Origin of the sequence: Streptomyces sediminimaris, assembly GCF_047049295.1 — a bacterium.
Lineage (GTDB): Bacteria > Actinomycetota > Actinomycetes > Streptomycetales > Streptomycetaceae > Streptomyces > Streptomyces sediminimaris.
This window is the reverse complement of sequence record NZ_JBJWOT010000001.1, coordinates 4489792-4545377: the sequence shown is the minus strand read 5'-3', so window position 1 is coordinate 4545377 and position 55586 is coordinate 4489792. Positions and strand designations below refer to the sequence as shown.

Below are 55586 nucleotides of genomic sequence, written 5' to 3'. Positions count from 1 at the left end.
GGCGGCGGCGGCCGGATCACGTCCGGGCGGGGGCGCGCTCAAGGGCTGCCGTGGGCCGTCAGGAACGGCCCGGCAACGGTCGCGTCCGCAAAGGGGGAACGCCCTACTTCTTCAGTCCGATGGCCGAGCATTCCGAGGCGTACTTGGAGGTGCAGATCTCCGAGACCTTGTAGATGCCGTCGGCGACGACCGTCGACTTGATGTTCTTGCGCGTCAGCGCGGTGACGGTGACGAGCTGCGCCGGGATGTCCTTGTTCGTCGGACTGTCGACGGTGTCCTGGGTCAGCGCGTCGAACTCGATGTCCTTGCCCTGCACCTTGTCGACGGCCATCTGCGCGGCAGCCTGGGCCTCCTCCGGGTAGGACTTGTAGACGCTCATGTACTGCTCGCCCGAGACGATCCGCTGCACGGCGCTGAGTTCCGCGTCCTGCCCGGTCAGCGGCGGCAGGTGGGTGACACCTGCGTCCTCCAGGGCCTTGACGATGCCGCCCGCCATGCCGTCGTTGGCGGAGTAGACGCCGTCGATGTTGTTCTTGCCGACCGCCTTGATCGCTTCGGTCATGTTGGCCTCGGCGTTCTTCGGGTCCCAGTCCTTGGTGTCGAAGGACCGGGCGATCGTCACCTTGCCCTTGAGCTCGGCCAGGGCGCCCGCCTTGAACTGCTTGGCGTTCGGGTCGGTGGGCGAGCCGTTCATCATCACGATCTTGTCGGCGGTGCTGACGTCGCTGCCCAGCGCGTCCAGCAGCGAGCGGCCCTGCACCTCGCCGACGAGCTCGTTGTCGAAGGAGATGTACGCGTCGATCGGGCCCTCGGCCAGCCGGTCGTAGGCGATGACCGGGATACCGGCGTCCTTCGCCTTCTGCACCTCGCCGGCGATGGCGTGCGAGTCCACGGCGTCCAGCAGGATGATGTCGACCTTGTCGTCGATCATCTTCTGCATCTGGTCCGCCTGCTTGTCCGCCTTCTGGTCCGCGTTGGCGTAGGCGACCCGGCCCCGGTGATTGGTCAGCGAGGCGACCTGCTTCTTGATGATGGGGTAGTCGAAGTTCTCGTACCGGGTGTTGGCCGTCTCCGGCAGCAGCAGACCGATCGTGACGTCGTCGCCCTTGGTGGGACTCGCCGAGCTGCTGTCGCCCGAGACGTTCAGCACGCCGCAGGAGGAGAGTGACAGGCTGGTGGCGGCTATTGCTGCGCACACGGCGGTACGACGGATACGGCTGTTCACTGCGGTGACCTTCCGGACAAGGGTGCTACTGGCGGCCCAGGTGAAGGAAGCCAACGCTTTCTTCACACGATCGTCAAGGAATAACCGGGTAATGAGACGTCAACGTTAGAGTCCGCCCGCCCTTCTGACGGAGGGCGGCCGGCCGGCGCGCGGACGCGGCAGGGGCCCGGAATGTCTCCGGGCCCCTGCCGCGACGTGACGCGGTACGTCAGTCGGACTGCTGCCGCTTCGGCCGCCACACCACCAGTGCGCTGGTGCGCTGCGCCTCCTGGTACGGCACCAGGTCGCGGCGGTACGACGCGTGCACCGCCGCCTCGCGCTGCTGCATGGCCGCCGCCGCGCCCTCGATCGCCGTCTGGAGTTCGGCGACGCGCTGCTGGAGCGCGGCGACCTGGTTCTCCAGCTCGATGATCCGCTTGATGCCGGCCAGGTTGATGCCCTCGTCCTGTGACAACTGCTGCACGGTGCGCAGCAGTTCGATGTCACGGGCCGAGTAACGCCGGCCGCGGCCGGGAGTGCGGTCGGGCGAGACCAGGCCGAGGCGGTCGTACTGGCGCAGGGTCTGCGGGTGCAGGCCGGAGAGCTGGGCCGCCACCGAGATGACGTAGACCGGGGTCTCCTCGGTCAGTTCGTACGGGTTGCGTCGACGGCCGTCCATCTCTCTCAAGCTCCCTTCGCGGCCTGGAACAGCTCCGCCCGCGGGTCCTCGCCCGCGGTCGCCTCGCGATACGCCTCGAGCGCGTCACGAGCCTTCCCCGTCACGTCCCTGGGAACACTCACCTCGACGGTGACCAGGAGGTCGCCGCGGGTGCCGTCCTTGCGGACCGCGCCCTTGCCCCGGGCGCGCATGGTGCGGCCGTTGGGCGTACCCGGCGGCAGCTTCAGGGTGACGGGAGGGCCGCCCAGGGTGGGCACTCTGACCTCACCGCCGAGGGCCGCCTCCGCGAACGTCACCGGGACGGTGACCAACAGGTTGTCGCCCTTGCGGCCGAAGACCGGGTGCGCGGAGACGTGGACCGTGACGTACAGGTCGCCCGCCGGACCGCCCCGTTCACCCGGCGCGCCCTTGCCGCGCAGCCGGATGCGCTGGCCGTCCTGCACCCCGGCCGGTATGCGGACCTGCATGGTCCGGGAGGACTTGGCGCGGCCGGAGCCCTTGCAGACCTCGCAGGGGTTCTCCGCGATCAGGCCCCGGCCCTTGCAGTCCGGGCAGGGGTCGGTGAGGGAGAAGCCCCCGCCGGAGCCGCGCGCCACCTGTCCGGTGCCGACGCACGTCGGGCAGACCCGCGGGTTGCCGTTGGCGTCGCCGGTGCCGGAGCAGGCCTTGCAGGGCGCCTGCGAGGACATCCGCAGCGGGACCGTCGCCCCCTCGATCGCCTCGGTGAAGCTGAGGCTGACCTCGGTGTCGATGTCCTGGCCGCGCCTGGGCTGCACCCGGGTGGTGCCGGAGCCGCCCCGGTTGAACAGGCCCCCGAAGACGTCACCGATCCCACCGCCGAAGCCGCCGGAGCCCCCTCCGGCCTGGCCACCGCCGAAGAGGTCGCCCAGGTCGAAGTTGAACGATCCGCCGCCCGTGCCCGGCCCCGGGCGGAACCCGCCGTTGCCGAACAGGGCGCGCGCCTCGTCGTACTCCTTGCGCTTCTTGGGATCGCCGAGAACGTCGTTCGCCTCGGAGATCTCCTTGAAGCGCTCCTCGGCCCTGGTGTTTCCCTTGTTGGCGTCCGGGTGGAACTCGCGGGCGAGCTTCCGGTACGCCTTCTTGATCTCGGCCTCGGTGGCGTCCTTGGGGACGCCGAGGACCTTGTAGTAGTCCTTCTCGATGAAGTCCTTGGTGCTCATCCTCGACGCCCCTCCTTTCTCATCGGTTCAAGCTCAGCCCTCGTCCGGGCCACCGCTCTCCTTGTCGTCGGCCGCCTCGGCGGAGTCCTGGGACTCCGGCTTGACGGTCTGCGCCCCCGGCTGGGGCTCGGCCACGGCCACCCGCGCGGGGCGGATGGTGCGCTCGCCGATGCGGTACCCGGGCTGCAGAATCGCCACGCACGTCGTCTCGGTGACATCGGGCGCGTAGCTGTGCATCAGGGCCTCGTGGATGGTCGGGTCGAAGGGCTCGCCCTCCTTGCCGAACTGCTGCAGACCCATCTTCGCCGCCACGGTCTCCAGCGACTCCGCCACGGACTTGAATCCGCCGACGAGTTCGCCGTGTTCCCGTGCGCGGCCGATGTCGTCGAGCACGGGCAGGAGCTCGGTCAGAAGGTTCGCGATGGCGATCTCCTTGACCGTGATCCGGTCCCGCTCGACCCGGCGGCGGTAGTTCTGGTACTCGGCCTGGAGCCGCTGGAGGTCCGTCGTGCGCTCTCCGAGCGCCGTGCGTACCTGGTCCAGCTGGGCCGTCAGACCGGCGATCTGCGCTGATGCGTCCCCGGCCGGGGCCGCCCCCTCCCCGGTGGAGGGGGAGGCGGCCTTGGGCTCGGCGTCGTCAGGGGTGGCGCCGGAGGGGACGTCGGGCTTCTCGTCGAAGCCCGGGGTCTCCTCCGTCACGCGGCACCGTCCTTGCGCTCGTCGTCCACGATCTCGGCGTCCACGACGTCGTCGTCGGCCTTCGGGGCCTCGCCCTCGGCGGACGCGCCGCCCGCGGCCTGTGCGGCCTGGGCGTCGGCGTACATGGCCTGGCCGAGCTTCTGCGAGACGGCCGCGACCTTCTCGGTGGCGGTGCGGATCTCGGCGGTGTCCTCGCCCTTGAGCGCGGTCTTCAGCTCCTCGACGGACGCCTCGACCTCGGTCTTGATCTCGCCCGGGACCTTGTCCTCGTTGTCCTTGAGGAACTTCTCCGTCTGGTAGACGAGCTGCTCGCCCTGGTTGCGGCTCTCGGCGGCCTCGCGGCGGGCGTGGTCCTCCTCCGCGTACTTCTCGGCCTCCTGGCGCATCCGGTCGACCTCGTCCTTCGGCAGCGAGGAGCCGCCGGTGACGGTCATCTTCTGCTCCTTGCCGGTGCCGAGGTCCTTGGCCGTGACGTGCATGATGCCGTTGGCGTCGATGTCGAAGGCGACCTCGATCTGCGGGACACCGCGCGGGGCCGGCGGCAGACCGGTCAGCTCGAACATCCCGAGCTTCTTGTTGTACGCCGCGATCTCGCGCTCGCCCTGGTAGACCTGGATCTGCACGGAGGGCTGGTTGTCCTCGGCGGTGGTGAAGATCTCGGAGCGCTTGGTCGGGATCGTCGTGTTCCGCTCGATGAGCTTGGTCATGATGCCGCCCTTGGTCTCGATGCCGAGGGACAGCGGGGTCACGTCGAGGAGCAGGACGTCCTTGACCTCACCCTTGAGGACACCGGCCTGCAGGGCGGCGCCGATGGCGACGACCTCGTCCGGGTTGACGCCCTTGTTGGCGTCCTTGCCGCCGGTCAGCTCGCGGACGAGCTCGGCGACGGCGGGCATACGGGTGGAACCGCCGACGAGGACGACGTGGTCGATCTCGCCGAGCTGGATGCCGGCGTCCTTGATGACGTTGTGGAACGGCGTCTTGCAGCGCTCCAGCAGGTCCGCGGTCAGCTGCTGGAACTGGGCCCGGGTGAGCTTCTCGTCCAGGTGCAGCGGGCCCTCGGCGGACGCGGTGATGTAGGGCAGGTTGATCGAGGTCTCGGTGGACGAGGACAGCTCGATCTTGGCCTTCTCGGCGGCCTCGCGCAGCCGCTGCAGGGCCATCTTGTCCTTGCTGAGGTCCACGCCGTGACCGGACTGGAACTGCTTGACCAGGTAGTCGACGATGCGCTGGTCCCAGTCGTCACCGCCGAGGTGGTTGTCACCGTTGGTGGCCTTCACCTCGACGACGCCGTCGCCGATCTCCAGCAGGGACACGTCGAAGGTGCCGCCACCGAGGTCGAAGACGAGGATCGTCTGGTCGTCCTTGTCGAGGCCGTAGGCGAGCGCGGCGGCGGTGGGCTCGTTGACGATGCGCAGGACGTTCAGACCGGCGATCTCACCGGCCTCCTTCGTCGCCTGGCGCTCGGAGTCGTTGAAGTAGGCCGGGACGGTGATGACCGCGTCCGTGACCTTCTCGCCCAGGTAGGACTCGGCGTCGCGCTTCAGCTTCTGCAGGATGAAGGCGGAGATCTGCTGGGGGTTGAAGTCCTTGCCGTCCAGCTGGATCTTCCAGTCGGTGCCCATGTGGCGCTTCACGGACCGGATGGTCCGGTCCACGTTGGTGACCGCCTGGCGCTTGGCGACCTCGCCGACGAGCACCTCGCCGTTCTTGGCGAAGGCGACGACGGACGGCGTGGTCCTGGCACCCTCGGCGTTGGTGATGACGGTGGGCTCGCCGCCCTCCAGAACGCTGACGACGGAGTTAGTCGTGCCCAGGTCGATGCCGACCGCACGTGCCATGGTGATCTTCCTCCAGCTGACTTGAGTGGAACGGACTCAAGTGTGCACGACGCCCGGCGATGGGTCAACAGACCTGAGTCGGGCGGGCTCAACTCTTATCCGTTCCTTACACGCAAGCGCCCGCTGACCTCGGAGGACACGGCTCTGCCCGCTTGCGTGGACACCGACCGGACCTGCGTGGAGACCGGTCTTCCCGCCTGCGTGGACACCGGTCGGCCCGCCGGCGGGGACGGGGGCCGGCCCGCCCGCGTGGTCAACGGTCCGCCCGCCTGTGTGGGCACGGCCCGGCGCACGTACACCGGCACGCGGAGCAGCAGCAGTACGACGACGAGTGCCCCGGCCCCCACCCAGAACACCCCGGACCGCGCGGTCCAGCCGATGTGCGTGAGCACCCCGACGAGCACCCCGGCGAACGCCCCGATGCCGGGCAGGACGATCGCGCCCTGCGGAGTGAGCCCCAGCCGCCGCAGCCGGTGGGCGATGTGGTCGGGGCCGCCGCGCGTCACCGGCCGCCCGGCCAGGCGCCGGGACAGGACCACCAGCAGCACGTCGGCGGTCGCCACCGCGGTGATCGGGAACAGCACGCCCGCGCTGTCCGCCAGCCCGTAGCCGGCCCTGGTGCACACGGCCGCCGCGGCCAGCACGAACCCGGTGAACAGCGAACCGCACGCGCCGAGGCCCACGCGCGCGGGCGGCCAGTTGTGCATGAGGAACCCGGTCAGCGCGGCGGCCAGCACGCTCAGCAGCACCGCGAGCCCGTCCATCACCTCGGCCGCCGCGCAGGCACCCACCCCGAAGGCGGTGATGACCCCGACGGTCCCGGCGAGCGCGTCGGCGTGGTCGAGCGCCTTGAAGGCGACGGAGACGAAGACGATCCAGCCCACGGCCAGCAGACCCGCGGGCACCCCGGTCTCCTGGTACGGCACCACGCAGGCCGCCGCCGCGGCCGTACCGGCGACGACGACCCGGGGCTTGACCCGCCTCAGGTCCGCGACGAGCCCGAGCAGGGCGACGGCGACCGCGGCGAGCAGCAGCCGCCCCACGCCTTCCCCGAGCGGCGCCACGCCCGTCCGCTCCCCGGCCACCGCCACCGCGCCGGTGGCGAGCACCACGGCGATGCCCCCGGCCTGCGGCACGGGCCGCTGGCGCCGTCTGCGGTCGACGATTCCCAGGCGCAGCGCGGGCACCCGGAGCAGCGCGGTGAGCACGGCTGCGAGCAGCAGGGCGGTGGTGGCGGCGACGATCCCGTAGAGCACGGATCTAAGTTAGGCGCGAATGTACCAATTTGGCATGAATAACACGATCGCATCGTCACAGACCTTCAGGCCGACCCCCGACGGCCCGTCGGGAAGAAGACCCCCGCCGGCCCCCCGCCGGACCCCGACGTCCCTTTAAGGCGACCCTCAGCGACGCAGATCACCGAGTCGCTGGCTACAGTGCGACGGAAGATGGGGGTAGTCTCGGACGGACTGATTAAGTTACCGCTTAGTAATGTCGAGGCTGTCCCTCGAACGAAACCTCGCAGGCCCGAGGAGCCCCCAAATGCAACTCGCCGCGATCATCGTGTCGCTGGTCCTGACCGTGGTCGGTGTTGCGCTGCTCGCACGCGCCATCGGCCATTTCGTCCGGTACTTCACACTGGGCCAGCCCGTACCCGCGGGCAGCAGGACCGACAACCCCTATGCCCGCAGCGTGACGCTGGTGCGTGAGTTCCTCGGCCACACGCGGATGAACCGCTGGGGCATCGTGGGCTTCGCCCACTGGTTCGTGGCGATCGGCTTCCTGACGCTGCCGCCGACCCTGGCACAGGCCTTCGGCCAGCTATTCCAGGCCGACTGGACGCTGCCGGTGATCGGCGACTGGCTGCCGTTCGAGATGTACACCGAGTTCATCGGTGTGATGACCACGATCGGCATCGTCGTACTGATCACGATCCGGCTGCTCAGCCTGCCCTCGCGCCCCGGCCGCAAGTCGCGCTTCGCGGGCTCCAAGGCGGGTCAGGCGTACTTCGTCGAGTACGTCATCCTCATCATCGGTCTGGCGATCTACCTGCTGCGCGGCCTGGAGGGCGCACTGCACCACGTGGCGAGCTACGAGGCCGGGTACTTCGCCTCGTACCCGCTGGTGGTGGCGTTCAAGGGACTGAGCGTGACGGCGCTGCAGAACCTGGTCTACCTGGTCGCGATGGTCAAGATCGGGACGTCGTTCATCTGGATGATCGTGGTGTCGCTGAACACCAACATGGGCGTGGCCTGGCACCGCTTCCTGGCCTTCCCCAACATCTGGTTCAAGCGCAACGCCGAAGGCGCCACGGCGCTCGGCGCCCTGCAGCCGATGACCTCCGGCGGGCAGCCGATCGACTTCACCGACCCGGGCGAGGACGACGTCTTCGGCGTCTCCCAGGTCGAGCAGTTCTCCTGGAAGGGCCTGCTGGACTTCTCCACCTGCACCGAGTGCGGCCGCTGCCAGTCGCAGTGCCCCGCGTGGAACACCGGCAAGCCGCTCTCCCCGAAGCTGCTGATCATGTCGCTGCGCGACCACGCGCACGCCAAGGCCCCCTACCTGCTCGCGGGCGGCGGCAAGACCATGGAGGGCGAGGAGAAGGGCTCCGAGGAGCAGCTGGCCGGTGTCCCCGCCGCCGCGCTCGCGGAGGCCGAGCGGCCGCTGATCGGCACCGCCGAGGACAACGGCGTCATCGACCCCGACGTCCTGTGGTCCTGCACCACCTGCGGCGCCTGCGTCGAGCAGTGCCCGGTCGACATCGAGCACGTCGACCACATCGTCGACATGCGCCGCTACCAGGTGATGATCGAGTCCGCGTTCCCGTCGGAGGCGGGCACGATGCTCAAGAACCTGGAGAAGAAGGGCAACCCCTGGGGCCTGGCCAAGAAGCAGCGCCTGGAGTGGCTCAAGGAGGTCGACTTCGAGGTCCCGGTCGTGGGCCGGGACCTCGAGGACCTCACCGAGGTCGAGTACCTGTACTGGGTCGGCTGCGCCGGCTCCCTGGAGGACCGCGCCAAGAAGACCACCAAGGCCTTCGCGGAGCTGCTGCACATCGCGGGCGTCAAGTTCGCGATCATGGGCGGCGACGAGAAGTGCACCGGTGACTCCGCCCGCCGCCTGGGCAACGAGCCCCTCTTCCAGGAGCTCGGCATGGAGAACGTCATGGCCCTGAACACGGCCTTCGGCGAGGAACTCGACGACGACGGCAAGGTGACCGACGAGTCCCGCAAGCCGAAGTCCGCCAAGAAGATCGTCGCCACCTGCCCGCACTGCCTCAACACCATCGGCAACGAGTACCCGCAGCTCGGCGGCGACTACGAGGTCATCCACCACACCCAGCTGCTGCAGCACCTGGTCGACGAGGGCAAGCTGGTCCCGGTCACCCCGGTCGAGGGCATCATCACCTACCACGACCCGTGCTACCTGGGCCGCCACAACAAGATCTACACCCCGCCGCGCGAGATCATCGCAGGCGTCCCCGGCCTCAGGAACGAGGAGATGCACCGCCACAAGGAGCGCGGCTTCTGCTGCGGCGCCGGCGGCGCGCGGATGTGGATGGAGGAGCGCATCGGCAAGCGCATCAACAACGAGCGCGTCGACGAGGCCCTCTCGCTCAACCCCGACATCGTCTCCACGGCCTGCCCGTTCTGCCTGGTCATGCTCACCGACTCGGTGAACGGCAAGAAGAACGACGGCCAGGCCAAGGAGTCCGTCCAGGTCGTCGACGTCGCCCAGCTCCTGCTGGAGTCGGTGAAGACGCCGGTGGACCCGGCTGGCGAGCCGGAGTCGGAGAACGCGCCGGAGCCGGAGCCGGTGAAGTAGTCCACCGTCCTGCGGCCCCACGGCCCCACGGCGCCCCCATGTCCCGACGTGGACGTGGGGGCGCCGGCGTTTCGTCCCAGCGGCCGTCGAATCCGCCGGCCGAGGGCGTCGGTGATCGGGTGGCACGGCTTGCCCGCGGGCCGGTCAGGTCAGCGGCACGGCGCTCCCGGCGGCGAGGAACGGGCGAGGAACGGACCGGGCGAGGAACGGACCGGGCGAGGAACGGACCGGGCGAGGAACGGACCGGGCGAGGAACGGACCGGGCGAGGAGCGGCCGAGGAACGGCCGAGTGCTACGCCTCCTTCGGGCCCACGTGCTGGACCACCTCGAAGGACCACAGGGTCGAACCGGTGGCCGCGGGCTTCGGCCGCTCGCCGCCCTCGCCACCGCCCTGGTGCGCCGCCCGCATCGGCCCCTCCAGCCATGCCTGGAAGGCCTGCTCGTCACGCCAGCGCGTGTACACCAGGTACTGGTCGGTCCCCTCGACCGGGCGGAGAAGTTCGAACCACTCGAACCCGTCGGAGCCCTCCACGGCGGAGGCCCGCGAGGCGAACCGCTTCTCCAGGACCTCGCGCTGCTCGGCCGGCACGGTCAGTACGTTGATCTTCACGACGCTCATGTCCCCATCCTGCCGCAATGGCCATCAGAAGAACGTGAGCAGCGGAGGTGACGCCCGGCATGGGCGCGGGCACGTCGCGGCTGCAGGTCACTCACGCGTGGAGGGGCGGTACTCCCCGGCGGTTCCGTCCCGGACTCAACCGGACGGCGTGCCCGGGGACCGGATGCCGAGCCACTGCTCGGCACCCCAGGCCTCGTACCGCTCTGCCTCGGTGAACCCCAGCTTCGCCGCCAGACGCATCGAGCGGGCGTTGGCGGTCTGGGTGGTGAGCATCACCGGCTCACCGGGAAACGCACGGGCGAGCCAGCCGAGCGCCGCCGCGCACGCCTCCGCGGCGTACCCGAATCCCCACGACCGCGGCAGGAACAGGTAGCCGAGATCGAGCTTGCCCGCGGCAGCCGGACGACCGTCCCCCGGTGTTCTCCTGAGCAGAATCTGGCCGATCATCGACCCGTCGAGATCAACGACGAAACTCCCGGGCCACCGCGCGGGCGTCCCGGGCATCTCCCGCTCAAGCTCCTCGCGCCGCCGGGGACCACCGAGGTAGGTGTGCACCTCCGGCGAGGCGTGCAGCTCGATGAACGCCGCACGGTCCCGCGTCTCGGACTCACGCAGCACGAGCCTCTCGGTCCTGATCGGCTCAGGCGGCCAGGTCACGGGTCCCAGATCGTCCATCCGCGCACGCTAACAGCCGGTCAGACCGACCCGACGGGAATCACCCGACTCCGCCCGGGTCCAAGCCCTCAGCCGCGTGCGCAACGACGTCCGCGGACCCGCCCGGCGCCGGGCCGCCGGCTGGTCTGCTGGCCGGCTGGGGTCTGCGGCCGGCTGGGGCCGACTGGGGTCTGCCGGGCTCTGCCTGGCTCTGCCGGGGTCTGCGGCCGGCTGGGGTCTGCCGGGGTCTGCGGCCGCCTGGGGTCTGCCGGGCTCTGCGGCCGCCTGGGGTCTGCCGGGCTCTGCCGGGCTCTGCGGCCGGCTGAGGCCGGCTGAGGCCGGCCGGGGCCTGCCGGCCGGCCGAGGTCTGCTGCGGTCTGCTGGCCGGCCGAGGTCTGCTGCGGTCTGCTGGCCGGCCGGCCGAACCCGGGCTGTCGCCCCGTCTCGAACACGTGCATCATTGCCCAGGGTTGTCTACGGGGCCGACGAGGAGAACGGTGCGCGGGCGAAGAGGCGGGACGTGTACGGCGGTTCTCTGCGCCGCACTGCTGCTCGCCGCCTGCGGACCCGGCGCGGAATCCGGCGCCGCCCGTCCCACCCCCGCACGCGTCGCGGACGCCCCGGCACGGCTGCCCGTCCCGCACGGCAAGGGCAGCAAGACCCCCGACGACTTCAACGGCGACGGGCACCGCGACCTCGTACTCGACGCCCTCGTGAAGGCCCAGAGCCACGCCGACGACCCGGGCATCGGCATCGTCTACGGCAGCGCGCACGGACTCGTCCCGGGCGCGCGGCAGTTGCTCAGCCCCGCGAAGTACGCCGCCCGCACCAAGGGCCGGCTCCCCGCCGTCTTCGACACGGAGGCGAGCTGCGACCTGGACAAGGACGGCTTCACGGACCTGGTCGTCTCGACCGACCCGCCCTACGACGGCCGGGGCATGCCCCCGGTCCCGCTCCAGGTCCTCTTCGGCTCCCCCGGCGGCCTGACCCGCGCGGTCGCCCTCGCCGTCCCGGCCGCCGCCCGCCTCGGCGACGACTGGCCCGACCAGCCGGTGTGCGGCGACTTCGACGGCGACGGCGCCGAGGACCTCGTCCTGCACGCCTCCGGACAGCGACTCAGCTTTCTGCGCGGCCCGTTCCACCTCTCTCCCGCGCGAACCCGCTCGGGCGGGAGCACCCGCGTGGCCGCTCCCCGCTCGGCCGGCGCCCCCGTCCCCTCCCCGGGAGAGGTCCCCACGGGCCCGGCGGCCGACGTCAACCGCGACGGCTACGACGACCTGGTGGTCCGTGCGGCGGACGGCAGGAGCAAGGCGTCCGTCGTGCTCGGCGGACCCGCAGGCCCGACCCGTACCGCGACCGCGCTGCCCGAGGGCAACGACATCGCCCTCGGCCGCTTCGGCAGGGGAGCGGCCCTGGACGCCGCGGTCGGCGGCATGGCCCGGACATCCCTGCGCTACGACCTCCCGGCCCCGACGAGCGCCACCCTCCCCTCGCCCGGCTCCATGCTGGACGCCGCCGACTTCGACGGCGACGGCCTCACCGACCTGGTCTCCAGCGGCTCACGGCTGCGCGTCTTCCGCGGCCGTGCCTCGGGCCTGTCCACGGCCGACGTGGTCACCGTCGAGCCGCCGGCCCGGGGCACGACCCGGGTGCTGTCGGTGGGCGACTTCGACGGCGACGGCAGGGCGGACCTGGTGGTACGCACGTACCGGGGCGAGACGCAGGACACCGTCGCGGTCCACCCGGGGGCGAGGAAGGGGCTGGTGGCGGCCGAGCCCTCGGTCACCTTCTCCAGTTCGGAGTTCCTGGCGGACTGACGGGCGCCGCGGGAGCAGTGTGCACAGAACCCAGGAGAGGCCTCGTGGACGCTTTAAGAGGACTCCTCGTAGACGCCTGGGAGGACGCCTCGTGGACGCCGGGGAGACGCCGGGGAGACGCCCGGGAGTCCCTAGGGGCCGGTCTGACGTCCCCTTAGGGGATGTCACAGCTCGGCAGCAAACCCCGGCCCGAACCGCCGGGCCCGCCACGCCACTCGGCGGGATCAGTTACGTTCGAAGGCGTGGCTGGATTCAGGATCGGACGCGGAGCCCGCGACAACGGAGCTCCGCCGAGGCGACCCCAACAACCCCCGTACGGACAGCAGGCTCCGCAGGGCCCGTCGTACGGCTATCCGTCTGCTCAGCAGCCGTACCGCAACGGCGGCGGCCAGTGGCAGCAGGGCGGCAGCAGCGGGTACGACGAGCCGGAGTACCTCGGCGGTCCTGGTGGCGGGTACGCACCGCAGGGCGGTCCCGACCCGTACGCGGCCGACAACCCGGGCCACACCCAGGCCTTCGCGGTCGGCGAGGACCCCTACAACCAGGGCGGCACCTACCGCGCGGGCTCGGCCCCGGCCGGCCCCGTGGGTCCCCGCCTGCACTGGAAGGACCTGCTCAGGGGCATCGTCCTGACCCCTTCGCAGACCTTCCTGCAGATGCGCGACTACACGATGTGGGGTCCGGCCCTCGTCGTGACCTTCCTCTACGGCCTGCTCGCGGTCTTCGGCTTCGACGGCGCCCGTAAGGAGGCGATCGACGCCACCCTCTCGAACGCGGTCCCGATCGTCCTGACGACGGCCGTGGCGATGGTGCTGTCGGCCTTCGTCCTGGGCGTGGTCACCCACACGCTGGCGCGCCAGCTCGGCGGCGACGGCGCCTGGCAGCCCACGGTCGGCCTCTCCATGCTGATCATGTCCCTCACGGACGCCCCGCGCCTGGTCTTCGCCATGTTCTTCGGCGGTGACGCCACCTTCGTTCAGGGTCTGGGCTGGGCGACCTGGGTCGCCGCCGGCGCCCTGCTGACCCTGATGGTCGGCCGCTCCCACGACCTTCCCTGGCCGAAGGCCCTGGGCGCCTCGGCGATCCAGCTGGTCGCCCTGCTGTCGATCGTGAAGCTGGGCACCTTCTAGCCGCGCACGTCCCGAGGCTCCCGGCGGTGCGCCGGGAGCCTCTCGTGTGTGCTTTCGTAAGTGGCGGGAGCCTTCGCGTGGGTCGGGTGCCGTTACGGCAGCGGTGTCCCCCCGGTCGCGTTGAGGATCTCCGCCGTGATGAAGCTCGCCCGGGGCGAGGCGAGGAAGACGTAGGCGGGCGCCATCTCGGCCGGCTGGGCGGGGCGTCCCAGCGGGGCCTGCTTGCCGAACTCGACCGTGTCCGGCAGCGTCGCCGGGATCAGCGGCGTCCACACCGGCCCCGGCGCCACGGCGTTCACCCGGATCCCGTCCTCCGCGACCATCTGCGCGAGCCCCTGCGTGAACGTCACGATGGCCCCCTTGGTCATCGCGTAGTCCAGCAGGTGCGGGCTGGGCTTGTAGGCCTGCACGGACGTCGAGTTGATGACGGAACCGCCCGCCGGGATGTGCGGCAGCGCCATCTTGCAGAGCCAGAACATGCCGTACAGGTTCGTCCGTACGACCCGGTCGAACTGCTCGGTGGAAATGGCCTGGATGCCGTCCGGCTGCGACATCTGGTAACCGGCGTTGTTGACCAGGACGTCGATACGGCCGAACTCGCCGACGGCCCGCTCCACCAGCGACCGGCACTCGTCCTCCAGACGGATGTCACAGGCCACGGCGACGGCCTTGCGCCCGGTGTCCTCGACGAGACGGGTGGTCTCGGCGGCGTCCTTCTCCTCCTCGGGCAGGTACGTGAACATCACGTCGGCGCCCTCGCGGGCGTACGCCAGCGCCACGGCCCGCCCGATGCCGGAGTCGCCGCCGGTCACCAGCGCCTTCTTGTCGCGCAGCAGCCCGCTGCCCTCGTAGGAGTCCTCACCGTGGTCGGGCGGCGGGTCCATCGGCCCGGTCCAGCCCGGATGCGCCTGGTCCTGGTCCGGGAACTCGGGGCGGGGGTGCTTCCGGGTGGGGTCGTCGCTCACGTCTGCCTCCTGCTGCTCTTCGCTCCTGTCGCTCTTCGACGGGACCGCTCGCTCTTCGACGGGACCGCCGAGTACCCAGAAGCACGGGGACGAACGTGAACGAAGAGGACGGTGACGACCATGGACCGAAATGGATGAACGACCCATGAGCGGAAGCCTGGCCCCCAACCGTCGGCACCGGGCGCGTCGGGCATGGCCGCCTTCACCACCCCCGGCGAGCCGACCGCGCTGGCCACCACCGCCCGCCGCGGCCTGTACGTGCGCTGGTCACTCGGGCCGGCACGGGATGTGTCCGGCATGTCCAGTACGGGCGACCTCACCGGCGTACCGATGCCCGGCCTCTCCTCGAGCCCGCTCGACGTCGAGGCATGGCGGGGCAACAGGCCCACCGCAACAGGCCCACCCGCGGCCCGATGAACCGGAACGGCACGACCGGCGGCTGACGGCAGGACCGGCGGCTGACGAGGTCAGACGGCTTCCCGGTTCACCTTGGGCGCCTCACCGGTCCGGTGGACGGGAGGCAAGACAGACCACGGAAAGTTGATCCACTCATCGGTCCGCTTCCACACGTACTCGCACTTCACCAGCGACTGCGACTTCTCGTAGATGACGGCGGAGCGCACCTCGGCGACGGTGTCGAGGCAGAAGTCGCGCACGAGCTTCAGCGTCTTGCCCGTGTCGGCGACGTCGTCGGTGATGAGCACCTTCTTGTCGGAGAAGTCGATGACGTTGGGGACGGGGGCGAGCATGACCGGCATCTCGAGGGTGGTGCCCACGCCGGTGTAGAACTCGACGTTCACCAGGTGGATGTTCTTGCAGTCGAGGGCGTAGGCGAGCCCGCCCGCGACGAAGACGCCGCCGCGGGCGATGCTGAGCACGATGTCCGGCTCGTACCCGTCGTCGGCGATGGTCTGCGCGAGCTGGCGCACGGCGGTCCCGAACGCCTCGTAGGTCAGGTTCTCCCGTACGTCGCTCATGCCGCCGCGCCCTCAGACCTGGGTCCGGTGGAAGTTGAGGTAGGAGCGGGAGGCGGTGGGCCCGCGCTGTCCCTGGTAGCGGGAGCCGTACCGCTCGCTGCCGTAGGGGAACTCGGCCGGCGAGGTGAGCCGGAACATGCACAGCTGCCCGATCTTCATGCCGGGCCAGAGCTTGATGGGCAGGGTGGCGAGGTTGGAGAGCTCCAGCGTGACGTGTCCGGAGAAACCGGGGTCGATGAACCCGGCGGTGGAGTGGGTGACGAGTCCGAGCCGGCCGAGGGAGCTCTTGCCCTCGAGGCGGGAGGCGAGGTCGTCGGGAAGCGTGATGACCTCGTACGTGCTGGCGAGGACGAACTCCCCGGGATGCAGGATGAAGGGCTCGTCGCCCTCGGGCTCCACGCACCGCGTGAGATCGACCTGCTCGACGGACGGATCGATGTGCGGGTACTTGTGGTTCTCGAAGACCCGGAAGTACCGGTCCAGGCGCACGTCGACACTCGACGGCTGCACCATGGATGCGTCGTAGGGATCGATCACCACTCGCCCGGCGTCGATCTCGGCCCGGATGTCCTTGTCTGAGAGAAGCACGCCCCGAGGATACGCAAGGCGCGCGGACCGGCCACAACCGCGCCGCCCGCGCGCCCGCTCATGCTGTGTTCGCGATGCCTCTAATGCTTCTCGAGACCGACCGGCACCACACTGCGGAGCCGGGCGCAGCGTGGACACCGGACGAGCCGGTGGGGGCCGAGCCGCTCGGCCTGCTGCATCGGGAACGAAGCGGTGCTGAACACGTGCCCATCGGCACAGCGGACGACGGTGCGCTCCATCAAGTCCAAGAGTCCCTTCCCCAAGAGCCGCGTCTGGCTACTGCTCACCTGACGACAAATGCCACATTACGGGATTAAAGGAACGGCCCTCCAGGCGGCACTCCGGCCTCGCCCGGGCCCTCTCCCACTCCTCCACCGTACGCCCCAACTCCCGCCCGTCGCAGCAGCATCGCCGCCCGCAACGCACCTCGGCCCCACGGCTTCAGCGCCGGGGGCCGAGTATGAGGTAAAGTGAGGTTGCATTCGGGCACCGGCTCCGACCGGCGTCCTGCGCGGGTGTAGTTTAATGGTAGAACATCAGCTTCCCAAGCTGAGAGCGCGAGTTCGATTCTCGTCACCCGCTCCAGAATGAAACCCCAGGTCATTAGCCTGGGGTTTATTTGTTGTCTAGACCAATTCGAGGGTCGCGTGCCCTCCGTGTGCCCTAAGTCGAGGCAATGCGGCACACAAGAGGGCCTCAAGAGGCAGAGGCGGCAGACGTGACGCACAGTCGTCCCGAATGGCGAGACGCATTTCTGTGACCTGCGCCACTCACTGCTGCCAACTGCTTGAAGTCGCTTACGCAAAGCGATGATTGACCTAGCTACTGACTGCGTCGGTGTTCTTCGGAGAGGGCTGCGCGGATCTGCTGCAACGTCGGTGGGGCGCTGACGCGGCAGGAGAGGCTCGGTGGCTGCCCTGGAGGGGAGAAGGGGTCTCTGCCGTCCACGAGGAGCGTGGGCGAGCCGTGCATTCCGGCGCGCTCGGCCTGCTGGGGTTCGGTGATCTCGCGCCAGGTGAGAGTGACGTCGGGGCGGACTTCGAGGGCTTCGTCCAGGCGTGCGCGCAGAAGGGACGTGTGCGGGCAGTCCGGGACGGCCAGCACGGTCAATTCCATGGTGTGCCTCCACTGGTGTACCGGCGTCAGCCAGCCGCGTCAGTCAGGCGGGGCAGGTCCAGGACCGTGATGCGGCCGCGGGAGAGACGGAGCAGGCCGCGGTCGGCGAAGTCGTGCAGCACTTTGGTGCAGGTTTCGCGGGAGGTGCCGGCGAGGGCGGCGAGCTGCTCGTGGGTGAGGCTGATCTGGGGGTGGCGGACGCCGGGGCGGAGGCGGACCGTCGTGGTGCCGTCACGGGCGGCGAGCGTGGCCAGGGTGGTGGCGAGGCGCTGGGGTACGGACTTGAAGACGCTGTCGGACAGGCGCTGTTCGAGATCGGCCAGACGACGGCCCAGGATCTCCGTGATCCTGGCGGCGATCCGGGCGTCGGAGAGCAGGAACTTGTGTACGTCGGCACGGCTCATCACACAGACGGTGACATCGTCGAGGGCCTCGGCGAAGTTGTCGTACATGCGCTGACCGAGCAGGGCCATCTCACCGAAGATGGTGCCGGGGCTGATGATCGCGCAGGTCAGGGCCCGGCCGTCGGCGGAGACCCGGAAAATGCGGACCCGGCCCCGCTTGAGGATGAACAGCACCTCGGACGGCTGCTGCGGGCTATGCAGGATCTCTCCGGCCGAGTACGTCTTCATCGGGGCCGCCGTGGCGATGGCGTCCATCTCCGCGTCGCTGAGGTCGCGGAAGATGTCCACCTCGGAGATGCACCAGGTGCGCTCCGGGGCTTCGGTGTCGTCGTCGCGGTCGATCATGTGGTGGGGCTCCTCGCGTCGCCCCGGCGCCCAGGGCGGGGGCGCGGCGCCCCAGACAGGGGCGGCCAGGGCGTCGGTGTCCTCGGTCAGACAGTACGACAATGGGCCGTCGCCGGCGACGCCGCCGCGCTGGGCGGCGGCCCGCGACGAGGGCGGGGTCGGTGTCATCGGGCGGTCGAGCGGGTGCGCCCGCCCGTCGCCCGCGCGATGGCGGCGTAGGTCAGGCCCGCGAGCAGTCCGAACACGAGGTGGCCGCCGAGGCTGGAGCTGGTCACGTCGTTCCAGTCGAAGACCGGCATGCCCATGTTCGCGGGCATGATCCACAGGGCGCCGAGCACCCACCACACCGCACCGTAGGCCAGTCCGAGGACTGCGGCGGGCACGAGTTTCCAGGCGAACTCGCCCAGCAGAACACCGAAGCCGACGCCCGCGAAGAGCGCGATACCCAGGTGGATCAGCCAGCCGACGACGGCGTTGGTGGAGCCGAGCAGCCCGGCCACCATGGTGATCATCGCGGTGTCCGCCATGGGCCGCGACACCGACATCCAGATGCCGAACCCGATGCCTCCGACCAGTCCGGCCGCCACACCGTAGAGCGCGTGGACCGGGATGAGGGCGGTGATGGGGGAAACACGCAAGGTGGTGGTCATCGTGAGGTCATCTCCTGCTGTCGAAGGTCGTCTCACGCTCGACGCTAGAAGGGGTGCGGGGTGCGGGGTGCGGGTACGTAAGCGTGCTTACCTACCGGCCGGTAGGCCGTGACAGCCCCTACTTGTCGCGCGCCTTCTCCGCGAGGAGGAGGCCGTAGCCGAGCACCCCCTCGGCGACAGCTGCGCGTGCTGCGGCCAGCACGGCCGGGGCAGCCTCCCAGTCGACGCCGGTGTCGGCGAGCCTGGTCGCGGCCGTCAGGCGCAGCAGGTTCAGGCGTGCCTCGACCTGGTCGATCATGCGGGTCATGGCCTCGTCGTGGCGCTCGGTGCGGACGGTACGCAGTCCGACGACGGACAGGAGGGCGGCGTACTCGTCGAGGGGGCGAGCATCGGCGATGCAGGCGATACGAGCCGCCACGCCGGTCAGCTCGGGTGGGAGCCGGTCGGGGGCGGCGGTGACATCCGTGATGCCGACCTGCCCGCCCGGCCGCAGGACACGCGCGAACTCGGCGGCGGCCTTCGCCTTGTCGGGGAAGGTGCACAGTGCGCACTCGCACACCACAACGTCGAACACGGCGTCCGGGAAAGGCAGTTGCTCGGCGTCACCGGTGGTGAAGGAGACCCGCTCGGCGAGGCCGGCCGCTGCTGCGGCGCCCTGGGCGAGGGCGGTGTTGGCCGGGGCGTAGTCCACGCCGTCCACGCGGCAGCCGTAGCCGTCGGCGAGGAGCAGGGCGGTGGTGCCGCGCCCGGAGGCGATGTCCAGGACCCGGTGGTCCTGTGCGAGCCCCAGACCGTCGGCGAGGCGCCGGGTGAGGGCGGTGCCGCCAGGATGGTAGGAGTCGCCGAGGAGCAGGGCGACGGCGTCCGAGGAGTACGCGGCGGCGCAGCACGCCTTGAGGTCGTCATCGGTGGTCATCGTCGTCCGTCGCCTTCCGTGTGGCGGTCTTCGAGCCGTAAGGGGTGTCGGTGAGGTCGTCGGCGAGCGGCAGGGCGTTCGGCACGACCTGCGCGACGGGGACGCCGGAAAGAGCCGCACGGACCTGTTCGCGGTAGCCGACGGAGTTGTACGCGCAGAACGGGATCAGTCGGCCGTCCGGGGTGATCTCCTCCACGCAGCACTTCATCAGCTGCTTGACGTTGAGGGCGTAGGGGTCCTGGAAGTCCTGTACGACGATCATGAACGCCTTGTCGTTCAGATCCCGCACCGCCGCCGGCAGGTCGATGCCGCAGGCGTCCTCGCAGTCCAGGGCCTCGGCGGTGGCCCGTAGCTTCTCCTCCGTCGTCTCCGTGCCCATGAACGCCGAGGCCGACCAGAGCTTCTCCAGCGCCTCGCGGATCCCGGCGTCGGGCAGCACGCGGTTGGTGACGTAGTCGAGGTAGTCCTCGACCTGGAGCATGCGTGGGATGGGTACCACGGTCCGGTTGCCAGGGTCTCCGTCCACCAGCAGGTAGGTGACCGAGCGGCAGGTCGGGAAGCAGCACGGGACCGGGAAGAAGTCACCTCTCTTGAACCAGCCCGGCAGTTGCTCGCCGATGAGGCGGACCACGTCCGGGTTCGTCAGCCGGTTCAGCGGATCGAAGGGAACGTGCCGGCCGGAGTGGGTGACCGGCTGGAACGCGACCGACCGCACCGCCGGGTGGTCGATGCCGTACTCGATGATCGCGCCCAACTCGTGCCCGTTGAGGCCGTGTTCGACGGCGGCGACCAGGGTTACGGTCAGTCCTGCCTCGGCGCAGCTGTCGAGCGCCCGCTGCTTGATCGTCCGTAGATCCCGGCCCCGGATCTCGCGATGGGTGCGCTCGTCGAAGCCGTCGAACTGGAGGTAGATGTTCACCGAACGGCCCGGCACCTGGTTGCGTTTGCCGAGTTGGGCGACGAAGTGGTGGTCGGTGGCCAGGCGGATGCCGTTGGTGTTGAGGGTGACGTTCTTGATCGGGCGGGCCTGGGCGAGGTCGATGAAGTCGAGGATGTGCTTGTGGATGGTGGGCTCCCCGCCGGAGAACATCACCACCTCCGCCTCGCCCTCCGACGCCACGAAGGTGTCCAGCATCGTCTCGCACTGCTCATAGGTGATGGAGTAGCCGTCGGGCTGGTGGCCGGAGTCGGCGAAGCAGATCGGGCAGTCCAGATTGCAGCCGGTGTTGACCTCGATGACCCCCAGGCAGGCGTGCTGCTTGTGTTCCGGGCACAGCCCGCAGTCACTCGGGCAGCCGTCACGCACCTCGGTCTGGAAGGTGAGCGGGATGGTGCCGGGCTTGTTGAAGCGGGTCGAGGCCAGGTACTCCTCCGCGTCGCTGTAGACGAGGGCCTCGAACTCCCCGTGCTCGCGGCAGCGCTTGCGCAGATAGACCTTGCCCGCTCGGATGTTGACCTGCGCGTCGACGGGCGTCTTGCACAGCGGGCAGATCGACTTGGTGAACTCGACGAACACCTCGTCCCTGTCCTGCTTCCTCGGTGTGGTCGTCATCGGGCCTCCAGCGTGAGGTGGGTGGAGTGTCGTCGGGCGCCGCGCAGCAGTACGACGGCGTAGAGCAGGGCCAGCCCTTCCTGCACCAGAACGAACCAACCGAGCCGCTGGGTGAGGTGTTCGCCGAAACAGCCGCAGTTGTCCACCGTCAGCCCACGTGCGTACGCCTGCACGGCGAGCGCGCTCCACGTCAGTGACACGACTGTGTACGCCCACACCGGTGCGATCGCCATGGACCGGGGGCGGGTCAGGAACCACAGCCCGCACGTCAGCTCCCCGACGATCAGCAGTACGGCCAGGACGGCCGCCGTCGTGCCGTGCACCAGGTCGTACGCGCCGAGGACGGTCGGCATCCGGGCGAGGGAGGCGAGCTGGCCGACGGCCATCACCATGTAGATCGCCCCGAGCACGAGTCGCAGCACCATGCCTGGGACGCTATGAGCACCACCGCAGCGAGGACTGTAAGCGCGCTCACCGACTCGACCCTGCTGCCCGGCGCTCGGCCTCGGCCTTGACGGAGGCGAGCGACGCGGCGACCGTGTCCTCCCACCGTGTGGCCACCGCCGCGCCCCACCACTGGCCCAGACGCCACAGGTCCGTCCCCATTTGCCCCTCGTACAGCAGGCGTGTCCCCGCCTCGTGCTCGCTCAACACGAAGGACTCGGTCACCTGCGGCACCGGCCCGCGCACCAGCCGGAAGTCGACCCGCTCCGGGCGGGTGAAACGCACGGTCTCCACCGTGACGGCCGTCAGCCGCCCGCCCGCGACGGGGGTGTAGTGCTCGGCCAGCACCAGGTCGCTGCCGCGTTCGAGGACGTTCACCTTTTCCCTCATCGCGCGCGGTGTACGGCCCAGATACGGCCGCGCCACGACGTCGAAGACCACCTCACGGGAAGCGGCGATGTCCACACTCCGCGGGCCCAGCGGGCGGGTGCGCCTGCCCACTCCGAGGTCGACGGGCAGCGCCCCCGTCACCAGTCCCAGGTACCCGGCGGCCAGCCCACCACCGGCTGCCGCCACCACCGCCGATCGCCGCAACCACACCACGAGCAGCACTCCCTGTCGTCCACGTTGCTCTGGGCTTCTCCGACCACGACGCTACGACCGACCCGTCGGCGCATCGGTGAGCGCGCTCACGTTTCTTGACGGCCGGCTTCCATAAGGTGGGCCCGGTCGGCGTCGGCGAACGCGCGGAAGGACCGATCAAGGTGTCCCTGTCAGATCTGCCCAGCAGTCGCGCCGCGACGGACGCCCTGCTGCGCATGCTGCGACAGGACCACTGGAGACCTCGCGCCCTCGGGCGGTTCCTGTCGGCGGCAGCCCGCCGGTCCGTACGGCAGGCATCCCTCCGTCCCCGGGCGCTCGCCGAGGCCACTGCCGTGCACAGCGTCCTCCTCGTGCTCGCACGAGATCGCGCAGGGCAGCGATGGGTCCTGACCAGTTGGACCCTGGTCGTCCTGCATCTGGGGCTACTGGAGCACCGCGACCGGCTCGCGCCGGCCGACGCCCTCTCTCTGGTCCGGGGAAATCTCCCTGCCACTGCCCTGGGGGCGCGCCGCTGGTCGGGCCTGGTAGCCATCGCACTCGATCTGGCCGACGGTCATCTGGCCCGCCGCCTGACCACGGTGACCCCCTTCGGTGACTACGCCGACTCCCTGGCCGACGCCGCGTACTGGACCTGGCTGGCGATCCGGTACGAGCCCAGCCGAACGCTGCGGGTAGCGGCCGTCGCCGCCTGGACCGTGCCGGTCGCGGCGATGACCGCCGTCGGCATCAGCCGGGGCGCCATGCCCGACCGGCCCCGCCCAAGCCTGCTGCGCCCTGCGGCCGCTCTTCAGGCCCTCATCGGCCTGCGCCGGCTCCGGCGGGTTCACCCCAGCGCCTCTCCCTACCGTCCTGCGTCTGCTCAACCTGGGCTCCGTGCAGGAAGGCGACATGGTTCTTGATCTTCTGGGCGGACGGGCTGGGGGGCGTACCGTGCATGGTGCTCGTCTACCTCGCGGGGCGGCGAGTGCCACGACTAGACGCTGGCCGCGGACGATGATCTCGACGGTGATCGCTTACAGACCATCGCGCGCCCCTGACCGCCCACAACAGCGGCGCACTGGACCACCAACACTCTCTCCGCGCACAGGCCAACGCGAGGATGAATGCCCTCACCGGCATCACGGACCGCACCCTGGTCATCAACCTACGGCCCGACTGCGACATCGTCCTCCCGGAGATCGTGACCCCTGAGGCGGAGCGCGCCCTGGAGGTCATGGCCCGGATCACGCCGTACCCGAACGGCTCCCCGGCCTGGAATGACTACCGAGCGCGGTTCCTTGAGCGCTACAGCATGGGCGCCATCGTCCCCTTGCGTGACCTCACCGACCCGGACACCGGACTCGGCTTTCCAGTCGGCTACCGCGGGACGGTCCTGAAGCGCCCAGTGCTGGCCACGACCCGCCGCGACGAACACCTTCTCGCCCTCGCCCAACACGCAGCCCTCAACGACCAGCGCGAGATCGTCCTCAGCGAGGAAGACATCCAGGTGCTGTCCCTCGGCGAGCCCGACCAGGTTCCCGCGCACGTCGAACTGTGCTTCACCGTGCTGTCGCCCTCCCTGAAGGACCTGGAGCGCTGCCGGTTCGCCCTGAGCACGGCCGGGCTCTCCCTCGCGGCCGGCACGACTACCGGCCGCTTCCTGACCATGCTGGAGCGACCCGACAAGGAGCGGATGACCGCCGCGTACGCCGACCTGCCGACGCTCACCGCCGGCGCCATCCGAGGCCAGGTCTCCAGCCCGCCGCTGCGGCTGCCGACGTACAACGTCGCACGCGCCCCGGCTGTCGTACCGAACGTGCTGTCCCTCAGCGAGCACAACCCGCACGCCACCCTCGACCTGGATGACCTCGGCGTCGTCGCCGACTCCCAGTGCCTGTACCTGGTGCAGCTTGCCACCGGCCAGCTCATCGAGCCGTCGGTCATGAACGCCGTGGAACTCGCCAACGCCACTCACCCACTGGTCCGCTTCGTGTGCGAACTACACCGCTCACACGCCGCGGTCCTGCTGCCCTTCGCCTGGGGCGCGGCAGCCCAACTGCCGTTCCTGCCCGAAGTGCGCGTCGGCCGCACCATCCTGTCCGCCGCGTGCTGGCGACTTCGCGCCCGAGACCTCGGCGGGGACAACTGGGCCTTCCGCGTCACCGACTGGCGCATCCGCTACGGCGTGCCGCGCACCGTCTACGTCGGCAGCGACGACCAACGGCTGCGCCTGGACCTCGACCTCCCCGCCCACGTCCAACTCCTTGAGGCCGAGCTGGACCGAAACGGAACGGTGGTGCTGCACGAGGCGCCTCCGGAGAGCGCGTTCGGCTGGGTGGGACGCGCGCATGAGATCACCGTGCCCTTCGCCGCCGACCAGCCGCCCACCCCCACGCCCATCTCCCGGACCGCGACCGTGGTGAGCCGCACCTCCGGCCGGATACCGGGCGCGAGCGAGTGGGCGTACCTCAAGCTGTACGGCAACGCCGACCGCGCGCCGGAGGTGCTGACCACCCACCTGCCGCGGTTGCTGAGCGGCTGGGGAGCCGAGGAGCCGGACTGGTGGTTCACCCGCTACGCCGACCCCGACTGCCACCTGCGACTGCGGCTCCGCCTGCCTGGCCCACACGCTCTCGGCGATGCCGCACAGCGCGTCGCCGCGTGGGCGAGCGAGCTACGCGCCGAGGGCCTGATCCAACGCGTGCAATGGGACACCGACGAGCCGGAGACCGGCCGCTACGGCACCGGCACCGTCCTGAAGGCCGCCGAACGACTCTTCGCCGCCGACTCCGCCGCCGCCCTCGCGCAGATGGCCCTGCCCATCCCCGATCAGCTGCTGCCTGCCGTCACCGCCACCAGCTTTGTGGACATCGCCGACGCCTTCCTCGGCTCACCCGCAGACAGCCGGGCATGGCTCGCGACCAACCTCCTGAAGAACGACGGCACCCCCGCACCCCGTGACGTACTCACCACGGCCATCCGTCTCAGCACCCCGGACCCCGACCACGCCGCCCTGCGGTGCCTGCCCGACGGCGCCTACGTCGGCACAACGTGGGCTCTGCGCCGAGGCGCCCTGGCCACCTACCGCCAGGCCCTCGATGCGAGCGGCGCCGACCCAGCCGCCGTACTGCCATCCCTGCTGCACATGCACCACAACCGCACCGCCGGCATCGACCCCGACGGCGAAGCCACCTGCCGCCGCCTCGCCCGCGCCGCCGCACTGTGCTGGATCACCCGCACCGAAGGAGCCTCGCGGTGACCACCCGCCCCACCCGCGCCCGAGGCCGACCTGGCCACCCGGCAGTCCCTCGCGCACGGCCCTCTCGGCATCACCCTGCTCCACATCGAACGAGCCCGGCGCCGGCTCGCCCCATGGCAGTCCGTACACCGGCAACTCGCCGCCGTCGGCACCCTGATCGACGGAGACGATGCCAGCCTGTTCCTCGGCGCACCCGCAATGACGTACGTCCTGCACCTGGCCGCCGCCGACAGCGACCGCTACATCGGAGCCCTGCACGCGCTGGACGACATCGTCGCCGCACACACCCGCCGCCGCCTCGCCGCTGCCCACGCGCGCATCGACCAGGGCCACTACGCCGACTTCGCCGAGTACGACCTGTTCCGCGGCCTGACCGGGCTCGGTGCCCTCCTGCTGCACCGCCGGCCGGTCGACTGCGCTCGCGTCGTCCGCCGCCGCGCGAAGGGGATGACCGTCGCCGATGTCGCGTAAGGCCATCGAGGATGCCCGCGTCTTCGCCCGGCAGGTCTTTCGGCAGCAGGCTGCTGCGTGCCGGTCAGTCGGAGCCATGACACCCACATACCCGCGCCGGCATCGGGTGCGAGAGGGTCAGGTAAGTCGCCGTCCCATCTTCGCCGACTGCCGGTTGTGTCCCTTCGTGTCCCACCACTCTTCCAGATGAGCATGGACGAGGTGCACGAGCTGCCGCAGTCGGTCGGGAGGGGGCGCGGGCGAGGTGAGCACATCCACCCAGGACTTGTCGTCCCAGGGGAGGGCGACCACCCAACGTTCATCCGGGTGGCCATGGCGGCCTACCGTCAGCCAGTACGTCAACGTCGCGCTGCGGTCTGGATGGTGTTCGACCGACATCTTGGTGACGTCGAAACGTAGTCCGTCAGCGGTGACGTACGAGCGACTCAGGGCCTGCTCGGCTGGTGTCTGTTCCTCCATAGGGGGCAACCACCCTCTTTCATCTCGGCCCACGCCCCGACACCGCGTTCAGCAGCGAGCAGCACCGGCGACGGCCGGCTGATCGACCTTGTACGCCGTCAGGAGGTCGTTGGTCCCGGCCGGAGTACCGATGATCGTGCGGAACTTCTCCACCCGCGGGCACTGATTGAGGTAGGTAGAGTAACCACCGCGGCCATTGGGGTCCCCGGACCAGATGGCAGCGTCTATCTTCCGGTCCATCGTGCTGTTCCAGCCGTGCCGCGCCTTGATGTGCTTCCAGCCCCACGTGCTGGTACCACAGCGCAGGGTGAAGAACTGGGGCCCTCGGTAGTACTTCTTCAGGATGTAGGTGCGGCTGTGGCTCCTGCACTTGGCATCAAAGCTGTCGGCCCGTGCTGTGACACTCTGCCCGGATGCGTGGGACGCGGCGGACGCGGAACCGGCTGCCGGGATCAGCAGGGCCGATATGACGGCAGTAGCAGACAGTGCTGCCTTGACGGAAGTGTTGTGAAGCATGTGTTCCCCTCTGTTCTCCCCGTGGTCAGCGGGGAGTTGGTGTGAAGCGCCTCATTGGTGACGCTGCTTCAACGTTTCATCGCTGACTGCACACCGTCAATCTCAATACTTGTCAGGCTGTCAAGGCGCAGGAATCACAGCACCGGCCAGGCCAGCCCCTCACATCACACCGGCACCTGCGGCTTCGCCGCCGACGGCTTTCCCTCGGACTGCCCCTCCGCGGCCGCTGCTGTCCGATCGCCCTGGGCGTGGCCCTGCCCGGTCTCTTCCACGGGGGCCAGTACCTCACCGACCAGTGAGCGGGCGATGACCCACTCCTGTTAGTCCCGCTCAGTCAGGCCCGGATTGATCCGGTGGTCGATGGTCACCCGGATGAGCCGGCGTCTGGCCCGGCCACGGGCCGCCGGCCGACGCTGAATGCCCCGGACGTCTCCTGCACCAGCCACCCGCGCTCCGCCAGACGCCGGGCCTTCGAGCGCACCCCCTCGACCTTCGCCGACGTTGTCTCCAAGCCCAGCCGAAGGGTGATCTCCCTGGCCTTCAGCGGCCCCTGGCCCGCGGGCTGCCGCTCCTCCAGCACGCCCAGAATCCGCTGGTAGTCCGGCGCCAGCACCGTCACCGGCAGGCCTTTGAGCCACGGCGGCACGATCGAGCCCGGCACCGGCGCGGGCGAGGACACGGTTTCCGCCTCCGCCTCGGCCTCGGTCACGGCGGTGGTCTCGGCAGCCGAGGCCGCCAGGGCCTCCACCAGCTCCTCCCGCGCGATCACCCGCCGGTCCAGCTCGATCTCCGCGGCCTCCAACACCCCAGCCAGCCGCGCGACTTCCTCCCGCAGTCCTTCCACCCGCACCCGGGCCGCCGTCTCCCGCTCCTCCAGCATTCCCAGCACCGACGCCATCGCGCACCCCTCGACCACGGAGCCGAAACAAGACGCCGCATGCCTCCCTCATTCCGAGCTAGACCATGCCTGGCCAGCGGAAATCAAGCGATCACGTTCGGTTGGGATACGGCTTCTCAGGTCGGCGGCCTGGGGCTTACTTCTCTGGGGAGCCGTCGCCGCCGTCCGACGAGTACTCCCGTACTCCCGAGATCGGGCACGCAGAGGGCACGAGCGCCTTACCAGGCACCCCCATCACGTCGCAGCGTGACGCCGACCCGCGCTTTCGCGTCACTGAGGTGGAATCGAGCCCTCAGTCCACCGCCCTTGGGAGGTTGCGGACACCCGTCCCGCACGCGCTTGGTTGCGGGCGGCACACAAGTCCCTTGCAGGAGCGGGCACTTGCCCCTCCAGGCGCCTGTCAGAGCGGGAGGTCATCGGGGAGCACCCGGAACGCCTTGTGATGGCCCAACGGGCGTACCGCCCGGAAGCCCCGACGGTCGAGGGTGAGGATCGCGTCCGTGTCGTAGTCGGCGGCGAGCGCCACGTTCACCGCGTCGGCGAGGTCGAGGTCCAGTGCCCGGTAGCGGACCCGGACAGACTGGGCGGCGCCCAGATGGTCCTCCGTGATCTCCGGCATGACGACACGCCCCCGGCTCATCCAACGCCTCAGGTCGTCAACCGCACCGAGGGCAGCCTCCCTGCCGAGCTCACGCGTCGCCACGTGATCCAGTTCGGCCAGCAGGAGCGGCGACATGACCAGCAGGCCCGCCGCCATGATCGCCTCATTCGCCGCCCGGTGTTCCGGATGAGCCGAGTCCAAAGCTGCCAGAAGTCCGGACGTATCGGCGATGACAATGATCACGCGGCGGATCCGGAATCCAAGCCGGCCTCATGCCGGACGGCCTCGGCGACCGCGTCGCGGACCTCCGCCGTGGACAGCGTGCGCCCCGGCCCCTCGAAAGTGCGGGAGAACAGCGGCTCGTCCCAGACCCTGTTCGCCATGGCCGCGAGATGGATGCCTTGGCGGATGATCTCGGCCTCGCTCACACCTCGGCGCTTGGCGGCCTCCTTGATGATCGCCAGGTCCTCGGGGTCGGCGTAGACGTTGGTGCGCTTCATGGACATGTACCAAGAGTAGTCCATGTGTCGGAATGATGTATCCTCACCTTTCCCGTGCCCCTGCCGAGGACAGCCCAGCACACCTCCCAGGCCGCGTCCCGGTGCCAGACTGGTCCTGGAGAGAGGGGTACTCCATGGGGTTCGGTTTCCGTGTCGGTGTGCCTGGGATGAGGGTGCGAGTCTCCACTCGTGGAGTGCGCACCTCGATCGGGCCACGTGCGGCGAGGCTCAGCGTGGGCAGCGGCGGCGCCAGGATGTCGACCGGACTCGGCCCCTTCTACGCGTCGAGTTCCCTCAGCGGCAATCGACGGGGCACCCATACACGGCGTACGACACGGTCTCGTACGGTCGCCCCGTCGGCCGCGCAACTGGACCGGACACGACGTCAGGCGGAGCGGGCTCAGCAGGAGGCGGAACGCGATGCCGCCATCGCTCAGTTGCGCGAGCTGAGGCGGCAGATGACCAGCGTTCACCTGGACCGGTTCCCCGCTGCGCATCCGCCCGTCATCCCAGACGCGTGAACGCCTTCTCCCGCAGAGTCAGGCCAGGCAGTCCCAGCGTATGTTCGCCGGCCTCGACCGCCATCCGGCCGAATTCTTGGTCGAGGGCCACGACCCGTTCCACGGGCAACCCGCTCGTCATGCCCACGCTCCGTCCGTGTCTGTTTGGCGGGCGCCGAACTGCCGCGGCAACCCCAGCGTGTGCAGGAACAGCATGTCCATCACACGGTCGGGCGCCAGGCGCCCGAGGCGGGTGAGTAGCTTGGCGTGCCCGCCGACCGGGTAGCGGGTCCTCGGCCGTCGGTCGGTCAGCGCGCGCACTACGGCCCGTGCGATCACCTCCGGCGGACTGCCCTGCCGGTCATGGCCGGCCGCGATGCGGTCGATCGCCTGCCCGAAGGGCTCTGCGTAGTCGGACCGCCCGGCGGGCGTGAAGGATTCGGCGATCGCACGCCGACCGCTGCCCACGAGTTTGCCGGGCGCGTCGCTCTTGGTGGCCCCTGGCTCGACCAGCGCCACGTGGACACCCCAGGGCCGCAACTCCATGCGCAGGGCGTCGGTGACCGAGACCAGGGCGTGCTTGGCTGCGGTCACCGGGCCCAGGAACGGCAGCGTGATGCGGCCGCCCTCGGAGCCGACGTTGACGATCCGCCCCCGCGCCCGCTTGACCATCGGCAGGAACGCCTGGGTGACTGCCAGCTGACCGGTCACGTTGACCTCAAGGTGGCGGCGGAACTCCTCCAGAGGGACGAGTTCCATCGGCCACGGCGCCCCGATGCCGGCATTGTTGACCAGTCCGGCCAACCCCGCGCCGCCAGTCGACTCCTCCACGTCCCTCGCCGTCCGCGCAATGAGCTCCGGGTCGGTCACATCGATGATCAGCGGGGTGATTCGCCCACCCGATCCGGCTCGCAGTGCCTCGCCGTCGGAGTTGCTGCGCACCCCGGCGAAAACGTCGAATCCCCTGCCCGCCAGGGCAAGGGCCGCCGCGCGACCGATTCCCGAGGACGTTCCTGTGATCATCACTGCCGTTGGCATGTAGCACCTCCTGCTACCAGCAAATAATTCATCACTGTTGAACTCAGCGTAGAGGAGTTCAACGGAACCGGGCAAGAAGAATTCAACGTCGATGAACTACGCTGGCCCGGTGGACCGAACCGACACTGGACAGGCCGGCCGCCCTCGACGGCCAGGCGGCCGCAGGCCAGGCACGACGCAGACCCGCGAAGCGATCCTCACCGCGGCCCAACACGCCTTCGCAGAGCACGGATACGACGCCACCACGATCCGGCGCATCGCCGACTCCGCGCGCGTCGACCCCGCCCTCGTACTGCACTTCTTCGGCAGCAAGAACGAGCTCTTCGCCACAGCTCTCCGGGTCAACCCCCCGACCAGCGGCCTTGTCGCGCTGGCCCGCAACGGCGACCCGGCCGACCTCGGCCAACGCCTCACCCGGCGATACCTCGAACTCTGGGAGGAACCCGAGACCGGCAACCGGCTGCTGGCCATCGTGCGCGGCGCCTCCGCGGCCCCCAGCGCGTCAGCCATGATCGCCACGTTCATGACCGACGAGGTCATGCTGCCCATCGCCGAGAGCATCGGCAGCGAGCAACCCGAACTGCGCGCCAACCTCACCGGAGCCCAACTCCTGGGCATCGCCACGGCCCGATACGTGCTGCGCGTCGAGCCGCTCGCCTCACTGGACCGGAACGCCCTGATCGCCTGCCTGGCACCCGTCGTCCAGCACTACCTCACCGGCGATCTGGGCACCACGCCCCTTACATGTTGCAGCCAGGAGCGTGGGGTCGGTATCGAGTAGTCGACCGTGGCGGCTGAGGTTGCGCGAGCTCATCCGCGCCCGGCGCGCAAGGTCCTCCACCGTCAGCGGCTGGTCGAGGCGCTCCACGGCCCACGGAAACAGGGCGGCAAGCGGGTGATCGTCCCGGGCGGGCACCGGCGTGGTGACGAACTGGGCCTGGCCGCCGGCGCGGTGTGGCGGCACGACCAGCCGGCGAGCGGCGGCGTTGGCGACGGACGAGCCGTGATCGAGGCGGACGAGGTGCAGGCACAGGTCCAGCGCGGCGGCCTTGCCTGCGGACGTGAGCACGCTGCCGCTGTCCACGTAGAGCACGTCCGGGTCGACCTCCACCCCGGGATGGCGGGCGGCCAGGGCGTCGGTGTGCGCCCAATGCGTGGTCGCGCGCTTGCCGTCCAGCAAGCCTGCCGCGGCCAGCACGAAGGCGCCCGTGCACAGGGAGGCCACGCGCGCCCCCGCCTCGTGGGCAGCGCGCACCGCGTCCACCAGGTCGATGGGCGGGTCCTCGTCGATGTCGGCCCAGCCGGGGACGATCACGGTGTCGGCGCTCCGGAGCCGGTCGAGCCCGTGGTCGGGCTCCAGCCAGAACCGGCCGAACCGCACGGCGTCCGCTCCGCAGACGTCAAGGTCGTACCAGGGGCCCGCCACTCCGGCCGGGGCGGCGCCGAAGGCCTCGTAGGCCAAGGACAGTTCGAAGTGCAGCACCCCGTCGGTGACCGCCAGCGAGACAGAACTCATGTCCGTAATCGTATGGATCATGTCGTTCCAGACACTGGTGGCGGGGTACCCACCCCGGCAGGATGACCGCAGTTGATCGTCCGAGTGCGAGGGCAAGAACCATGGGATCAGGGCAGACGGTGGCGGTGTTCGGCGCGTATGGGCACACTGGGCGGTTCGTGGTGGCACACCTGCGCGAGCGCGGGTTCACGCCGGCCCTCTCCGGCCGCGACACCGGCAAGCTGCGGGAGCTGGCAGCGTCTCATCCCGGACTCAAGGCCCGTACGGCATCGGTCGACGACCCTGCCTCGCTCGACCGCGCACTGGCTGGTGCCGCCGCTGTCGTCAACTGCGCCGGCCCGTTCGCCACGACCGCCGCCCCCCGTGATCGAGGCGGCACTGCGCGCCGGGATCCCGTACGTGGACGTGGCGGCTGAAATCGAGGCCAACGCCGACACGTTCGCGCACTTCGCGGACCGCGCCCGCGCCGCGGGAGTGGCGGTCGTCCCCGCGATGGCCTTTTACGGCGGCCTCGGCGACCTGCTTGCCACCGCGGCGATGGGCGACTGGACCGGCGCCGACGAGGTGCACGTCGCGTACGGGCTGAACAACTGGCATCCCACGGAGGGGACCCGCGCCGCGGGCAAGGTCTCCGGGGAGCGGCGGAACGGGCGGCGTGTCCGCTACACGAACGGGCGGCTGGAGTACCACGACGACGCCCTGCCCACCCTGAAGTGGCCGTTCCCCGACCCGATGGGCCCCCGGACCGTCATCGGGGAGTTCACGATGGCCGACGTCGTCACCGTCCCCAGCCACTTGGCCGTCCCTGAGGTCCGCACCTGCATGACCACCGAGGCGGCCGGTGATCTGGCGGCCCCGGACACACCGGCGCCGACCGCGGTCGACGAGCGCGGCCGGTCCGCACAGACCTTCCTCGTCGACGTCGTCGTCCGCTCCGGCGGCGCCGAGCGGCGCGCCGTGGCGAGGGGCCAGGACATCTACGCGGTCACCGCGCCGCTCGCGGTGGAAGCGGTTGACCGCATCCTCACCGGACGGACCAGGACGGTCGGCGTCGCCTCGGCCGGCGAGATCTTCGACGCGCCCGACTTCCTCCGCGCGCTGTCCTCACACATCTCTCTGGAACTGCGTCCCTAGCGCGCGGGCCGTCCACACCGTGCGCCGGGGTGCCGCGGTTGCGGCGCGTCTTCGTCCCTCGAACAACCGCCTCGAACGGGCTCGGCGACTCTCAATCCGAGCGGTGTGGGCCCCGATGCTCGTATTGGCGGTCGCGCGGGTGCCGGACGGATGCCCAAGGAGGCCCCGGCCTCGATGTCTCACAACAGAGCGGCGGCGTTCGGCGCCTTGGACGCCACGCCAGGTGAGGGGTGATGACGCGCCTGGGTACCGGGAGAATGTCTTTGCTCTACCCGGCCGTGACGCCTTCGTGCACAGTGGCGTCACCGGTGCCGTCGAGCGTCAACATCCCACCTTGCGAGGTCGTCCCGGACCCGCCGAGGCAGGGACGGCCCGGGCCTCGGCCAGCTCCACCCGGGCAAGTCCTCAAGGTCCAAGTCCTCAAGGTCGGCGTCCCGATGCCGGAGGCCGGCCGGCTGTGCGGGCCGCATCGGTCCTGTCCATACGCAACCGCCCCAAAGCTGCGACCGTCGACCTTGCAACGTATGGCGGGCTTGCCGATCCACGGGTCTTGAGCAATGCCCTCGTCACCACGGCATGGCGTGCTCTGCTCGAAGCCACCACCGCAGTCGGCCGCGACATCAACCCGCGGCTGGCAGCGGTACCCCGACTGGCTCGCCGCGAGATCATGGGCATGGCGGTATCCGCTGTCGGCCTGCCTGGTTCGCGGCAGCGTGCACAGAACCGTGCGGGGAACGTTCGCATCGGCTGTCGGCACGTGAGCATCCAGGGACGCCGCGTTCAAACCTTCTCGGCCTGAACGCGTGGGTGATCGGCGGTGAGCAGTCCGACGTCCTCGACGTCGGAGGTCAGGATCGTCACCCGGCCGGGATGCTGCAGCGCGGTCGCGCACAGCATGGCGTCGATGGCGTAGGTGTGACCGTGGAGACCGGCGGTCCGCAGCAGGGCAGCGGCAGAGTGTGCGACTGCCTGCGTGACCGGCTCCACGCGCAGCCGGGACAGCGTCCACTTCAACGCGGCTTCGTTGACCTTCGGATGGATGACCTCGACGAGCACCGCCGCCGACGTGACAACCGGCAGGTCCGCCTCACGGGCTGCCGTAAGCCACTCGTGGACCTCCCGGTCGCGCTGCACGGCCTTCGCCAGACCCTCACTGTCCAGCACCAGGCAACCGGTCACGCGGCCGCCCCGGCGCCCGCGGTACCGCCCGTGAGTCGGGTGCGCTTGGCCGCCACCGCCTCCGGATCGGCCGGACCGTGCACCTTGTCGAATTCGGCGATCAGCTCATCCAGGTTGTCCCGCTCGATCTGCCGCTGAGCCGCCTTCTCCAGATAGGCCGAGACGCCACGCTTGCCGACCCGCTCGCGGATTGCCTGCAAGGTGCCGGTGGTCAAGGTGACGGAGATGCCACTGGTTGGGCCGTCACCGGGGGGGAAGCCATCGTCGTCAGCCATGACCCCTATTATGCCATTGGAAATGCTATTGTGAGCCGCCGACCTGTGCTCGCCCCATTGCCGGCAGCACGCGCGCTCCACACAGGCCGCTGTGCCGGGAGCGGAGTGCGAGATCCCCGGGAAACGGGTGCCACCGGTCCGTGTCGTCGAGTCCGGCTGGGATTTCGCGCCGGAGTCGGCGTTGTGGCCGGTCGCCGCTTCGGCGAACGGGTCAGTGCCGAGAAGCTCGTTGATGTGGCCGCCCAGCCAGGCTGTCGCCTCCTCATGCCGTAGGACCACGCTGGGCAACCGTGTCGGCGGGTATGACCTGCTCCGTCCAGATGATCTTGCCGGTCGCCGTGTACCGCGTGCCCCATCGCTGTGCGAGCTGGGCCACGATCAGCAGGCCCCGGCCTCCCTCGTCGGTGGTACGGGCGTGGCGCAGGCGCGGTGAAGTGCTGCTGGCGTCGGAGACCTCGCAGATCAGGCCGCGGTCCCGGACCAGGCGGAGGGAGACCGGTCCGGTCGCATGGCGGATGGCATTGGTGACCAACTCGCTGACGATGAGCTCCGTGGTGAAGGCCAGATCGAGCATGCCCCACTCCGACAGCTGCCGGACGGCGAGGCCGCGGGCGTCCGCGACGGCGGCCGGATCGCTGGGCAGGTGCCATGAGACCGCCTGGTCCGGGGCCAGGACGCGGGTCCGGGCGAGGAGCAGGGCCACGTCGTCGGACGGCGGACCCGTCAACAGGGCGTCGACCGCGCCCATGCCGATCTCCTCAAGGGCCTTCCCGCACACCGCGAGGGCGTCGCCCAGCCGAATGAGCCCTACGTCGATGTCCCGGTCGAACGTCTCGATGAGGCCGTCCGTGTAGAGGGCGATGAGGCTGCCCTCGGCCAGCTCCACCTCGATGGACTCGAAGGGGAGGTACCCGAGCCCGAGGGGTGGTCCTGCGGGCAGGTCGAGGACGTCGGCGGTGCCGTCCGGGCCGACGATCACAGGCGGGAGGTGGCCGGCGCGGGCCAGCGTGCACCGTCTGCTGACGGGGTCGTACACGGCGTACAGGCAGGTGGCCCCCAGGAACGCGGCGCCGGCGGTCCCGTCGTCGGCCGCCGACTCCTCGCCGCCCTGCTCCCCCATGTGGCCGATGACCAGGTCGTCCAGATGGGCCAGCAGTTCGTCCGGGGGGAGGTCCAGGTCGGCGAGCGTCCGTACCGCGGTGCGCAGGCGCCCCATGGTCGCCGCCGCGTTCATGCCATGTCCGACGACGTCCCCGACGACCAGCGCGACCCGGGCTCCGGAGAGCGGAATCACGTCGAACCAGTCGCCGCCCACACCGCTGGGGGCATCCGCGGGCAGGTACCAGGACGCCACTTCCAGGGCGGAGCCTCCGGTCAGCTCCTGAGGGAGCAGGTAACGCTGCATGGAGCGGGCCGCGGTGCGCTCGCGGGTGTAGCGGCGGGCGTTGTCGACGGCGACGGCCGCACGGGAGACGAGTTCCTCGGCGAGCCGCACGTCGTCGTCCTCGAAGGGGCCCGTACGCCCGGTGCGGGCGAACGTCGCCACGCCCAAGGTGGTGCCGCGCGCCCGCACCGGAACCACCATCAGCGAGCGGAAGCCGAAATCGCGGAGGTTGGCGCCCAGTGACTCGTCCTCGGTCACCCAGGCGCTGGAGGAGAGGTCCAGGACGGGTTCCACCAGGGTGGTGCTCTCCAGCAGGCACCGGGTCACCGGCGACAAGGGGGCACGCCGGACCGTCTCGCCCACGGCCAGGCTCGCCTCCGGGCAGCCCTCCCGCACCGACTGCTGGCCCGCGCGGCGTATGACGGGCGTCATGCCCACCGGCCCGGGGGCCGGCTCCTCGCCCCTCATGACCGCGTCCAGCAGGTCGACGGCGACGAACTCGGCGACGGACGGGACCGCCTCGTCCGCCAGTTCCTGCGCGGTCCGCGTCACTTCCAGCGTGCTGCCGATACGCGCGCCCGCGTCGTTCAGCAGGGCCAGGCGTTCCTGGGCCCGCCAGCGCTCGGTGACGTCGACGACCATGTACGAGATGCCGACGTACCGGCCCTTGCGGTCCTTCATGCCGAAGAAGGAGGCGGAGCACGCGCGCATGCGGTCGGGGTCGGTGTAACTGGGACCGCGGTACTCGTGGTCCAGCACCGGGGTGCCGGTCTCGAGAACCTTGCGCATCTGCTCCTCGAACACCTCCGCCTCCGGCCTCGGCAGTACCTCCCTCACGTGCCGCCCCAGTCGTTGCTCGAGGGGGATGAGGCGGTCCAGTGGCTCGTTCACCCAGACGTAGCGCAGATCCGTGTCCAGGACGGCCATGCCGACCGGTGCGTGAGTGAGAAAGGGAGTGCCCATCAGCTGGCTCGTCCCCCCGCCCGGCATCCGCCAGAAGGCCCGTTTCGGTGGTCGGCCGACGAACCTGCCGAAGACCAGTGCGGCGACCGTGGCGACCAGTACGCCCGGGACCATTTCGTAGATGCCCGACTCGAGCGGTCCGAGCAGCGGGTTGATCTCCTTCCAGAGCAGGACCGTGGCCGCGCCCGACACGATCCCGGCCATGGCCCCCGCCCACGTCATGCGCGGCCAGTACAGCGAGAGGAGTACGACCGGTCCGAAGGCGGCTCCGAAACCCGCCCAGGCGTGCGCCACGATGTCCAGCAGCCCGCCGCCCCTGAGCGCGATCCCATAGCCCACCAGGATCACCACGACGACGGCGCCGCGACCGACCCACACCAGGGCCTTGTCCCCGGCACGCCGGTGGAGAAGCGCGCGGTAGAAGTCCTCGGTGAGGGCGACGGACGACACGAGAAGCTGGCTGTCCGCGGTCGACATGATCGCGGCCAGTACGGCGATCAGCATCACGCCGGCGATCCACGGCGTGAGCAGGGTCTGGGTCAGGGCGATGTACACCGTGTCCGGGTCGCTGAGCGGCGTGCCGAGCCGCCCGATGCCCACCAGGCCGACGAGCGTGGCGCCGGCGAGCACGACGATGACCCATCCCGTTCCGATACGGCGGGCCGCGGGGATGGCACCTGTGCTGCGGATGCCCATGAAGCGGGCCAGGATGTGCGGCTGGCCGAAGTAGCCGAGGCCCCAGGCGAGCAAGGAGACCGTCGCCACGGCGCCGAGCGACCCGCCTGCCGACCACCGGCCGTCCGCGTAGTCGACCCGGGCCCCCATGTCCAGCAGGTGCGACGCCTTGCCGTCGAGGCCCTGGCGCAGCGCGCCGAAGCCGCCGAGCGCCGCGACACCGGTCAGGGGGACCACGAGCAGGGCGAGGAACATCAGGGTGCCCTGCATGACGTGCGTCAGGCTCACGGCGAGGAAGCCGCCCAGGCACGCGTAGATGACGATCACCAAAGCCGTCAGAGTCACCCCGACCCCGAAACGGGTGTCGAAGACCTGCTTGAACAGCAACCCGCCGGCCACCAGGCCACTGGCCACGTAGACGGTGAAGAACACGACGGTGACCGCAGCCGACACCACCCGGAGCATCCGGGTGCGGTCCTCGAACCGCTCCTCCAGGTATGCCGACAGGCTGACGGAGTTCTCGGCGCGCTCGGTGTAGGTGCGCAGCCGGGGGGCGACGAACAGCCAGTTGAGGTAGGTGCCGATCACCAGGCCGACAGCGATCCAGCTGGCGCCGAGGCCGGCCGCGTACACCGCTCCGGGAAGCGCGAGGAACAGCCAGCCGGACATGTCACTGGCCCCGGCGGACAGGGCGGCGACGAACGCGCTGAGCCTGCGGCCACCCAGGGCGAAGTCGGCGAAGGTGTGAGTGCGGGTGTACGCCCAGACGCCTGTTCCGATCATGGCAGCCACGTATATGAGGAACGTGGTGAGGATCGGCGCACTCAAGTCCAACATAGGGTCCTCGCCTGCGAGGTTCATAAGGCGGGTGCGGCCGTCGGCACGCCTGGCAGCCCGTATGCCCTGGCGTATAAATGTACAGATCCCGGTCGTAGGGGAGCGACCTGTGCGTCCGTGCGTCCGTGCGCGTCCGTGCGTCCGTGCGTCCGTGCGTCCGTGCGTCCGTGCGTCCGTGCGTCCACGATGCGGGGTTCAGGTGGCGAGTTCGGGCACGGCGACCATGTGGCCACAGATTCCTGACCGGACCTTTCCGGCCGGCTGCGCCTATCACCACCCGGCGGTGCTTTCGGGACCCCGCACCGGTGTCCTGAGCCGTTGGCCGGGATGCGATGCGGTTTCCCCGTTGGTCTACGCCACGTCGCCGATTGCACACGCAAGCTCGCCCGGACGTCCTTCGGTGGACATGCCGTCCGGCACGGCTCTCCGCCGACAGAACGGACAACCAGGCGGCACCGCCCGATGCCGTGCCCAAGCCGTGCCCTTGAGAGCGGACAACGGCGGTCAACCACGGTGCGAACCACTTGAGGGGGCGCCCCCATCACATCGCAGCGTGGCGCGACCCGCACTTTCACGCAGCCGAGCAGAGGCGAGCCCTCAGCCCGTGCCCAACCTCCTTGTAGAAGCAGGCATTTGACCGCTGTGGCGACTGCGTCAGAGCGGGAGGTCATCGGGAAGTACACGGAACGCTGCGTAACGGCCCAGCGGGCGTACGGCCCGGAAGTCTCGTCGGTCCAGGGTGAGCATCGCGTCCGTGTCGTAGTCGGCGGCAAGCGCCACGTTCACCGCGTCGGCGAGGTCGAGGTCCAGCGCGCGGTAACGGACACGGACGGACTGGGCTGCGCCCAGGTGGTCGTCCGTGATCTCCGGCATGACGACACGGCCACGTCTCGTCCAGCGCCGCAGGTCGTCGACCGCGCTGAGGGCGGCCTCCCTGCCGAGCTCGCGCGCCGCAACGTGATCCAGTTCGGCCAGCAGGAGCGGGGACATGACCAGCAGGCCGGCCGCCATGATCGCCTCGTTCGCCGCCTGGTGTTCCGGATGAGCCGAGTCCAGGGCCGCCAGAAGGTCGGACGTATCGGCGATGACAATGATCACGCGGCGGATCCGGGACCCGAGTCGGTCTCACGCCGGACGGCCTCGGTGACCGTGTCGCGCACCTCCGGCTTGGACAGCGTGCGCCCGGACCCCTCGAAGGTGCGTGAGAACAGCGGCCGGGGCGGTGCCCGGTGCCGCCGTACCGGCTCATCCCCGCGCGATGGTGCGCACCGCGGCCTCGGTGAGTGTGGTTGCCGTGCGTACCGCGCTCGCGACGGCGGCGTCGGGAGCGAGGCCGCACAGGTCGGTGAGGGTGAAGAGGGCTTCGGCGCTGACGGCCACGGCGAGGTCGCGCTTCAGTTGGGCGAAGGCGTCCGGGTCCGTCGCCGCCAGCGTTTCCTCGACAGGGGCGAGCGCGTGGTCGATCAGCCCGAATCGGATCCCGGGCCTCTCGGCCGCCGCCCCGGGGCGGGTGATGGTTGCCGCGATCATGGCGCGCACCGCGCCCTCGCGCCGGAGTATGCCGCGGAGCAGGAACTCGCAGGCGAAGGCGACTCGTTCGGCGGGATCGGTGGAGTCCGCGACCGGGGCGAGAGCCTCGGCGGGGGGTGGCCAGGCGCCGGCCAGGGCCTCGCTGATCAGGGAGGGGAGGTCGGGGAAGTACCGGTATGCGGTGGGCTCGGAGACCATGGCGGCGCGCGCGATCGCGGGCATGCTCACCTCGCCGCCGGCGGCGATGAGGTCGCTCGCGGCTTCCACGATCGCAGCACGCGTGCGTCGCTTCTGGTTGCTGCGGCCGGTGTCGATCGACGTCGCCATCGGTGCGTCCCCTTTCCTGCCCTTTTCCGCCCTCTGTCACGAGTCCCGTTCACAGCCACTTTATCATCGTGAACTCTCTTTATGAGAGTGCACTTGCATGACGGTGGCCGACTCTCTAGTCTTCTTCATGAGAGTTGGCACTCACGAAGGAGACTGCGATGACACCGGCTTCCGTCGTCGGCCCGGACGACGGCGAGACCATCCGCCTGGGACCGGCACAGATCCGCATCCTGGAAGACGGCAGCACCACCGGTCACCGGATCGGGATCGGCGAGATCACCCTCGCCCCGCACGCCGAGGGGCCGCCGCAGCACCGCCACGCCCAGCACGACGAGGGCTTCTACGTCGTCTCCGGCACCGTGCACTTCACGGTCGGCGAGACGACGCACGTCGCACCGGCCGGCACGCTCGCGATGATCCCGCCCGGCGCACCGCACACCTTCGCCAACCACGGCGACGAGCCCGCGGTGATGCTCAACACCTTCACGCCCGACCTGTACGTGCAGTACTTCCGCGATCTGCGGGACATGATCGCCGGCGGCCGGGAGCTGTCCCCCGAGGCGACCGTCCAGGCCATGAGCCGTTACGCCACCGTTCCCGCCACCGACTACGCCTGACCGTCCAGGCCGCCGACCCCGTACGCCAGTAACCGATTGGGAGACCTCCATGACCAGCCCGGCCCGCACCACCCGTACCACCCGCACCGTCACGCTCACCCTCGACTCCGGCGACGTCGACCTCACCGTCGACGAGCAGGGCCAGGGCCACCCCTTCCTGCTGCTGCACGGTGGCGGCGGCCCGCAGACCGTCGCCGGGTTCGCCGGGCTCCTCGCCGAGCAGCGGCCGGCCCGGGTCATCACCCCCGTCCATCCCGGTTTCGGCGGCACCGCCCGGCCCGACTGGCTGACCGACGTTCCCACCCTCGCCGAGATCTACGTACGGCTGCTGGACGAACTCGACCTGACGGACGTCACCGTCGTCGGCAACTCCATAGGAGGCTGGATCACCGCCGAGATCAGCCTGCTCCGCAGCCACCGGGTCAGCAGCGTCGTCCTCGTCAACGCCGTGGGCATCCACGTCCCCGGCCACCCCGTCGCCGACCCCTCCGCCCTGACCCCCGCCGAACTGTCCGCGCTCGCCTTCCACGACCCCGCGAAGTTCGCCGTGGACCCGAGCACGTTCTCCGAGGCGCAGCGGGCGGTCGCGGCCGCCAACCAGGCCGCGCTGAAGGTCTATGCGGGCCCGCACGCGATGGCCGACCCCACCCTGCGCGAGCGCCTGGCCAAGGTCACACAGCCGGCCCTCGTCGCCTGGGGCGAGAGTGACCAGGTGGTCGACGCCGACTACGGGCGGGCGTTCGCGGCGGCCATACCGGACGCCGGGTTCCGGCTCCTGCACCGCACCGGTCACCTGCCCCAGCTCGAAACCCCCGAGCGGCTCCTTCCCGTCGTATGGGACTTCGCCGACGCCCACGCCACCGGCCGGCCCGGCCACTGAACCGGGCAGGGGAACCCACATGCCCGTCCCTCGACACGGGCGGCGCGTGCCCGTCCTGGCCGTCTGCTGCCTGAGCGTGCTGCTGGTCGGTCTCGACGTCACCGTCCTCAACGTCGCGCTGCCCTCGATGCAGCAGGACCTGGACTCCTCGGTCTCCGGGCTGCAGTGGACACTCGACGCCTACACCCTCGTACTGGCCTCCCTGCTGACCCTGGCCGGTGCCACCGCCGACCGCGTCGGACGCCGACGGATCTTCCGGCTCGGCCTCGTCCTGTTCACCGCCGGGTCGGCCCTGTGCGGCCTGGCACCCACGACCCACTGGCTGGTGGCCTTCCGCATGGTGCAGGCCGCGGGCGGCAGCATGCTCACCCCCGTCGCCATGGCCATTCTCACCAACACGTTCACCGAGCCTCGCGAGCGCGCACGGGCCATCGGCGTCTGGGGCGGGGTCGTCGGCCTCAGCATGGCGGCCGGTCCGGTCCTCGGCGGCGTACTGGTGGAATCGGCCGGATGGCGGTCGGTGTTCTGGCTGAACGTGCCGATCGGGCTGGCCGCACTCGCCCTTGCCGCACTGTTCGTGCCGGAGTCCCGCGCGCCGCGGACCCGGCGGGCGGACCCGGTGGGGCAGCTCCTGCTGATCGTCCTGCTCGGCACACTGACGTACGCCATCATCGAGGCACCCGGCGAGGGCTGGACCGCGCCGCCGATCGTGGCCTGCCTGATCGCCGCGGCGTGCGCGCTCGCCGCGTTCGTACCGTACGAGAGCCGGCGCGCCGAACCGCTGATCGAGCCGCGGCTCTTCCGCAGCGCGCCCTTCAGCGGAGCCACCGCGACCGCGGTCCTGGCCTTCGCCGCGCTCGGCGGCTTCCTGTTCGCCAACACCCTCTATCTGCAGCGGACGTTGGGGCTGAGCGCCCTGGACGCCGGGCTGCGCCTGCTGCCGATGGCGGTGCTGTCCTTGGTGTGCCCGCCGCTGTCCGGGCGGATCGTGGGCAGCCGCGGCCCCCGGACTCCCCTGCTCATCGCGGGGGCCGGGATCACGGCCAGCGGTGTCCTGGCCGTCGCCGCCACCCGCTCCGCCCATCCCCCGGGCATCCTGCTGTCCCTCACGTACGCGCTGTTCGGCCTCGGCTTCGGCTTCGTCAACGCGCCGGTCACCTACACAGCGGTGTCCGGCATGCCACGTGCCCAGGCCGGGGTGGCCGCCGCCATCGCCGCGACCAGCCGTCAGATCGGCTCCTCACTCGGCATCGCGGTGATCGGCGCCGCGGTCGCCGCCGGGGCGCGCCCGGCCGCCTGGTGGATCATCGCCGGCTGCGGAGCGGCCATCCTCGTCCTCGGCACCGTCACATCCGGACGCCGGGCCGCCGCCACCACGGAACGCGCGGTCGCCGCCGCGGAACGCGCGGTCGCCGCCGCGGAACGCGCGGTCGCCGCCGCGGAACGCGCGGTCGCCGCCACATCCCAACGCGTCGCCGCCGGTCCCACGGCCGACCCGGCATCCGCCCCGGAGGAGACCGCCGGGCTTCCGCTGCCGACTTCCCTGCCGGAACACCGGGACGGCAGGCGGACTCGCCGACGGGGATGAACCCTCCGGGTCTCCTTGCCGTTTCGATGGTCGGTGGGGCACCTCCCGAGGGAGAGCGCCTCCCGGTGGCACAGACCGATCGGGGTGGCACCGGACGACACGAGTGCCGCGTACCGAATGCCGAATGCCGCGTGCCGAATGCCGAGTGCCTGGGGAAAGGGCTCCGGAAGTGATGTCAGAGAACTACACGCACAAAGCCGTCCGCTGGATCGCCGGTGTCGCGCTGGTCGCGACCGGCGCAGGCGTCACGGGCTGCTCGAAGGGCACGGACTCCGCCGCGGACGGGAAGCCGACCGCGAGCAGGTCGACCGCGAGCAGGTCGACCGCGGCTGGTCCTGGAAAGCAACAGAAGGGGAGTGATGCGGCGGCCTCGACGTCCTCGGCCGAACGCCGGTCGACGGCCGAGGAGGCTGTTGCCGCGTGGGTCACCGCGATCATCCAGGGCCGACCGAAGCAGGCGTGTGCGGTGATGGCCTTCCCGGCCACCGCTTCGTCACCCGCTGTGGCCGGCACCCCGGCCACGTGCAACAGCGACAAGCCCGAGGTACGGAAAGTGCTGGACGGCATCGGGAAGTTCCGTGCGTCGTTCACGCCCAAGGGGTCCGCGGGCGACCCGAAGGTGGTTGTCGCGCAGGTGCCGGTCACCGGCGACAAAGCGGTGGTGCCCGCCGGCAAGGTCACCGTCGACGGACAGACGCTCGACAAGGTCGTCCTGTCCAACTCCACCGGCGTGAAGCCGGGGCAGCTGGACGTCAGGATGGAGTCCACCAAGATCGACGGCGCCTGGTACGTGACCGACTTCGATCTCCACGTCGGCTGACGCCGGGCACTCCACCCGCATTCCACCCGCACTCCACCCGCGCTCCCGCGACTCCGGTCCAACGGACCGGCCCGGCTCAGCACACCGGCCCGGCTCAACGGACCAGCCAGGTCAGCAGCGTCGTCACCACGAACACGACGACGGCCGCGAGCCAGACCGTGCGGGGCGCCGGACGCGGGGGCCCGGGCGACTCCCACCCCTCTTCCCCTCGGGACAGCAGCGCGTCCGCGAACGCCTGCGCCGTCTGCGGCCGGTCCGCGGGATCGACGGACAGCGCGGCCCGCAGAAGCGCGCCGACGCCGGGCGGAACCCCCGCCTCTGCGGCGAGGGCTGGCAAGGGGGGCGTCGGTGCCTGCCCGGCCGTGAGGACCGCGTGACCGCCCGAACCGAACGGCTTGCGTCCGGTGAGCAGTTCGTAGGTGACGACACCGAGGGCGTACACGTCGGCGCGGCCGTCGAAACCGCCGGTCTGGAAGGCCTGTTCGGGCGCCATGTAGGCGGGAGTGCCGGTGGTCACGGTCAGACCCGACGCGTCGGCCATCTGCTTGGCGCTGCCGAGGTCCGCGACGAGTACGGTGGCGGGCGTGCGGCCGGCGTCGAGCAGGAGGTTCGACGGCTTGATGTCGCGGTGGATGACGCCCGCGTCGTGGAGCGCCTGGACGGCGTGTCCGGCCTCGGTCGCCAGACGGAGCGCCTCCGCGGGCCGGCAGTGCCCGATCCTCTCGGCCAGCGTGCCACCGCGGACGTAGTCCATGACGAAGTAGGGCCGGTCGTCCTGGACGCCGACGTCGTGCACGCGTACGACGCGGGGGCTGGAGATCCTGCGGAGCAGCCGCGCCTCCGCCAGGAACCGTTGCCGTACGTCCGCGTTCGCGGCCCAGTTGTCGGCCAGCACCTTGACCGCGACATCGGTGTCGAGTTCGGGATCGTATGCTTTCCAGACGGTGGCGAACGAACCGGCTCCCAGTCTGTCCTCGAGGAGATAACGACCTAGCTTCCGCACGGGGCAGCATTGTGCCCGAGATGGCGGGGCCGGGAATCGGGCGCGGCCGGGTGGGACTCGGGGCGGACGCGGACGGGGGCGGCAGGGTGGTCGACGAGGAGGGGCTGGCACGGCTCGTGGCGGCTGCCCAGGCAGGTGACCGGGCGTCCTTGGACCGCCTCCTCGTCCGGCTCCGTCCCCTGGTGATGCGCCGCTGCTCCAGGTTCCTCCCGCACCACGCCGACGCCGAAGAGGCCGCGCAGGACGCTCTGCTGTCGGTCAGCACGCATCTGCACGAGTACAGCGGGCGGGGCTCGTTCACCGGGTGGGTGACGGTGATCGCGTCGAACGCCGCCAGGTCCACCTACCGCTCGATGCGCCGGCGCGCGGAGGACAGTCGTGCGGTCGTTCCCGAGAACGCCGATCCGCGGACGACGAGCGTCATCGCGGGCACCCGCCTGGACCTGATGGAGGCGCTGGCCGCGCTGGAGGACCGGCATCCGGCGCTGGTGGAGTCCTTCGTCCTGCGCGACCTCGGGGACCTGACCTACCTGCAGGTCGCCGAGATCACCGACGCTCCCCTCGGCACGGTCAAGGACCGCATCCACCAGGCCCGCCGTTTCATGCGGGACCGCCTCGACGGCGGCCTCTGAGGCGACGCATCCCCATCCCCTTGCTCCCCCACTCTCCTTGCTCCCCCAACTCCCCTTGGTCCCCCCACTCTCCTTGCTCCCCCTACTCCCCTTGCTCCCCCTACTGTCCCTACTCGCAACCGCCGTCGGCTCGGCCAGGAACCGGGAGGTGCTGCCGTGCGAGCCCGGAAGATCGCCGTCATCCTGGCGGTGGCCATCGGACTCGGCCTGTTGACCGGCCGGTTCGTGCTGCCCGCCCGCTCCGCCCGGGCCGCCCCGGCCGTGACGCCGGGCGCCGCGGAGTCCTCGCCGGGCGGGGGCTCTCCGGCGCCGAGGCCCGCCTCCGGGCCGATGACGGACCGGCACCTGCTGGCGGCGGCCGAGTTCCGGAAGGCCGGATTCTCCCGGCGCGTCCACGTCCGGGACCGGGTGGGGGACGGCAACTACGCCAACGCCGCCTGCGTCGGGGAGAGGACCCTCGAACAGACCCTGGGCGGGAACGACGCGCACTTCCGCGGGTTCGTGACGACCACGGAGACGGACAGCGACGATCCCACGCTGGCCCGGGACATCAAGGACCAGGTCGCGCGCGAAGTCGCCGCCGACGCGGGAAGCCCGGCACTGGCCCGGAACTTCGCCCAACGCCTGCTGCTGGAGGAAGTGCCGTGCCAGCAGGAGCCGGCCACCCACTGGGTCTACGGGCCGACGCACACGATCGGGGTCGCGCCGGGTATCACCGCGAGCTGGATGGGCATGTACGACGGCGACCTGAACACCACAGGGGCCGCGCCACGGGGCAAGGAGCCCTGCGGAGGCATCGCCGTACTCCGCAACGGCTCTCACTACGGGGTCCTGGAGATCGACGCCTGCCTCGGCACAGCGGCGACGACACTGATCGTCCGTGCGGCCGTGACCGTGCTCTGAGACCGTCCGACCCCGCCGACCGGTGTGAGGTGGATCACATCGATTGCGGCGGTCCGCCGTCCAACATCTCCCGCACCTCCCGCATCTCCCTGGTGTACGAGGGCGCGCACAGCGCCGGAACCAGACAGGGGAGACGAGATGTTCCACAACCGATCAGCCGGCACGAAGTACACGCGTCGCGGTCGCACCGCAGGAGCGGCGGCCCTGGCGGGCGCCGCCCTGATCGCGGTCGCGGCCGGCACACACCCCGCCGCCGCGAGCGCGGACGCGAGCTCTCCGGCCCGTCCGGCGGCCGCACGCACGGCACGTCTCGCCGAACCGGGCCTGGGCTCCGGCAACCTGATCCAGAGTGAGGACTTCTTCCAGCAGCACCTGGCACCGGTCGGCGCGACGGTGGACCTGACCGGGAAGCAGGCTCTCTCGGCGTGCTCGGGCGAGGAGACGATGCGAGCGCTGACCAAGGGGAAGGCGAGCGCCTACGCCGATGTGATGTGGCACTTCGACACCAAGGACTCCTTGCTGACCGAATCCGTCGCGGACGGCTCGACGAGCGCGTCGGCGGCCTCGTACCAGAAGCGGCTCAACACCCTGGTGCGCGGCTGCCAGGACGAGCCCGACGGCCACTGGTACTACGGCAAGGGGCACACGCTCACCGTCAAGGCGGGCGAGGGCGACTGGTACCCGGCCTTCAACGGCGACGGCCAGGTCGCGGGCGGTGTCGCGGTGATCCGCAGCGGTCACCGGTTCGGCATCGTGGAGCTCTCCGGTCAGCCCGGCGACGACCCGGGCTACATGGAGGGCATCACCGCCGCCGCCGTCAACCGGCTGGCCGGCTGACCCCGCCGCCGCCGTCAACCGGATGACCGCCCCTGCCACGGCGGGCGTCCCGCGCGGTGCGGCCGGGCCGGGGATTCCGGAAGCTGTTCGAGGGGTGCCGGAAGACAATATCTGTGGTCGCGAAGTAAGAAATCGACGCGGCACACGAGAAACATTTCTGAGGCGACAGGCGGTGCGAAATCACTGATCGCGCAGGGCCGTGTCCGGCGTGCTACTGTCGACGTCAGTTGCGAGTGTGGTTGCCAGAAGATTTTTCCGACGGGTAATCATCACGGCGACACGGAATGCGCGCAGTGCGTACTCCTGAAACCGCCTCCGAAGGAGAAAAAATGGCTACCGGAACCGTGAAGTGGTTCAACTCGGAAAAGGGCTTCGGCTTCATCGAGCAGGACGGCGGCGGCGCCGACGTCTTCGCCCACTACTCGAACATCGCCGCCCAGGGCTTCCGCGAGCTGCTGGAAGGCCAGAAGGTGTCGTTCGACATCGCGCAGGGCCAGAAGGGCCCGACGGCGGAGAACATCGTTCCCGCCTGATACCCCGGCACTGACGCAGACTTCGCGCCGGGGCCCGCACTTGGAGTGCGGGCCCCGGTTCGCTTTGTTTTTCAGGGTGCTTCGCCCCCTGTCATTTCCGGCTCGTGCTCGCGATTCTCCGCGCTCATTTCGCTGCGGGAATTCCTTGATACGTGCCCACGTCGAGGAAGGTTCCGCGTGAACCGCACACGCAGCACTGGCACACGCTCCACCGGCACCCGCGCCAGTCGTACATACGACCGTTTCGGTGGGCGGGCCGGCGCAGGCCGCCCCGGCGCTCCGCGCCGTTCCGCCGGGCGCGGGAACCGGCCGGCCGCGCAGGGCGAGTTCGCGCTGCCGAAAACGGTCACGCCGGCCCTGCCCGCCGTCGCGTCGTTCGCCGACCTGGCCATGCCCGCGCCGTTGCTGGCCACACTGGGCCAGGTGGGCGTGACCGTTCCGTTCCCGATCCAGGCCGCGACCCTGCCGAACTCCCTGGCCGGCCGTGACGTACTCGGCCGCGGCCGTACCGGGTCGGGCAAGACCCTCGCCTTCGGCCTCGCGGTACTGGCCCGGACGGCGGGCCGGCGCGCCGAGCCGCGCCGACCGCTGGCCCTGGTCCTCGTCCCCACCCGTGAGCTGGCCCAGCAGGTCACGGACGCGCTCGCGCCCTACGCCCGCTCCGTGCGACTGCGGCTCGCCACCGTCGTCGGCGGAATGTCCATCGGCAGGCAGGCAAGCGCCCTGCGCGCGGGCGCGGAGGTGGTCGTCGCGACACCCGGACGGCTCAAGGACCTCATCGACCGGGGCGACTGCCGGCTCGCCGACGTCGGCGTCACGGTGCTCGACGAGGCCGACCAGATGACCGACATGGGCTTCATGCCCCAGGTCACCGCCCTGCTCGACCAGGTGCGTCCCGAGGGCCAGCGGTTGCTGTTCTCGGCCACTCTGGACCGCAACGTCGATCTGCTGGTGCGCCGCTATCTGAGCGACCCGGTGGTCCACTCCGTCGACCCGTCGGCCGGGGCCGTCAGCACGATGGAACACCACGTGCTCCACGTGCACGAGGCGGACAAGCACCGCACCACCACCGAGATCGCGGCACGGGACGGCCGGGTCATCATGTTCCTGGACACCAAGCACGCCGTGGACCGGCTGACCAGGCACCTGCTGGACAGCGGTGTCCGCGCCGCGGCGCTGCACGGCGGCAGGTCCCAGCCGCAGCGCACCCGGACCCTGGCGCAGTTCAGGGACGGCCACGTGACTGTCCTGGTGGCCACCAACGTCGCGGCGCGCGGCATCCACGTCGACAGTCTCGACCTGGTCGTCAACGTGGATCCGCCCAGCGACCACAAGGACTACCTGCACCGTGGCGGCCGCACGGCACGGGCCGGCGAGTCCGGCCGCGTCGTCACCCTGGTGACCCCCGGTCAGCGCCGCGGCATGAGCCGGCTGCTGGTCTCGGCCGGGATCACTCCGCGCGTGACGCCGGTCCGCTCGGGCGAGGCGGAGTTGAGCCGCATCACCGGCGCCCAGATCCCCTCCGGCGTGCCGGTGACCATCACCGCGCCGGTCGCCGAACGCGCTCGCCGTACGTCCTCGCCCTCCCGCAGCCGCCGCGGCCGCACCGGCCAGGGCCGATCCGCCGGCGCGGGGGCGCGCCGCAGGGCGCAGCCGCGGCCCGGTGACATGTCGGCCGCCTGAGCGCCGCATCGCCGGAAGCACCGCAGTGTGCCGTTCGCCGGCCGCGACGCCGTCGTGGCCGGCCGCGCGGTTCGCCGCGCGCCTTCACGGCACCGCGGGACCTCACCGGAATGCGCCCGAACCTCTTCAGGGCCGGCGCGGTGCCCGGACCGCCGTGGTCCCCCTGGGCCGCCGCGATGGTCACCGAACCGACCGACTCTCACCGCAGGAGGCACCCTCGACGCCGGCCTTGACACCGCCCTCGACACCGACTTCGACACCGACGCAGGCGCGTCACCACAGGCCGGACGCCGCCCATGGGGCCGTGTTCGACGACATCGCGGCCCCTTGCGGCCCCCGGGTGTGCGACGACATGACCGTCGAGGTGGCCCTGGCCGTCATGGCGAGCGCCCGGGTCGAGTACCTGACCGTGTGCGACGGGGACGACCAGAGCACGGACGTGATCACCCTGGTCCGGCTCGCCGGTCTCCGCGGCAGTCCCGTCTACACGGACCGGATCCGTCTGCGGGACGTCCTCGCCCCTTCACGCTGACCTGCCCGCTTTCCGGCGGTGTCGGCCCCCGCGCGGGTGAGGCCGGTCCCCTGCGCCTTGAACCATGAGCCATGAACCATGAGCCATGAGCATGGAATGGACAAAGACATATGAGTACGGGCGGGGAACCGTCCTCAGGATCCCGGTGGGGGCCCTGCCGACGCGCGTCGGCAGGGCCCCCACCGCTGTGACGTCCCGCACTGCTGTGACGTCCCGCACCGCGGCGGCACCGCTCCGGCAGATGAAAACTTCCTGCTCCACTGAAGAAGCGAAATCTGACTTTGTCAGGGTAGACATTCGCCTCTGACACGGTTACGATCTCTCTCGTAGACAGTCGGTCGAAGAAGACCCGCCAGACACGGACGGGCGGGTGCATGAACCAGAAGTACGCAGTACGGTGCGGCTCTTGAGCCTCGAAGCCAAGGTGTTCCCAGGACGGTGACGGGACTGGGAGCCGCACCGGGCGGCTCGCACGTCGAGGAGCTGCCGAGAGCAGTACCGATTCACACAGTGGTTGGTTCAGAGAGGAACGGAGGAGCAGACGCCATCAGGATCGCCCGGTCCGAGCACCAAGAAGAACTCGGTCCGGGTACCGCAAGACCCCGGAATGGATGGTGGTCCCCGGTCACGCAGCTGCGATCCCCCCGCACCCCCCTCTGCGGAGCCGGGTAGCGGAAAGAGAAGGTCGGCACAGCAGTAGGGCCGACAGATGGTGTTGAATTTCCTTCGGGGCCCTGGTGCCGTACGGCACCAGGGCCCCTCGACGCGTTGCACAGCGAGGTGACATGACAGCGGACAACCCCCTTGATGATCGTCTGGATGACGACGACTACCCCGCGTACACGATGGGCCGGGCGGCAGAGATGCTCGGCACCACCCCGGGGTTCCTCCGAGCCATCGGCGAGGCTCGACTGATCACTCCGCTCCGCTCGGAGGGAGGACATCGCCGTTACTCCCGCTACCAGCTGCGGGTCGCCGCGCGCGCCCGCGAGCTCGTCGACAGGGGGACTCCGATCGAGGCCGCCTGCCGCATCGTCATCCTCGAGGACCAGCTCGAGGAAGCTCAGCGCATCAACGAGGAATACCGCCGCGCCGCGGCGAGCCAGACGCCGGGAGCTCCGACTCCGACTCCGGCTGACCACACCGGCTGACGCCCGGCTGGACGAATCCGGCGAGGTTCAGGACTTCCGCCTCCCCGGCCGGAGCACCTGCCGTCTGGCGTCCACGGGCCCCGTCTACGCCGAACCGGCCGACGCCCCCGGTGGATCGAGGCGGCGACGGACCGCCCCCACCAGCGGGCCGACGGCGAGCAGGACGGCCAGGACCGCGTACCCGTGAGTGAGGGTGGTGAGTGTCGCCACGGCGGCCACCAGCAACGGGCCTCCCGCGTCACCCAGTTCACGGCCGAGTTCGGCGGCGCCCATCGTCTGCCCCAGGCGTTCGCGCGGGGTGGAGGAGGCGAGGGCGGCGAAGCCGAGCGGAGTGATCAGGCCCGTGCCGACGCCGATGAGGGCGGCGCCCGCGAGGATGCCGGTCAGACCGGGCAGCATGGCGCAGGCCAGGCCCGCCGCCGTGATCAGCAGGCCCGCGCTCAGGCCGGAACGGGTGGTCAGGCGCCCGGCGTCCAGCGCACGGCCCGCCCGCGGCTGGACCACGGCCGCGCAGGCCGCGAGCAGCGACACCGCCGCGCCGGTCGTGACCGTGCCGAGCCCGGCGGTGCGGCCGGAGACCGGCAGGAAGCCGACCCCGACCGACAGTGCGGCGGTCGCCGCCGCGAGCGCGGCGGTCGGGGCGAGGAACGCCGGGTCGGCGAGGCGCCGGGCCAGGTCGAGCACCGTCTGCCGGGCCTTGGGAAGTGGCGGTACGACGGGCACGGCGAGCGCGGCCCAGACGGCGACGGCCGCGCCGAGAACCGTGAGGACGGCGAACAGCAGCCGCAGACCGCCGGCCCACACCAGGACACCGCCGAGCAGCGGGCCCAGCGTGTAGCCGACGGACTTGTGGAAGCCGTAACTGCCGAACGCGCGGCCGTGTCCGGCGGCCGGGTTGAGCCGGGCCACCAGCGCGGAGGCCGCGGGCGAGAAGGCGGCGGCCGCGGCGCCCTGGCCGAGGCGGGCGGCCCACAGCACGCCCCGGCTGTCGACGAGGACGTACAGCGCGGACGCGGCGGCGAACGCGGCGAGTCCGCCGAGCAGGACGGGGCGGGCACCGATGCGGTCGGCGAGGGTGCCGAAGACCGGCTTGAGGATCACCTCGGCACCGTCGTACAGGGCGAGCAGCCCGCCGAGGACGAGCAGCGAGGTGACCGCGCCCTCGGCGTCGCCACCGAGGCTCGCCGCGATGCCGTGCGCGCCGAAGGCGGTGGTGAACCCGGCGGCGTAGAGGGGCCACATGTGCCGGGCCGGCGCGGTCTGTGCGGGCGGACGGCTGCTCATCGGCCGTTCACCGGCGACTTCTGCGGGTCGCGCTCCGCGGGAATGTGCGGGTCGCACTCCGACGGCTCGTGCGAGTCGGCCACCTGCGGCCCGTGTCGCTCCTCCCGCGACGGCCCGTGCGGTGCCGCGAACACCCGCTCGGCGTGGTCCTCGCAGGCGGCGGCGCGTTCCTGGAGCCGTTCGTCCGCCTCGATGGCCTCCGGTGCGCCGAGGCCGTCGCGCGCGGTGAGATCACAGTGCCGGCGCCGCAGCCGCTCAAGCGACTGCTCCTCCTCGAGTTCCGCGAGGGTGAAATCGGTGAAGCGCAGGACGGCGGTGAAGCCGCGACGACAGCTTGACCGTTGCTGATGGCACTCATGGGCGGTCCAATGGCACACTCGGGCAGGCGGGAGCTTTTACACGACCGTAGAAGTTCTGCATGACTGTAGAAGACGGACCGGAGAACGACAAACCTCATGTCGGCCGACACACACGGACGGGGCCCGAAGAGGGCGAACGGCGTCCGGGAGACCCAGATCCTCGCCCTGCTCCAGCAGGCGGACACCGCGCTGACGCCCGGCGAGGTGACCGAGCTGCTCGGCGGCGAGCTGACGTACAGCAGCGTGGTGACGATCCTCACCCGCCTGCACACCAAGGGCATGCTCAGGCGCAACGCGCGCGGAAGGGCGTACGCCTACGCCCCCGTCACCGACGACGCCGGGTTCGCCGCCCGGCGCATGCGTACAGTTCTGGAGGAACGGCCCGACCGCGCGGCCGTCCTCGCCCGTTTCGCGGACGAGCTGTCCGACCGGGACGCCGACCTGCTGCGCCAGCTGCTCGATCCCGACCAGCACCATGGACAGCAGAAGCGGCCCGGGCAGTAGGAACCGGTAGAACCGGACAGTAGAAACAGGAAGGGCCCGCCGGATGCGCATCGCCGTCTACGTGCCGCTGCTGCTCTCGCTGCTCGCCCCCTTCGGCGCGCGGCCGCTGGCCGAGCGCTGCGAGCCACGCCTGGCGACCTGGCTGCTCACCGTCTCGTCCCTGGTCCTGGGCGCGGCGAGCACGGTCTCCCTGGGGCTGCTGGCCGTCACCGGCCTGATCCGCTTCCCGCTGATCGCCGAGCTCGGCCACTGGTCCGCCCGGAGCGCGCAGCGCGACGATCCGACCGAGTTGTCCATCGCCCTCGCGGCGGGGCTGCTGCTCGGCGGCGCGGTGGTCGCGGCCGCCCGCATGCTCTCGCGCCGCGCCCGCACACTGGCCACCGCGGCGCTGGACGCCGCCTGCATGCCGGAGCGGGACGGCCTGGTCGTGGTGGAGGACGAGGCCCCCGACGCCTACGCGCTGCCCGGCCTGCCCGGGCGGATCGTGGTCTCCACCGGCATGCTGCACACCCTGGACGAGACCGAGCACGGCATCCTGCTCGCGCACGAGCGGGCCCACCTGGCCTGCCACCACTACGCCTTCGTCGCCCTGGCGCAGCTCGGTGCCGCCGCGAACCCGCTGCTGCGGCCGCTGGCCACCACCGTCACGTACACGATCGAGCGGTGGGCGGACGAGCGGGCGGCGGCCACCTCCGGTGACCGGAAGCGGGTCGCGCGCACCGTCGGCAAGGCCGCGCTGGCGTCCCGGCGCGCCCCGGTCCGCGCCCGGGCCGCGAACGCCGCCCTGGGCATCCTCGGACGCCGCAGCCCCCTGGCGACGGCGGGCCCGGTACCGCGCCGGGTGGCCGCCCTCCTCGCGCCTCCGCTGCGACGCCACCCCGTTCTCGCCGTCGCCACCGCAGCCGTCCTCACCGCGGCGGCCCTGGCCACCGCCGAAGCGGCCCACGACCTCCATGTCCTGCTGGCGGGCGTCGGAGCCGGGTGACACGGCCGCCGGTCCGGGCCGGTCGCGGTGACACGACCGCCGGTCCGGGCGCGTCTCGATGACACTGCCGCCGGCCCGGTCGCGGAAACACTGCCGCCGGTCCGGGCGCGTCTCGATGACACTGCCGCCGGCCCGGGCCGGTCGCGGAAACACTGCCGCCGGTCCAGGCGCGTCTCGATGACACGGCCGCACGCCCGGGCGCGTCTCGATACCCCGGGGCGCACGCCCCGAACAACCTCGCCCCGTCCCCTCCTCAGCCCTCCCCGCCCCCAGTCCGCCCCGTTCCCCGGTCCGCCCCGCTCCGTCCCGCCCACCGCCGTGCCGGCTGCCCCGGCGGTCCGGGCCGGTGGTGCACCGGGTCACCGGTCGTGGCGGGCCGCCTCGCGGGAGGTCTGCCACAAGGCGGCCGCCTCGCGGGCCGCGCCCGGTGCCGCGAGCAGCAACGGCTCGCCGTAGGCGGGCAGCTCGGGGAGGGCGACGGCGCCCGCCTCCCGGGCGATCAGCAGCGCGGGCAGCCCGTCGACGTGATGGAAGCCGCCGATCGCCGCGGCGGTGGCGCGGCCCGCCGCCACCTGGGCCAGGGAAAGGGCCGTGGAGCCCATCACGCGGACCGTGCAGTGCCGGTCGGCGAGTTCCGTGAGGAGGGTGTCCATGCCGGGCCAGTGGGCGTGGGCCGCCCATTCGGTCATGAAGACGTGTCCGGTGAGGGTGGTGTGGCCGGCCGCGCGGACCCGGACGCCGTTGAGGAACGCTCCCCCGCCGCGCACCGCCGTGAACGTCTCGCCCCGCCACGGGTCGGCGACCAGGCCGAGCAGCGGTGTGCCGTCGGGCGCCGCGAGGCCCAGGGAGAAGGAGCACCAGCCGATGCCGTGGGCGTAGTTGGTCGTACCGTCGACCGGGTCGAGCAGCCAGTGCGGGGCGCCCGGGACGCCCTCCGTGCTGCCGTACTCCTCGCCCACGATCCCGTGCCCGGGGAAGGCGCGGCCGAGCGTCTCGCGGACGTGCGCCTCCACCGCCTCGTCCGT

Annotated in this window: 56 protein-coding genes, 1 tRNA gene and 3 pseudogenes (1 of these 60 running past the window's edge); 25 read left to right on the top strand and 35 right to left on the bottom strand. The window is 70.7% G+C overall.

The genetic code is table 11. The features are described 5' to 3' along the window. Window positions 1–103: 103 nt before the first annotated feature. From ACJ9NR_RS21145 to ACJ9NR_RS21120, 6 genes are all read right to left on the bottom strand, one after another. Window positions 104–1225, bottom strand: coding sequence for a substrate-binding domain-containing protein (locus ACJ9NR_RS21145; RefSeq protein WP_412493759.1), 1122 nt, complete (start codon window positions 1223–1225; stop codon window positions 104–106). 208 nt (window positions 1226–1433) lie between these two features. Beyond that, complete coding sequence (locus tag ACJ9NR_RS21140; RefSeq protein WP_412493760.1) at window positions 1434–1883, bottom strand: heat shock protein transcriptional repressor HspR; 450 nt, start codon at window positions 1881–1883, stop codon at window positions 1434–1436. Window positions 1884–1888: 5 nt separating this feature from the next. Beyond that, window positions 1889–3064, bottom strand: a complete 1176-nt coding sequence (gene dnaJ, locus ACJ9NR_RS21135; protein WP_412493761.1) for a molecular chaperone DnaJ — start codon at window positions 3062–3064, stop codon at window positions 1889–1891. A 33-nt stretch (window positions 3065–3097) separates the two neighbouring features. Further along, a complete protein-coding gene (grpE, locus tag ACJ9NR_RS21130; protein WP_412493762.1) occupies window positions 3098–3763 on the bottom strand; it encodes a nucleotide exchange factor GrpE in 666 nt (221 codons plus the stop codon). Then, entirely contained in the window at window positions 3760–5604 is a 1845-nt protein-coding gene (gene dnaK / locus ACJ9NR_RS21125) for a molecular chaperone DnaK (protein WP_412493763.1), read from the bottom strand. Before dnaK ends, grpE begins: the two co-directional genes overlap by 4 nt. A 95-nt stretch (window positions 5605–5699) precedes the next feature. Next, the gene (locus ACJ9NR_RS21120; RefSeq protein WP_412493764.1) at window positions 5700–6860 is read right to left on the bottom strand and encodes an MraY family glycosyltransferase; all 1161 of its coding nucleotides are present in this window, start codon (window positions 6858–6860) and stop codon (window positions 5700–5702) included. Window positions 6861–7146: 286 nt separating this feature from the next. Here ACJ9NR_RS21120 and ACJ9NR_RS21115 point away from each other — a divergent pair, with 286 nt between their 5' ends. Continuing rightward, complete coding sequence (locus ACJ9NR_RS21115) at window positions 7147–9429, top strand: (Fe-S)-binding protein (RefSeq protein ID WP_412493765.1); 2283 nt, start codon at window positions 7147–7149, stop codon at window positions 9427–9429. A gap of 292 nt (window positions 9430–9721) precedes the next feature. Here the strand turns inward: ACJ9NR_RS21115 and ACJ9NR_RS21110 are convergent, their stop codons facing one another. Together ACJ9NR_RS21110 and ACJ9NR_RS21105 are read right to left on the bottom strand one after the other, a co-directional pair. Next, on the bottom strand, window positions 9722–10048 hold the full coding sequence (locus tag ACJ9NR_RS21110; protein WP_412493766.1) for an antibiotic biosynthesis monooxygenase family protein: 327 nt from the start codon (window positions 10046–10048) through the stop codon (window positions 9722–9724). A 135-nt stretch (window positions 10049–10183) separates the two neighbouring features. Further along, window positions 10184–10723: a GNAT family N-acetyltransferase gene (locus ACJ9NR_RS21105; RefSeq protein ID WP_412493767.1), complete on the bottom strand. Its 540-nt coding sequence runs from the start codon at window positions 10721–10723 to the stop codon at window positions 10184–10186. 476 nt (window positions 10724–11199) lie between these two features. On the opposite strand from ACJ9NR_RS21105, the gene ACJ9NR_RS21100 reads away from it, so the two are divergent. Continuing rightward, complete coding sequence (locus ACJ9NR_RS21100; protein ID WP_412493768.1) at window positions 11200–12519, top strand: FG-GAP repeat domain-containing protein; 1320 nt, start codon at window positions 11200–11202, stop codon at window positions 12517–12519. Window positions 12520–12680: 161 nt separating this feature from the next. Further along, complete coding sequence (locus ACJ9NR_RS21095; RefSeq protein WP_412493769.1) at window positions 12681–13649, top strand: Yip1 family protein; 969 nt, start codon at window positions 12681–12683, stop codon at window positions 13647–13649. A gap of 92 nt (window positions 13650–13741) precedes the next feature. Here ACJ9NR_RS21095 and ACJ9NR_RS21090 read toward each other — a convergent pair whose 3' ends face one another. Then, complete coding sequence (locus ACJ9NR_RS21090) at window positions 13742–14614, bottom strand: SDR family oxidoreductase (RefSeq protein ID WP_412493770.1); 873 nt, start codon at window positions 14612–14614, stop codon at window positions 13742–13744. A 192-nt stretch (window positions 14615–14806) separates the two neighbouring features. Between ACJ9NR_RS21090 and ACJ9NR_RS21085 the strand changes: the two genes are divergently transcribed. Next, complete coding sequence (locus ACJ9NR_RS21085; RefSeq protein ID WP_412493771.1) at window positions 14807–15031, top strand: DUF6098 family protein; 225 nt, start codon at window positions 14807–14809, stop codon at window positions 15029–15031. Window positions 15032–15081: 50 nt separating this feature from the next. On the opposite strand, the gene ACJ9NR_RS21080 is transcribed toward ACJ9NR_RS21085, so the two are convergent. Both ACJ9NR_RS21080 and dcd read right to left on the bottom strand, forming a co-directional pair. Next, window positions 15082–15591: a phosphoribosyltransferase gene (locus tag ACJ9NR_RS21080; RefSeq protein WP_412493772.1), complete on the bottom strand. Its 510-nt coding sequence runs from the start codon at window positions 15589–15591 to the stop codon at window positions 15082–15084. Window positions 15592–15603: 12 nt separating this feature from the next. Beyond that, the gene (gene dcd / locus ACJ9NR_RS21075) at window positions 15604–16179 is read right to left on the bottom strand and encodes a dCTP deaminase (protein ID WP_412493773.1); all 576 of its coding nucleotides are present in this window, start codon (window positions 16177–16179) and stop codon (window positions 15604–15606) included. Between the two features lie 511 nt (window positions 16180–16690). Between dcd and ACJ9NR_RS21070 the strand changes: the two genes are divergently transcribed. Further along, a tRNA-Gly gene (locus tag ACJ9NR_RS21070) sits at window positions 16691–16764 on the top strand. 237 nt (window positions 16765–17001) lie between these two features. Here the strand turns inward: ACJ9NR_RS21070 and ACJ9NR_RS21065 are convergent. From ACJ9NR_RS21065 to ACJ9NR_RS21035, 7 genes are all read right to left on the bottom strand, one after another. Further along, the gene (locus tag ACJ9NR_RS21065; protein ID WP_412493774.1) at window positions 17002–17295 is read right to left on the bottom strand and encodes a hypothetical protein; all 294 of its coding nucleotides are present in this window, start codon (window positions 17293–17295) and stop codon (window positions 17002–17004) included. 26 nt (window positions 17296–17321) lie between these two features. After that, on the bottom strand, window positions 17322–18212 hold the full coding sequence (locus ACJ9NR_RS21060; protein WP_412493775.1) for a Crp/Fnr family transcriptional regulator: 891 nt from the start codon (window positions 18210–18212) through the stop codon (window positions 17322–17324). Next, window positions 18209–18694, bottom strand: coding sequence for a hypothetical protein (locus ACJ9NR_RS21055; protein ID WP_412493776.1), 486 nt, complete (start codon window positions 18692–18694; stop codon window positions 18209–18211). Before ACJ9NR_RS21055 ends, ACJ9NR_RS21060 begins: the two co-directional genes overlap by 4 nt. A 118-nt stretch (window positions 18695–18812) precedes the next feature. After that, entirely contained in the window at window positions 18813–19610 is a 798-nt protein-coding gene (locus ACJ9NR_RS21050) for a class I SAM-dependent methyltransferase (protein ID WP_412493777.1), read from the bottom strand. Then, window positions 19597–21162: a radical SAM protein gene (locus tag ACJ9NR_RS21045; protein ID WP_412493778.1), complete on the bottom strand. Its 1566-nt coding sequence runs from the start codon at window positions 21160–21162 to the stop codon at window positions 19597–19599. The genes ACJ9NR_RS21050 and ACJ9NR_RS21045 overlap by 14 nt, the downstream gene beginning before the upstream one ends. After that, on the bottom strand, window positions 21159–21587 hold the full coding sequence (locus ACJ9NR_RS21040; RefSeq protein ID WP_412493779.1) for a MauE/DoxX family redox-associated membrane protein: 429 nt from the start codon (window positions 21585–21587) through the stop codon (window positions 21159–21161). The genes ACJ9NR_RS21045 and ACJ9NR_RS21040 overlap by 4 nt, the downstream gene beginning before the upstream one ends. Window positions 21588–21633: 46 nt before the next feature. Then, a complete protein-coding gene (locus tag ACJ9NR_RS21035; protein ID WP_412493780.1) occupies window positions 21634–22209 on the bottom strand; it encodes an SRPBCC family protein in 576 nt (191 codons plus the stop codon). Between the two features lie 161 nt (window positions 22210–22370). Here ACJ9NR_RS21035 and ACJ9NR_RS21030 point away from each other — a divergent pair, with 161 nt between their 5' ends. From ACJ9NR_RS21030 to ACJ9NR_RS21015, 4 genes and pseudogenes are all read left to right on the top strand, one after another. Then, window positions 22371–23108: a CDP-alcohol phosphatidyltransferase family protein gene (locus tag ACJ9NR_RS21030; RefSeq protein ID WP_412493781.1), complete on the top strand. Its 738-nt coding sequence runs from the start codon at window positions 22371–22373 to the stop codon at window positions 23106–23108. Between the two features lie 125 nt (window positions 23109–23233). Next, window positions 23234–24442, top strand: a pseudogene (locus ACJ9NR_RS21025) (lantibiotic dehydratase family protein); the annotation flags it as partial. Window positions 24443–24481: 39 nt separating this feature from the next. Further along, a complete protein-coding gene (locus ACJ9NR_RS21020; protein WP_412512770.1) occupies window positions 24482–25447 on the top strand; it encodes a thiopeptide-type bacteriocin biosynthesis protein in 966 nt (321 codons plus the stop codon). A gap of 30 nt (window positions 25448–25477) precedes the next feature. Then, window positions 25478–25918, top strand: coding sequence for a lanthionine synthetase LanC family protein (locus ACJ9NR_RS21015; RefSeq protein ID WP_412493824.1), 441 nt, complete (start codon window positions 25478–25480; stop codon window positions 25916–25918). 117 nt (window positions 25919–26035) lie between these two features. Here the strand turns inward: ACJ9NR_RS21015 and ACJ9NR_RS21010 are convergent, their stop codons facing one another. From ACJ9NR_RS21010 to ACJ9NR_RS20980, 7 genes are all read right to left on the bottom strand, one after another. Beyond that, window positions 26036–26377 carry a hypothetical protein gene (locus tag ACJ9NR_RS21010; RefSeq protein WP_412493782.1) on the bottom strand — a complete coding sequence of 114 codons (342 nt, stop codon included), beginning with the start codon at window positions 26375–26377 and terminating at the stop codon, window positions 26036–26038. 48 nt (window positions 26378–26425) lie between these two features. Beyond that, window positions 26426–26893 (bottom strand): hypothetical protein, encoded by a 468-nt coding sequence (locus ACJ9NR_RS21005; protein ID WP_412493783.1) that lies wholly within the window; start codon window positions 26891–26893, stop codon window positions 26426–26428. A 364-nt stretch (window positions 26894–27257) separates the two neighbouring features. Next, window positions 27258–27791 (bottom strand): hypothetical protein, encoded by a 534-nt coding sequence (locus ACJ9NR_RS21000; protein ID WP_412493784.1) that lies wholly within the window; start codon window positions 27789–27791, stop codon window positions 27258–27260. Window positions 27792–28191: 400 nt separating this feature from the next. Next, a complete protein-coding gene (locus tag ACJ9NR_RS20995; protein ID WP_412493785.1) occupies window positions 28192–28635 on the bottom strand; it encodes a PIN domain-containing protein in 444 nt (147 codons plus the stop codon). After that, on the bottom strand, window positions 28632–28898 hold the full coding sequence (locus tag ACJ9NR_RS20990; RefSeq protein ID WP_412493786.1) for a ribbon-helix-helix domain-containing protein: 267 nt from the start codon (window positions 28896–28898) through the stop codon (window positions 28632–28634). Before ACJ9NR_RS20990 ends, ACJ9NR_RS20995 begins: the two co-directional genes overlap by 4 nt. 498 nt (window positions 28899–29396) lie before the next feature. Then, window positions 29397–29534: a hypothetical protein gene (locus ACJ9NR_RS20985; RefSeq protein WP_412493787.1), complete on the bottom strand. Its 138-nt coding sequence runs from the start codon at window positions 29532–29534 to the stop codon at window positions 29397–29399. Continuing rightward, entirely contained in the window at window positions 29531–30430 is a 900-nt protein-coding gene (locus tag ACJ9NR_RS20980; RefSeq protein WP_412493788.1) for an SDR family NAD(P)-dependent oxidoreductase, read from the bottom strand. The genes ACJ9NR_RS20985 and ACJ9NR_RS20980 overlap by 4 nt, the downstream gene beginning before the upstream one ends. 91 nt (window positions 30431–30521) lie before the next feature. Here ACJ9NR_RS20980 and ACJ9NR_RS20975 point away from each other — a divergent pair. Beyond that, a pseudogene (locus tag ACJ9NR_RS20975) lies at window positions 30522–31085 on the top strand (TetR/AcrR family transcriptional regulator); the annotation flags it as partial. A gap of 3 nt (window positions 31086–31088) precedes the next feature. On the opposite strand, the gene ACJ9NR_RS20970 reads toward ACJ9NR_RS20975, so the two are convergent. Further along, complete coding sequence (locus ACJ9NR_RS20970) at window positions 31089–31946, bottom strand: DJ-1/PfpI family protein (RefSeq protein WP_412493789.1); 858 nt, start codon at window positions 31944–31946, stop codon at window positions 31089–31091. A 101-nt stretch (window positions 31947–32047) separates the two neighbouring features. On the opposite strand from ACJ9NR_RS20970, the pseudogene ACJ9NR_RS20965 reads away from it, so the two are divergent. Both ACJ9NR_RS20965 and ACJ9NR_RS20960 read left to right on the top strand, forming a co-directional pair. After that, a pseudogene (locus ACJ9NR_RS20965) lies at window positions 32048–33080 on the top strand (saccharopine dehydrogenase family protein). A 550-nt stretch (window positions 33081–33630) separates the two neighbouring features. Then, the gene (locus ACJ9NR_RS20960) at window positions 33631–33879 is read left to right on the top strand and encodes a hypothetical protein (protein WP_412493790.1); all 249 of its coding nucleotides are present in this window, start codon (window positions 33631–33633) and stop codon (window positions 33877–33879) included. Here ACJ9NR_RS20960 and ACJ9NR_RS20955 read toward each other — a convergent pair. The 5 genes from ACJ9NR_RS20955 to ACJ9NR_RS20935 all read right to left on the bottom strand — a co-directional run bounded on the left by ACJ9NR_RS20955 (window position 33861) and on the right by ACJ9NR_RS20935 (window position 40250). Further along, window positions 33861–34259 carry a type II toxin-antitoxin system VapC family toxin gene (locus tag ACJ9NR_RS20955; protein WP_412493791.1) on the bottom strand — a complete coding sequence of 133 codons (399 nt, stop codon included), beginning with the start codon at window positions 34257–34259 and terminating at the stop codon, window positions 33861–33863. The two genes, ACJ9NR_RS20960 and ACJ9NR_RS20955, sit on opposite strands and share 19 nt — an antisense overlap. Next, window positions 34256–34534, bottom strand: coding sequence for a hypothetical protein (locus tag ACJ9NR_RS20950; protein WP_412493792.1), 279 nt, complete (start codon window positions 34532–34534; stop codon window positions 34256–34258). The genes ACJ9NR_RS20955 and ACJ9NR_RS20950 overlap by 4 nt, the downstream gene beginning before the upstream one ends. A 262-nt stretch (window positions 34535–34796) precedes the next feature. Beyond that, window positions 34797–38393: a sodium/proline symporter PutP gene (gene putP / locus ACJ9NR_RS20945; protein ID WP_412493793.1), complete on the bottom strand. Its 3597-nt coding sequence runs from the start codon at window positions 38391–38393 to the stop codon at window positions 34797–34799. Window positions 38394–39047: 654 nt separating this feature from the next. Beyond that, a complete protein-coding gene (locus tag ACJ9NR_RS20940) occupies window positions 39048–39491 on the bottom strand; it encodes a PIN domain-containing protein (protein WP_412493794.1) in 444 nt (147 codons plus the stop codon). Between the two features lie 147 nt (window positions 39492–39638). After that, window positions 39639–40250 (bottom strand): TetR/AcrR family transcriptional regulator, encoded by a 612-nt coding sequence (locus tag ACJ9NR_RS20935; RefSeq protein WP_412493795.1) that lies wholly within the window; start codon window positions 40248–40250, stop codon window positions 39639–39641. 158 nt (window positions 40251–40408) lie between these two features. Between ACJ9NR_RS20935 and ACJ9NR_RS20930 the strand changes: the two genes are divergently transcribed. The 4 genes from ACJ9NR_RS20930 (at window position 40409) to ACJ9NR_RS20915 (ending at window position 44155) form a co-directional block, all read left to right on the top strand. After that, window positions 40409–40867 (top strand): cupin domain-containing protein, encoded by a 459-nt coding sequence (locus ACJ9NR_RS20930; protein ID WP_412493796.1) that lies wholly within the window; start codon window positions 40409–40411, stop codon window positions 40865–40867. 49 nt (window positions 40868–40916) lie between these two features. Beyond that, the gene (locus tag ACJ9NR_RS20925) at window positions 40917–41747 is read left to right on the top strand and encodes an alpha/beta fold hydrolase (protein WP_412493797.1); all 831 of its coding nucleotides are present in this window, start codon (window positions 40917–40919) and stop codon (window positions 41745–41747) included. A 19-nt stretch (window positions 41748–41766) separates the two neighbouring features. After that, the gene (locus ACJ9NR_RS20920; protein WP_412493798.1) at window positions 41767–43335 is read left to right on the top strand and encodes an MFS transporter; all 1569 of its coding nucleotides are present in this window, start codon (window positions 41767–41769) and stop codon (window positions 43333–43335) included. Between the two features lie 172 nt (window positions 43336–43507). Next, window positions 43508–44155, top strand: coding sequence for a hypothetical protein (locus ACJ9NR_RS20915; protein ID WP_412493799.1), 648 nt, complete (start codon window positions 43508–43510; stop codon window positions 44153–44155). A 94-nt stretch (window positions 44156–44249) separates the two neighbouring features. On the opposite strand, the gene ACJ9NR_RS20910 is transcribed toward ACJ9NR_RS20915, so the two are convergent. Continuing rightward, entirely contained in the window at window positions 44250–45158 is a 909-nt protein-coding gene (locus tag ACJ9NR_RS20910) for a serine/threonine-protein kinase (protein ID WP_412493800.1), read from the bottom strand. A gap of 20 nt (window positions 45159–45178) precedes the next feature. On the opposite strand from ACJ9NR_RS20910, the gene ACJ9NR_RS20905 reads away from it, so the two are divergent. The 7 genes from ACJ9NR_RS20905 to ACJ9NR_RS20875 all read left to right on the top strand — a co-directional run bounded on the left by ACJ9NR_RS20905 (window position 45179) and on the right by ACJ9NR_RS20875 (window position 51429). Next, a complete protein-coding gene (locus ACJ9NR_RS20905) occupies window positions 45179–45790 on the top strand; it encodes an RNA polymerase sigma factor (protein ID WP_412493801.1) in 612 nt (203 codons plus the stop codon). A gap of 156 nt (window positions 45791–45946) precedes the next feature. Further along, window positions 45947–46693, top strand: coding sequence for a hypothetical protein (locus tag ACJ9NR_RS20900; RefSeq protein WP_412493802.1), 747 nt, complete (start codon window positions 45947–45949; stop codon window positions 46691–46693). A 138-nt stretch (window positions 46694–46831) separates the two neighbouring features. Further along, complete coding sequence (locus ACJ9NR_RS20895) at window positions 46832–47530, top strand: hypothetical protein (RefSeq protein ID WP_412493803.1); 699 nt, start codon at window positions 46832–46834, stop codon at window positions 47528–47530. Window positions 47531–47859: 329 nt separating this feature from the next. Beyond that, window positions 47860–48063: a cold-shock protein gene (locus ACJ9NR_RS20890; protein ID WP_020119326.1), complete on the top strand. Its 204-nt coding sequence runs from the start codon at window positions 47860–47862 to the stop codon at window positions 48061–48063. 177 nt (window positions 48064–48240) lie between these two features. Further along, window positions 48241–49746 carry a DEAD/DEAH box helicase gene (locus tag ACJ9NR_RS20885; protein WP_412493804.1) on the top strand — a complete coding sequence of 502 codons (1506 nt, stop codon included), beginning with the start codon at window positions 48241–48243 and terminating at the stop codon, window positions 49744–49746. A 304-nt stretch (window positions 49747–50050) separates the two neighbouring features. Further along, window positions 50051–50278, top strand: a complete 228-nt coding sequence (locus ACJ9NR_RS20880) for a CBS domain-containing protein (protein ID WP_412493805.1) — start codon at window positions 50051–50053, stop codon at window positions 50276–50278. Between the two features lie 785 nt (window positions 50279–51063). After that, complete coding sequence (locus ACJ9NR_RS20875) at window positions 51064–51429, top strand: helix-turn-helix domain-containing protein (protein ID WP_412494097.1); 366 nt, start codon at window positions 51064–51066, stop codon at window positions 51427–51429. Window positions 51430–51513: 84 nt separating this feature from the next. Here ACJ9NR_RS20875 and ACJ9NR_RS20870 read toward each other — a convergent pair whose 3' ends face one another. Then, window positions 51514–52713: an MFS transporter gene (locus ACJ9NR_RS20870; RefSeq protein WP_412494096.1), complete on the bottom strand. Its 1200-nt coding sequence runs from the start codon at window positions 52711–52713 to the stop codon at window positions 51514–51516. Then, a complete protein-coding gene (locus ACJ9NR_RS20865) occupies window positions 52710–53090 on the bottom strand; it encodes a Chromate resistance protein ChrB (protein WP_412494095.1) in 381 nt (126 codons plus the stop codon). Before ACJ9NR_RS20865 ends, ACJ9NR_RS20870 begins: the two co-directional genes overlap by 4 nt. Window positions 53091–53168: 78 nt before the next feature. On the opposite strand from ACJ9NR_RS20865, the gene ACJ9NR_RS20860 reads away from it, so the two are divergent. Both ACJ9NR_RS20860 and ACJ9NR_RS20855 read left to right on the top strand, forming a co-directional pair. Beyond that, a complete protein-coding gene (locus ACJ9NR_RS20860; RefSeq protein ID WP_412494094.1) occupies window positions 53169–53576 on the top strand; it encodes a BlaI/MecI/CopY family transcriptional regulator in 408 nt (135 codons plus the stop codon). A gap of 43 nt (window positions 53577–53619) precedes the next feature. After that, window positions 53620–54561, top strand: coding sequence for a M56 family metallopeptidase (locus ACJ9NR_RS20855; RefSeq protein WP_412494093.1), 942 nt, complete (start codon window positions 53620–53622; stop codon window positions 54559–54561). A gap of 359 nt (window positions 54562–54920) precedes the next feature. On the opposite strand, the gene ACJ9NR_RS20850 is transcribed toward ACJ9NR_RS20855, so the two are convergent. Then, on the bottom strand, window positions 54921–55586 hold the 3' portion of the coding sequence (locus ACJ9NR_RS20850) for an inositol monophosphatase family protein (protein ID WP_412494092.1). The gene runs 141 nt beyond the window's last position; 666 of the gene's 807 nt are visible here — the last part of the coding sequence; its start codon lies off the right edge, out of view; it ends in the stop codon at window positions 54921–54923.

What these genes read in the sequence shown, in the direction of transcription:
- ACJ9NR_RS21140 (WP_412493760.1), bottom strand. Translation starts at nt 1,883, where the DNA reads ATGGACGGCCGTCGACGCAACCCGTACGAACTGACCGAGGAGACCCCG.
- dnaJ (WP_412493761.1), bottom strand. Translation starts at nt 3,064, where the DNA reads ATGAGCACCAAGGACTTCATCGAGAAGGACTACTACAAGGTCCTCGGC.
- dnaK (WP_412493763.1), bottom strand. Translation starts at nt 5,604, where the DNA reads ATGGCACGTGCGGTCGGCATCGACCTGGGCACGACTAACTCCGTCGTC.
- ACJ9NR_RS21115 (WP_412493765.1), top strand. Translation starts at nt 7,147, where the DNA reads ATGCAACTCGCCGCGATCATCGTGTCGCTGGTCCTGACCGTGGTCGGT.
- ACJ9NR_RS21110 (WP_412493766.1), bottom strand. Translation starts at nt 10,048, where the DNA reads ATGAGCGTCGTGAAGATCAACGTACTGACCGTGCCGGCCGAGCAGCGC.
- ACJ9NR_RS21105 (WP_412493767.1), bottom strand. Translation starts at nt 10,723, where the DNA reads ATGGACGATCTGGGACCCGTGACCTGGCCGCCTGAGCCGATCAGGACC.
- ACJ9NR_RS21095 (WP_412493769.1), top strand. Translation starts at nt 12,681, where the DNA reads ATGTCACAGCTCGGCAGCAAACCCCGGCCCGAACCGCCGGGCCCGCCA.
- ACJ9NR_RS21085 (WP_412493771.1), top strand. Translation starts at nt 14,807, where the DNA reads ATGGCCGCCTTCACCACCCCCGGCGAGCCGACCGCGCTGGCCACCACC.
- ACJ9NR_RS21080 (WP_412493772.1), bottom strand. Translation starts at nt 15,591, where the DNA reads ATGAGCGACGTACGGGAGAACCTGACCTACGAGGCGTTCGGGACCGCC.
- ACJ9NR_RS21065 (WP_412493774.1), bottom strand. Translation starts at nt 17,295, where the DNA reads ATGGAATTGACCGTGCTGGCCGTCCCGGACTGCCCGCACACGTCCCTT.
- ACJ9NR_RS21060 (WP_412493775.1), bottom strand. Translation starts at nt 18,212, where the DNA reads ATGACACCGACCCCGCCCTCGTCGCGGGCCGCCGCCCAGCGCGGCGGC.
- ACJ9NR_RS21055 (WP_412493776.1), bottom strand. Translation starts at nt 18,694, where the DNA reads ATGACCACCACCTTGCGTGTTTCCCCCATCACCGCCCTCATCCCGGTC.
- ACJ9NR_RS21050 (WP_412493777.1), bottom strand. Translation starts at nt 19,610, where the DNA reads ATGACCACCGATGACGACCTCAAGGCGTGCTGCGCCGCCGCGTACTCC.
- ACJ9NR_RS21045 (WP_412493778.1), bottom strand. Translation starts at nt 21,162, where the DNA reads ATGACGACCACACCGAGGAAGCAGGACAGGGACGAGGTGTTCGTCGAG.
- ACJ9NR_RS21040 (WP_412493779.1), bottom strand. Translation starts at nt 21,587, where the DNA reads ATGGTGCTGCGACTCGTGCTCGGGGCGATCTACATGGTGATGGCCGTC.
- ACJ9NR_RS21010 (WP_412493782.1), bottom strand. Translation starts at nt 26,377, where the DNA reads ATGGAGGAACAGACACCAGCCGAGCAGGCCCTGAGTCGCTCGTACGTC.
- ACJ9NR_RS21005 (WP_412493783.1), bottom strand. Translation starts at nt 26,893, where the DNA reads ATGCTTCACAACACTTCCGTCAAGGCAGCACTGTCTGCTACTGCCGTC.
- ACJ9NR_RS21000 (WP_412493784.1), bottom strand. Translation starts at nt 27,791, where the DNA reads ATGGCGTCGGTGCTGGGAATGCTGGAGGAGCGGGAGACGGCGGCCCGG.
- ACJ9NR_RS20990 (WP_412493786.1), bottom strand. Translation starts at nt 28,898, where the DNA reads ATGTCCATGAAGCGCACCAACGTCTACGCCGACCCCGAGGACCTGGCG.
- ACJ9NR_RS20985 (WP_412493787.1), bottom strand. Translation starts at nt 29,534, where the DNA reads ATGACGAGCGGGTTGCCCGTGGAACGGGTCGTGGCCCTCGACCAAGAA.
- ACJ9NR_RS20980 (WP_412493788.1), bottom strand. Translation starts at nt 30,430, where the DNA reads ATGCCAACGGCAGTGATGATCACAGGAACGTCCTCGGGAATCGGTCGC.
- ACJ9NR_RS20970 (WP_412493789.1), bottom strand. Translation starts at nt 31,946, where the DNA reads ATGAGTTCTGTCTCGCTGGCGGTCACCGACGGGGTGCTGCACTTCGAA.
- ACJ9NR_RS20950 (WP_412493792.1), bottom strand. Translation starts at nt 34,534, where the DNA reads ATGGCTGACGACGATGGCTTCCCCCCCGGTGACGGCCCAACCAGTGGC.
- putP (WP_412493793.1), bottom strand. Translation starts at nt 38,393, where the DNA reads ATGTTGGACTTGAGTGCGCCGATCCTCACCACGTTCCTCATATACGTG.
- ACJ9NR_RS20935 (WP_412493795.1), bottom strand. Translation starts at nt 40,250, where the DNA reads ATGGCGACGTCGATCGACACCGGCCGCAGCAACCAGAAGCGACGCACG.
- ACJ9NR_RS20930 (WP_412493796.1), top strand. Translation starts at nt 40,409, where the DNA reads ATGACACCGGCTTCCGTCGTCGGCCCGGACGACGGCGAGACCATCCGC.
- ACJ9NR_RS20925 (WP_412493797.1), top strand. Translation starts at nt 40,917, where the DNA reads ATGACCAGCCCGGCCCGCACCACCCGTACCACCCGCACCGTCACGCTC.
- ACJ9NR_RS20920 (WP_412493798.1), top strand. Translation starts at nt 41,767, where the DNA reads ATGCCCGTCCCTCGACACGGGCGGCGCGTGCCCGTCCTGGCCGTCTGC.
- ACJ9NR_RS20915 (WP_412493799.1), top strand. Translation starts at nt 43,508, where the DNA reads ATGTCAGAGAACTACACGCACAAAGCCGTCCGCTGGATCGCCGGTGTC.
- ACJ9NR_RS20905 (WP_412493801.1), top strand. Translation starts at nt 45,179, where the DNA reads ATGGCGGGGCCGGGAATCGGGCGCGGCCGGGTGGGACTCGGGGCGGAC.
- ACJ9NR_RS20895 (WP_412493803.1), top strand. Translation starts at nt 46,832, where the DNA reads ATGTTCCACAACCGATCAGCCGGCACGAAGTACACGCGTCGCGGTCGC.
- ACJ9NR_RS20890 (WP_020119326.1), top strand. Translation starts at nt 47,860, where the DNA reads ATGGCTACCGGAACCGTGAAGTGGTTCAACTCGGAAAAGGGCTTCGGC.
- ACJ9NR_RS20875 (WP_412494097.1), top strand. Translation starts at nt 51,064, where the DNA reads ATGACAGCGGACAACCCCCTTGATGATCGTCTGGATGACGACGACTAC.
- ACJ9NR_RS20870 (WP_412494096.1), bottom strand. Translation starts at nt 52,713, where the DNA reads ATGAGCAGCCGTCCGCCCGCACAGACCGCGCCGGCCCGGCACATGTGG.
- ACJ9NR_RS20860 (WP_412494094.1), top strand. Translation starts at nt 53,169, where the DNA reads ATGTCGGCCGACACACACGGACGGGGCCCGAAGAGGGCGAACGGCGTC.
- ACJ9NR_RS20855 (WP_412494093.1), top strand. Translation starts at nt 53,620, where the DNA reads ATGCGCATCGCCGTCTACGTGCCGCTGCTGCTCTCGCTGCTCGCCCCC.